This window comes from Arthrobacter sp. PTI12, from assembly GCF_056679915.1.
Genome location: NZ_CM155256.1, coordinates 452,373 through 508,053, shown reverse-complemented (window position 1 = coordinate 508,053; position 55,681 = coordinate 452,373). Strand labels below are relative to the sequence as shown.

The following is a 55,681-nucleotide window of genomic DNA, read 5'->3' as shown; positions in this document are numbered from 1 at the left end:
CGATGATGACAACGCGGCGCTCCTTCGGGAGCAGGGTTACCGCTCGGCGATGGACCGCGCCGGATTGACCGCCGGAGACCACCAGGTCATCGTCACGGGTTGGGACATCAACCAGGGATACCGGGCAGCGGAGTCGGTGCTGCAGGAACCAGACCGTCCCACCGCGATCCTGGCCGCCAATGACCGCGTTGCCACCGGCATCCTGCTCTACGCGGCAACAGCCGGGATTCAGGTGCCCCAGCAGTTGTCCGTGGTTGGTTACGACGATCAACAGAACGTCGCCGCGAACCTGGTGCCGGCGCTGACCACCGTCGCACTCCCCCACGCGGAGATCGGAGCCATCGCCGTCAAGCGGGTTCTCGACGAGCTCGAGGGCAGCGAGCGCCGCACCGAGCGGGTCCTGGTGCCGTGCCCCCTCATCACGAGGCAGTCCACAGCTCCGGCACCCTGATCACCTCCACGAAAGGGCATCGCTGCCATAGCGCCGGGGAGGGTAGGGGTATTCCACCTGACGGCCATCGACCACCAGAGGCGGCGGCACGAAGACGAGTTCGCCGTAGTCGCTCGTTGCCCGCCTCAACGGCACCTCCAGGTTCACCGGCCCTGCCTCCCCCGCTCGGGGCATCCGCAGCAGTTCCGCCGCCGTCTGCGCCAGGGAAAGGTGCGCGGAACCGCTCATTCCATAACTGCGCGCAGACACAAGCACGACGGCGGCAGCCGCCATTCCGAGGCCGGTCGCGTAGTCGAGCGCCTGGACCGGCAGCGCACCGGGTGTGAATTCCGGCCCTGAGCCCGTCCCATAGATGTGGGCTATGCCGGTTGCCGCCTGCACGATGCTGTCGAACCCACGGCGGCCGGCCCACGGTCCGCTATCACCCCAGGCGTCGAGGGAGACAACGGCCAGGCCGGGGTAGTCCGTGCGCAGAGAACCGACGTCCAGTCCGTGCCGGGCCAGCGCCCCGCCGCGGTAGGCGCTGAGCACCACGTCAGCCGCTGGAAGGAGATCCCGCAGGCGGGCGAGCGCCTCAGGATCCCGCAGATCGGCCACGGCACTCCGCTTCGCGAACCCGGTCTCCACGTGCTGGTGTTCCAACTCGGGTAGCGCCGGCGGGTCCACCCGCAGAACATCGGCACCCAGTGCGCCGAGGAGCCGGCTGGCAGAAGGACCGGCGATGACCCGCGTGAAATCAAGAACGCGCACACCTTCCAGCAACCCCTCGTCGCCCCCGAAGGTACGCGTCCCGCGCCGGAAAGTGCTCGTCGACAGCCGCACCCATGGCTCGTCAGCGACAGCCTGCCCGGCCGGCGTTGCTGCCCACGCCTCGGGTGTCCGGACCACCGCGGCCAGCCCACCCCGAGCAGTGACGGCCTCTTCGATGACAGCCGCCGGACGTTCCAGCAACGCATCGTTGACATCCTCGGCCGCGGACACACCGAGCGCTTCCAGCAGCGCCCGTCCGTGGTGCGGATAGTTCCCGTGAATGCGGACCCACCCGTCGGCGGCCTGGCGGAAACCCGATGAAGCCCCGAAAGCCTGGATCGGCGATCCGTCGATGCGAAGGTGGGCGAACGAATCGAACCACCCGGCAACCCCGGAGGACGTGAACGTGGCGGGGAGCCCAGGCGAGGCGGCAGCAAGAGCCGTGGCGACCGCCTGCACGGCCCCGAGCGCAAGTCCCTCAACGTCAAGGCGCCCTCCCCACCACCTTCGGGGTCCGGACCAGGACGCTCCCTCCGCGCCGTTCGGCATCAGCGAAGCAAAATAAAGCCACAGCTCGGGCACCGGATCAGCACTGGGCAACGGGTAATCCATGAGTGCATTATGGATGCCGCCGCCCGGTGACGGCTACGGCAAACCCAGTTCCCAGGCCTCCACGACGGCGCTTCCGGTAACGGTCAGCTCCCACTTTTCGTCCTGCACGGGATACGCCCGGAACGTCACCGCCGTGGAACCCTCCCGGTACACCTCGACGATCGACGCATCCAGCAGCACCCGCACACCACGCGCGGTTTCCACTGAATACAGCTCACGGGAACCCGACGGCGAGACAAGCGCCAGCGACACCCGCGCGTCGCCGCGCGGCGAAACCACCGCCTCGGCGACCGCGGGCAGTTCGGTGACAGCACCGGCAACACGTGCACTACGTCGGTAGCCCACCAGTTCCCGCGCGGGCTTCACTACCAGCTCACCATCGACTACGCCCAGCTCGCGAGGGAAAGTCAGCACCCCGGCCCACCCGGCTGCGTCTGCCTCCTCCTCGGCGCGTGATTCCCAGGACCAGCCCCACAACATCACCCGGTCTCCAACCGGCACCGCCTGGGGGGCGTAGTAATCGGGGCCGCCGTCGGTCGCCGCGCAGGTTTCGGGCTCGTAGACCGGGCGGCCGTCGCCGTCGTCGTGCATTGATCCAATCAGGTGAGCCACGCCGGAAAGGTGGTGTTCACCGTTCCGGCGCTTCCACAGGGAAACGATCAGAACCCACCGGCCGTCCACCTCGACCAGTTGGGGGCACTCCCAGATGTTCGCCTGCGCTGCGGCGGCAGCGGGGTGTTCAGTGGTCAACCAGATCCCGAGATACGTCCAGGCCGAGAGCTCTGTGGCGTCGTAGAGCAGCAGGGCGCCGCGACCGTCCTCCAGCCCCGCCCCCTGGATTGCGTAACGCGCGCCGTTCCACCTGAAGACAAAAGGATCCCGTACGTCGGTGATGGACTGGTCAGCCGGAATGCCTGCCGCCACCTCACCGTCCTGCTGCCAGGTCCGCAGGTCGGCGGATCCTCGTGCGAGAGTCACCTGCGCGTGGCCGCTGGCATCCTGCACGCCGCTGTAGACGGCGGTGGGGACGCCGTTTTCGTCGGCCATCACACCGGACCAGCAGCCCAGGGCATCGGGACCGCCGGGCTGGGGCCGCAGCGCAACCGGCTCCTCCTCCCACCGGAGCAGATCAGGAGAGCTGACGTGCCCCCAGGTGATGGCGGCATGGCGGGCCGAATCGGGGTTGTGCTGGAAGAAGACGTGCCAGCGGCCGTCGCGGTAACAGATCCCGTTTGGGTCGTTGAGCCAGCCCTGCTGGGGACGGGGGTGCAGGGTGGGGAAGGCGCGGTCGACGGCGACGGTCGGCGATGCGGAAGAATTCACGGTTTCCTTCGGTAGTGGGGTCGGTTGGTCGAAACTACTTGCTGGCGCCCGCGGTCAGGCCTTCACGGAGGGTCCGCTGGCCGAAGATGAAGACCACCAGGGCGGGGATCATCGACAGGATGACGCCGGCGAGGACCACGGAGATGCTTCCGGTACCGAGGTTGCCCTGCAGCGTAACCAAGCCCAGCGGGAGTGTGTAGTTCTCCTGCGAGATGGTGAGGATCAGTGGCCGGAAGAATTCGTTCCAGTGGAAGTTGAAGGCGAGGATGCCCACAATCGCCATGCCGGGGACCGCCAGCGGCGCATAGACCGAGCGGAACGTGCGCCAGGGGGAGGCGCCGTCGAGCGACGCCGCCTCCGCAAAGTCGTTCGGCAGGCCGAGGAAGTACTGGCGCATCAAAAACGTGCCGAACGCAGTAGGTATGGCGGGCAGGATCAGGGCAAGGAGCGTATCGGACAGGCCCATGCCGCGGATGAGCATGAAGACCGGGACGATCGTCACCTGCACCGGAACCATCATGGTGGCCAGCACCACCGAGAACAACGCGTTCTTGCCCTTGAAGCTCAACCGGGCGAAGGCGTAGCCGGCCAGCGCCGCCGTTGCCATCTGTCCCACGGCGATCAGGAGGGTCACCAGTGCGCTGTTGACCACCAGGAGCACCATGTTGACCTGCTGGAACACCTGGACGTAGGAGGAGAAGTCTGGGTTGAGCGGCAGGAACTGGGGCGGAAGGTTGAACGATTCCGACGGCGTACGAAGCGACGTCGACAGGGTCCACAGGACGGGACCGAGCGTCAGTGCCGCTGCCACCAGGAGGACCAGGATCCGCACGGCTGTGCCGGCGCGCGGCATGCGGGTCTTGCGGGTTGCGGTAAGGGTGCTCATTCTCGGGTTCCTCACTGGTAGAAGACGAATCGGCGGCTGAGCCGGAACTGAAGGGCGGTGATGGCCATGATGAGCATCATGAGCACCAGCCCGATCGCGGAGGCTCGCCCGAACTCGAGGCGTTGGAAGGCCGATTCGAAGATGACCATTACCGCCGTCCGGGTGCTGTCCCCGGGCCCGCCACGCGTCAGGACGTAGGGCTGGTCGAAGACCTGCAGGGCACTGATGATCGCCATGACGGAAGCCACCAGCACGGTGGGGCTCAACAGCGGCAGCGTGACATTGACGAACTGCCGCCAGCCGGTGGCACCGTCCAGCGCGGAGGCCTCAAGGAGTTCTTTCGGGATGGATGCCAGCCCACCGATGAAGAGCAGGAAGGAGAACCCGAAGTTCTGCCACACATACACCAGCACGACGACGGCGGCAGCCCCGCCTGATGTGGTCAGCCACGGCACCGCCGGGATGCCGATCAATGAGAGAAGCCAGTTCACGACGCCGAACTGCTCATTGAATAGGTATCCCATGAAGATCGAGACCGAGGCGGCCGAGAGGATCAGCGGGAAGAAGAAGGCCGAGCGGAAAAATACCCGCAGCCAGTTGGGCATCCGCCCTTGGATTGCTACGGCGAGCGCCATCGAGATCCCGAGCTGCAGGGTTACCGCCACCACCACGAAGACGATGGTGTTGAGGAACGAGACCCTGACGGTGGGATCGCTGACGATGTCCGCGAAGTTGCTGAACCCGACAAACTCCGGAGCGGAGATGATGTCCCAACGGAAGAAGGCCAGGAGGATCGACCCGAGGATGGGCACGATGGTGAAGATCGCCATACCGATCACCGTGGGCGCCAGAAAGAGCGGCGCGATGAGTCGCTCGGACAGGGAGCGCTGCCTCCGGGTGGTGGGGTGGGTGCGGGCGGAGGATGCCGCCGTCGTCGTTGGTGGGGTTTTGAGTGTTGGAGTGCTCATGGTGTGCTCCTGAGTGCCAGTTCGAGGTCACGCTGCAGGCTCCCCATGGCCGAGCGCACCTGGGCGGATGAGCCGCTGACGGCAACCGAGACGTTCTTCATGAGGGCGGTTTCCACGGCTGCCTGCTGTGGCGGGGCGGGGATGGGGCCAGAGGTCGGGAAGCGGTCGAGGGTGTCGTAGAAGACCTTCCAGTGCTCGGGTCCGGTGGCGGAGTAGAGCGACTGATTCACCATGGAGCGCCGGGTGGGCGTGGTGTTCGGGGTGGGGAACGCCAGCTCCATGGCCGGTTTGGATGCGCAGAACTTCACCCATTCCCAGGCGGCGTCCTTGTCCTTGGCAGTGCGCATGATGGCGTAGCCTGCAGCGCCGAACTGGTGGCGCTGGGTGCGCCAGCGTGGGAAGAACTGCACGTCGAAGTCGTCGGCGCCCATGCCTGCCTCGTGCAGTCCCTGCACCCAGTAGCCGCCGGCAGGAGTTGCGCCGATGCGGCTGCTTGCAAAAAGACCGACGAGGGCGTTGCCGCCGCCTCCCTCGGGCCTCACGCCAAGGCCTTCGGCTACGAGTTCGCGCAAATAGTCGAACGTTTCGACGACGCGCGGGTCCTCGGCATTAGGTGCTTCCCAGAGGTAGCCGCCGCTGCGCTGCGCCCGGGTCGGATCACTCGCGTAGAACCGGTCCCAGAACCAGTTCCCGCCGGCGGCCTTTTCCTCGGTGAGGAAACTCGTGTCATTGGCGTAGAGCCACGGGACCACGCCGCCAAACAGCCGGTTGGTCCAGTAGTACGGGGTGAAGTTGCCCTCGGTCGAAGACTTCATCGCACGCATGGTTGCTGTGAAGTCCTCGTGGGTCCAGTCATCCGCCGGCCGGTCAAGCCCTGCACGCTGAAGGGCGCTGGTATTCAGGTACATGTTGGCGGCGTTCCAGTCCAGCGGCAGCTGGTACAGGCTGCCGCGGTACATGAACGCCTCAATGAGGCTCGGGTGGACGTCCTGGAAGTACTCCTGGATCTCCGCGGCATCCCGCGTCACGTATGCATCCAACGGCTCAGCAAGCTTCTCAGCGAACAACTGGGCGCCCTCGGTGGCGACGTAAACGACGTCGGGTGGATCTCCGGCAGCGACCATAGTGAGGATCTTGGAGAAGAAGTCACGCCAGTCGGCTCCCTGAATCGCTTGAATGCGGACCGGGATATCCGGGTGGAGGCTGGTGAATTCATCGACCAGCGCCTGGCGTGCAGCTGCATCGGCGGCAGTACCGAGAATTGCCACATTGAGGGCGGTGCTGTTGCGGCCCGGGATATCGGCTCCTGTGAGCCGGGGCCAGGCACCGACTGTGGCTCCCACTGCGCCAATGCCGAGAGCACCAAGGAGGGTGCGGCGGGATAGATCCCCGGCTCTGGCGCGGAGTGGGTTGCCCTTATCGGGAAAGTGCGTAGACCTCATCGTCAATCCTTTCTAACACGTGTCAGGAATCATATGACGGTCATCTAACACGTGTCAAGGGTCACATCCCTGCATCGAATGGGCGCTGAGGACGGGTTGTGCAGAAGTGAAAGGTCGCCAGCGCCCACTCGATGTCATCCGGGAGCGAAGTGCGCACCCGGCGTACAAAATGTGTAGTCATTTCCGCTGACTGCATGGGGGTAGTGGCATGCTTGGTCCCATGGCTAATCGAGCAGGCACCGTTGCCCAATCCAGCGACCTTGTTGATGTAAGCGCACTTCTGGACGCGTACTTCGATTCCACCCCGGATCTCTCCGAACCCGCGCAGCGCGTTGCGTTCGGGACCTCCGGCCACCGCGGATCGTCGCTGAAGTCGTCCTTCAACGAAGGGCACATCGCCGCGATCACGCAGGCAATCGTCGAATACCGGGCCGGCCAGGGCATCACCGGACCGCTTTTCATGGGTAAGGACACGCACGCCCTCTCCGAGCCGGCGCAGAACACGGCGCTCGAGGTCCTCGCCGCCAACAATGTCGCCGTGCGGATCGACGCCCGTGGCGCCTACACCCCTACTCCGGCCCTCTCGCACGCCATTCTTGGCTACAACGGGTCGCGGACAGACCAATCGGACGGCATCGTGATCACGCCGTCGCACAATCCGCCGGCCGACGGCGGCTTCAAGTACAACCCGCCCCACGGCGGCCCTGCCGACTCGGACGCCACCAACTGGATTGCAGCCCGCGCCAACGAGTTGCTCGAGAACGGCCTCCGGGACGTAAAGCGGATCCCTACAGCGCAGGCGCAGCAGGCGGATTCCGTCAGCACCTATGATTTCCTGCAGCATTACGTCGAAGACCTTCCCAACGTGCTCAATCTCGAGGCGATCCGCAGCGCCGGCGTGCAGATCGGCGCTGATCCGATGGGCGGCGCGTCAGTGGATTACTGGGGAGCCATTGCCGAGCGGCACAACCTCGACCTGACGGTGGTGAACCCCTCCGTTGATCCGCAGTGGGCGTTCATGACCCTGGACTGGGACGAAAAAATCCGCATGGACTGCTCCTCCCCCTACGCCATGGCGTCCCTGATCAAGCGGGCCGGGGACTTTGATATTTCCACCGGAAACGACGCCGACGCCGACCGACACGGCATAGTCACCCCGGATTCCGGCCTGATGAATCCGAACCACTACCTCGCCGTCGCCATCGATTATCTGTACCGGAACCGTCCCCAGTGGCGCTCGGATGCGATGGTCGGCAAGACCCTCGTGTCGTCGTCGATCATTGACCGGGTGGCCGCGGACCTCGGCCGGGTCCTCGAAGAGGTTCCCGTCGGCTTCAAGTGGTTCGTGCCGGGCCTGCTCTCCGGTGAGGTGGCGTTCGGCGGAGAGGAATCTGCCGGGGCATCCTTCCTCCGCCACGACGGATCACCCTGGAGCACTGACAAGGACGGCATTCTCCTTGCACTGCTCGCCTCCGAAATCACCGCCGTCTCAGGACGCACGCCGTCGCAGCACTACGACGGTCTGACCCAACGGTTTGGGGCACCGGTGTACGCGCGGATCGATGCTGCTGCCACACGTGAGCAGAAGTCGGCACTGGGCAAGCTGTCCCCGTCTGACGTCACAGCCACCACGCTGGCGGGCGAAGACATCACTGCACGCCTCACCGAAGCGCCCGGCAACGGTGCACCGATCGGCGGCCTGAAGGTCACCACCGAGAACGCGTGGTTTGCGGCCCGCCCGTCCGGAACTGAGGACGTCTACAAAATCTACGCCGAGTCGTTCCTTGGTGAAGATCACCTGAGGCGCGTGCAGGAGGAAGCCAAGGCCCTGGTCGATGGCGTAATCGCCTAACCTCACGGGAGTCTGTGTCGCGTAAGATTTCCTCCAGATCCCCACCATCTCTGGAAGGCACACAGCCATGCGCAGACTCGGAATGAACTGGACGCTGCACGGCGACGGGCGGAACGTCCAGCCGGGTCGGTTCGTCGCCCCCGATGAGAGGCTGAGCTGGCCACGGACCGTCGGCATCGGTGCGCAGCACGTGGTTGCGATGTTCGGCGCCACCTTCCTGGTGCCGCTGCTGACCGGCTTCCCGCCGTCCACCACGCTGCTTTTCTCCGGTCTCGGCACACTGCTCTTCCTGGTCATCACTGCCGGACGCGTACCCAGCTACCTTGGCTCGAGCTTCGCTTTCATCGCGCCGATCGCAGCGGCGCAGAGCCAGCACGGCCCCGCCGGAGCACTGGGCGGCGTCGTTTTGGCTGGCGCCGTGCTGGCACTCATCGGGTTGGTGGTGCACTGGGCCGGCGCGCGGTGGATCCAGCTGCTGATGCCGCCGATAGTGACCGGTGCAATCGTTGCCCTGATCGGCCTGAACCTTGCGCCGACCGCCAAGGCGAGCTTTGAACAGGCGCCGCTCACCGCGCTGGTCACGGTAATTTCGATCCTCCTCGTGACGGTCCTTTTCAAGGGGATTCTCGGCCGGCTGTCCATCCTCATCGGCGTCCTCGTCGGCTACCTCGTGGCGGTACTGCGCGGAGAGGTGGACTTTGCCGCCATCAACGACGCTGCGTGGTTCGGCCTGCCGCCTTTCATGGCTCCCGAATTCCACCTTTCAGTCATCGGACTGTTTGTCCCGGTGGTCCTGGTCCTGGTGGCTGAGAACATCGGCCACGTGAAGTCCGTGGCCGCGATGACCGACCGCGACCTTGACCCCATCACGGGGCGTGCCCTCATGGCGGACGGGCTGGCCACCGTCCTGGCCGGTTCAGGTGGCGGCTCCGGCACCACGACGTACGCCGAGAACATCGGGGTTATGGCCGCCTCACGCGTGTACTCCACTGCCGCGTACTGGGTAGCCGGAGTCATCGCCGTGCTGCTGAGCCTCTTCCCCAAGTTCGGTGCGCTCATCGCAACGGTTCCGGCGGGAGTACTGGGAGGTGCCGGCGTCGTTCTCTATGGCATGATCGGCATCCTCGGCGTGCGGATCTGGGTGCAGAACCGGGTCGATTTTTCGAACCCGATCAACCTCTCGACGGCGGGCGTGGCGCTCGTAGTGGGCATCGCGGACTTCACGTGGACGATCGGCGACCTGACCTTCGCAGGCATTGCCCTGGGCACGGCGGCTACCCTCATCATCTTCCATGGCATGAGCGGGATTGCCCGTATCCGCGGGAGCGAGCACATTGCCGGGCCGGAGGAGCTTGAGGCGGAAGACCACGGCAGCCGCCCTTCCAAGCTGGGGTAGGCAGGCCCTCACGCCAAAGCGCGCGGACTGTCATGATGAGACCATGTTGCGTATTGGCTTGCTCGGTGGCATGAGCTGGGAAAGCACCGCCGAGTACTACCGCCTTATCAACGAAATGGTGCGGGACCGTCTGGGAGGCCTCCACTCAGCGGACTGCCTCCTCAGATCCGTCGACTTCGCACCCATCGAGGAGCTCCAGGTCAAGGGCCTATGGGAGGAAGCCGGCACAGCGCTGGCCGCTGCCGCCGTCGAGCTTGAACGAGGCGGAGCCGAGCTTCTCGTACTCTGCACCAACACCATGCACAAAGTGGCCCCTGCCATTGAGCGGGCCGTCAGCATCCCTTTCATCAACGTCATCGACGCGACTGCACGCGCGGTAACGGCAAGGGGCACGACGACGGTGGGCCTGCTGGGGACGGCCTTCACGATGGAGCAGGATTTTTATCGCGACGGGCTGGCCGCGCATGGCCTGGAAATGCTTACTCCCAACCCCGAAGACCGCGCGATTGTCCACCGGGTCATCTACGAGGAACTGTGCCTTGGGGTCATCTCGGTCGATTCCCGGAAGGAATACCAGCGCATCATCGCCGGGCTTGCGTCGCGCGGTGCGGAGGGAGTGATCCTCGGCTGCACCGAGATAGAGCTGCTGATTTCGCAGGATGATGCGGACATTGCCCTCTTCCCGACGACGTCGATACACGCGCAGGCGGCAGTGGACGCTGCCCTGGCCGGCTGAGGGTTCGCAGAGCCGGCGATCCCTTCATCTCGCGGATTCCAGGGCTGGTCCATGGCCGTACAATTCAGGGACTCGTACTTGAATCTTGGACAAAATGGGGGAACCGTGTTCACACCGGTTATCAGAAAGTGGTGCGCCCTTGGCGTCGCCATCGGCGCGCTGTCCGTCACAGCCTGCAGTCCATCTGCTGATGCCACGACCGGTCAGGTAGTCCGCGTTGTTGACGGCGACACAGTGATTGTGAAGATTGCCGACGTCGACACGAGAGTCCGCCTGCTCAACATCGATACGCCCGAAACCAGGCACCCCGACAAGGCGGTGGAATGCTTCGGTCCGGAGGCGACGGCCTTCCTTGCGGAGACGCTGCCCGCAGGCACTGAAGTGGGACTGGACTTCGACGTCGAACGTGTTGATCAGTACGGCAGGACCCTTGCCGCAGTATTCCTGGAGGACCGCACTCTGGTGAACGCCGAGATCGCACGCCAAGGCCTAGGTTCAGCGGTCATCTTCGAACCAAATGAAAAGTACTATGACGCCGTCAAAATCGCCCAGGAGGAAGCCCAGCAAGCGGAACTCGGGGTATTCAGCGTTGACGCCGCATGCACCCTTCCTGCAGAAGTCACTGCCGCTGTCGATTCGCTGGCCGCCGTTGTGAAGCAGCCCGTTGCCTCCACCTCCGGCGCGGCGGCAGCCGGTGCGGCCGCCGTGGCGGGTGCTCTGGCGACGGCCGAGGCACTCCATGCGGCGCTCGAAGCGGGCGAGGACTCCATCCGCTGGGCTGCCCTGGGAACCGCAGGCGCCGCCACGCTGAGTGCCGAGCTCATGACATCCATCGACTCGGGACGGGCAACGCTGGCCACGCTGGAGCAGGAAACCACCCGGCTCAAGGCGGCGGAAGACGAGGCAGCGAGACAGGCCGCTGAAGCGGTGAAGCGTGAAGCGGCGAAGCGTGAAGCGGAGCGGGTGGCAGCCGAAGCCGAAGCACGTCGCCTTGTTGCCGAAGAAGCAGCAGCAGCGGCCGCACAAGCTGAGACTGCGCGCCTGGCCGCCGAGGCAGCGGCTGCGGCTGAAGCTGAGAGGATCCGGAATCTTCCGGCTCCGTATGTACCTCCGGCTCCCGCGCCGTACGTCCCGCCGACACCGGCTCCCTACGTCCCGCCGGCACCGGCACCAGCGCCGCCGGCCGAGCAGAATCCGTATCCCGGCTACAACGGACCACGCTGCTACGCACCGGGAGGCAAGACCTGGAAACCGTGCCCGTAAGGCACGCCGAACCGGCGAGGATGACACAATAATCCGGTGAACTCCCCCACGCCCCACCCGGTCGAGCTGTGGAAAAGCGCTGCCTGGAAGTCCCAGGTGGAGTCCTGGGTGTCGCAGGTCCTCGCTACGTTCAACATTGAACAGACCGGCCCGGTGAGCGAGCCGAGGATCCGGTTCTGGTCAGTGCTGCTGACCATCCCCACGGACCACGGGAAGCTCTGGTTCAAGGAGAACAATCCCGGACAGTTCCAGGAGGCATCCATTGTGGCGGCTCTGGCGGAGATCGCCCCGGACCGCGTTGTCACTCCGCTGGCCATCGAGCCGACCAGGGGCTGGCTGATCTCCCCGGACCACGGAGCCACGCTCGCCACTCTCGCATCGACGGACTACGCGCTGTGGGCGCGCGTGGTCGCCGATTTCGCTGAGCTGCAGCAGCAGACGGCCCAGCACGGGCAACGGTTGACCGATGCGGGACTGGCTTCGCTGGATCCAGCAATCGCAGGCAACTTCGTCAGCAACCAGCTCCTCCTCCACGCAGGGCTGCCCGAGGAGCACCCGCTGCATTTGAACGCGGAGCAGGCGGACAGCATCTACGCCAGCGTTCCTGCGATCGAGAGCGCCGCGGCACAGCTGAACACCCTCGGCGTACCGCTGTCACTGGAGCACAACGACCTCCACCCGAACAACGCCTTCATCCCGGGCTCAAGCACGGATCCGCTACGGTTCTTCGACTTCGGCGACTCGTACTGGGCGCATCCGTTCAGCTCGCTCTACGTTCCCCTTGGCGTGATGAAGGAGAACTGGGAAACCGGGTACGACGACGCCCGCATTCGGCGCGTATTCAGCGCCTACCTTGAGCGGTGGACCAGCTACGCGCCGCTCCCTGAGCTGCGGAAGGCGCTGGAGCCCGCGCTGCAGCTGGGCCGGCTGAACAGGTATGCCTCCTGGCTGCGGCTGCTGATCCACGCCGACGATGAATCGATGCTCACCTACGGTCCGCACGCCCTGCAGTACCTGCGAACGATCACCGACCCGGTTCTTTAGAACCCTCAGGCGCCCTGCGCCGCGGCGATCACTTCGCCCATCATCCGGTTCAGGTCCTCGGCCTGCTCTCGGGACAAGCCGAGCTTTTCCATCATTGTGCCCGGCACGGACAGCGCCCGCTTGCGCAACGAACGCCCCTCGACGGTCAGCCCGACAGCGAGGGCGCGCTCATTGCCGACCACCCGTTCCCTCGTCACAAGTCCGTTGGCTTCCAGGCGCTTCAACATTGGTGAAAGCGTTGCCGGTTCCATGGCGAGCGCGTCGCTGATTTCACGGACGGTCCGCGGGCTGTGCTCCCACAGGGCGAGCATGACGAGGTACTGCGGATGGGTGAGGTTGAGCTCCTCCAGCACGGGCCGGTACGCACCGATGACGCTTCGTGAGGCAACCGACAGGGCGAAGCACAACTGCCGTTCAAGAAGCAGGTCGTTGTCCTGGGACGGTTCCCGCGAAGACAACCGCACCATCGAATCGGTCACTTGTCCCCATCCTCGCGCTTCACCAGGTACGTGGAGCCGTCAGCGTTCCGGACAACGTCCCACTGCTGCAACTCCTGTTGGCGTTGCTGGTGTGCTGCGCCGTCCGCGTACTTGACCGGGCCCTCCAGCCCACCCTGGTCAGCAGGCCCGAAGAACATTCTCAACTTGCCCGTAGCCTTCATGAACCGTTGCGACAACGGCTTCCTGTCCGCCATTCCTGAGCCTCTCTCGCCGTGGACAGCAACTGCCCACAAAGAAGCATAGCGAGCTAATTGTTAGTGCCCTAATTAACGCGCGGCCAGTGTCCCCGCCCGCGCATCACCGCGGCCAACATATCCGCACGGTCCGACACCAGGCCGCTGACCCCGAGGTCCAGCAAGGCCTCCATTTCCGGCCGCTCATTGATGGTCCACACGTGGACCGGTATCCCCGCAGCCGCACAGCGTCGAACAAAGCCGGCGGTGACCACCGGGATGCCGCGGTAGTGCCGGGGGACCTGCAGGCAATCGACCCGTGCCAGCCGCGCGGCCCGCCCGGCGAGTCCCAGCGGCGACACCACCTTGAGGAGTGCGTTTACTGCCATTCCTGCGGACGACGCCGTTGGCCGGCTCAGTCGGCGAAGAACCCTCAGACGACGCCGGTCGGAGAATGATGCGACCAGCACGCGGTCATGCGCGCCCGCCTGCTCGACCACATCCACAAATGGCTGCACCGAGGCGTCATCCTTGATGTCTACGTTCAGCCGCGCGTCCGGCCACCGCTCAAGCACCTCGGCCAGCGTGGGGATCGGTTCAACGCCGCGAACCCGCACGGAACTCAACTCCGCCAGGGAGTGATCCGCGAGGAGGCCCACACCGTCGGTCACACGCTCAAGGCGCTCATCGTGGAAAACCATGACGACGCCGTCGCTCGTGGTGCGCACGTCGATCTCCAGATAGCGGAAACCGAGCTCCAGAGCCGCCTCCATCGCGATCAGCGTGTTCTCAAGGCCCTCCGGCGAGAAGCCACGGTGGGAGAGCGCAAGTGGACCGTCGGAATCAAAGTACGGCTTGGCCACGGCGGCTCAGGCCGACTTCAGCGCGGCCAGCCGCTCCTCGAGGACCTGGGCCACGCCGTCGTCGTCGAAGGCTGGTGCGCGAAGATTCGCGGCAGAGAGCGCGTCGGGGTGACCGGAGGCCATGGCGTAACCGTGGCCGGCCCAGCCCAGCATCTGGATGTCGTTCGGCATATCACCGAAAGCGATGACATCCCCCTGATCGACGCCGAGCTGCGCCGCGTACCTGGCAAGCGTGACTGACTTGTTGATCCCAGGAACGCTCATCTCAAGAAGCGGGACGCTGGGCGCCGAGTGTGTGGTGGCGACAAGGTGTTCAACTGCCGGGCCCACGCCGTGCAGGAATTCGTCAGGCGTGATGTCCCGTTCCCGGGCGAGGAACTTGATGACACCCGAGCCGTCAAGTGACTCCCGAAGAGGCCGTGGCTCGGCGGCGCCGAGCAGCTCAACGGAGCCCGGATCCGCAAACCCCGGTTCGATGAGGAAACTGTCCACCGTTTCGGCAGCGAACCGCACCGCCGGGTAGAGCTTCCGGATGATGTCCTGGGCTTCGAAAATGCTCTCACCGTCAAGGAGGTGTGAATCGAGGACTTCCTCGCGTCCAAGATCATAGGTCAGCGCTCCATTGGAGCAGATGACGGTCCCCTTGAAACCAAGATCCCGCAGTGGCTGAAGCCAACGCGGCGGGCGCCCGGTCACGAAAACCACCTCGATGCCGGCATCCAGGCATGCTTCAAACGCGCGAACGGTCCGCTCCGAAATCCGGCCGTCGTGGCCGACGATCGTGCCGTCCATGTCGCTGGCAACCAAACGCATGCGCAAACTCCTAGCCTGGGTAAGTATCCAGCCTACCCAAGAAGCCAGCCTCACCGATGCGCGGTGAACCTAGGCGAGCGCGTTCTTCTCGCTCTTCGACAGCTCGGCCGTGACGCCACAGTAGGCGCAGGTCCGCAGGTACCGACGGCGGGTAGTGAAGAGCGGGATGAAGAACAGCGTGAACTTCGAAGCCCGTTCATCAACCCGCTGGGAAGCGTGCTGGCCGCAGTTGGGGCACACCGCCTGCCTGCGGAACAGTTCCTTCACGGCGGTCTTGAATCCAAACAGAATCAGCATGCCGGGCCTCCCTGTAAATCGTGTGCGAATCTACTGTTCGTAGGTGCCAACGATACGCGCGCGCCCAAGGGTGTGGGAGAAGAGATTGAAGCCGAGGTAGGCATTCGAGGCCTCTGCCGGGATGTCCAGCTGCTCCACATCCACCGCGTGCACCACCACGTGATAGTGGTGCACACCGTGTCCCGCCGGAGGTGCCGCCCCCACAAAACCAGGGAAGCCGCCGTCGTTCTTCAACTGCACGGCACCCTCAGGCAGGCCGGCGCCGTCTTCGGTACCGGCGCCGGCAGGCAGCGACGTGGTGCCCACAGGAATGTTGAACACGGCCCAGTGCCAGAATCCGCTGGCGGTGGGAGCGTCTGGATCATAAACCGTGACGGCGAAGCTTTGAGTTTCCTCAGGGAATCCGCTCCAGCTCAGCTGCGGTGACACATCATGCCCGCCTGCACCCATTCGACCCGACGCCTGCAGCGCATCGAGGGGCTGGTAGTCGGCGATATCACTGCTGGTCAGCTCGAACGATGGAACTTCTGGAAGGTCTGCGTAAGGATCGCGGGTCATGCGTACACTCCTTGTGCTCTAAGTTCAGCTCTGGTGGGCGGATTGGCGCCGGCACGTGACACGGTTACTGCCGCAGCGGCGGCGGCGAAGGCGAGGACGCCCTGCATCTGCTCAACGGACAGGGCGCGCAACTCATTCCGCCGCTGCCCGCCGTCCAGTTCCCGGTCCACCAGGGCGCTGAGCAACGCCGCCATGAAGGAGTCACCTGCGCCGACAGTGTCCACCACGGAAGTTGCCGGCGCCGGAACCTCACACTCCCCGCGGTCCACAACCGCCCACGGCCCCTTGGAACCACGCGTGACTACGACGACGGCGGGGCCCAGTTCCAGCCACCGGCGCGCCGATTCCCGGTGGTCCTGTTCCGGATACAACCACTCGAGATCCTCGTCCGACGCCTTGACCACGTCTGCGAGCGCGACAAACTTCTCAGCCTGCGCCCGCGCGTAGTCGGCGTCCGTGATGATGGTCGGCCGGCAGTTCGGGTCGTAACTGACGGTTGCGAGAGGCCGCGCATGCTGGATCGCTGCCAATACATCGTGCGCTCCGGGAGCCAGCATCGATGCGATGGAGCCGGTGTGGACCAGGGTGGTTCCGTTAAACAGGTCTTCCTGGGCGGCGAGGTCAGGTAATTCCCAGGAGAGGTTGAAGGTGTAGGTCGCTCCCCCTGCGGGATCGAGTCTCGCTGATGCCACGCTGGTCGGGTAGGAGTCCGCGGGCAGCGGCACAAGCACTGAATTGTCGGCAAGGTGCTGGTGGATGCGGCGGCCGAACTCGTCATCCCCGAATCGGCCCAAAAACTGCGCCGAATGCCCCAGGCGCGCCAGCCCCACAGCCACGTTGAGCGGGCTGCCACCAACGTGCGCACGCGGAGGTGCGGTGTCGCTGAGAACTTCGTCGATGAGGGCTTCGCCGATTACTGTGAGCACCGTCCCAACCTAGCATTTACGATGCAGCCGGTTGTCGGCGCGGACGCCTTCGAAAGCGACGGATGCTGTAGACAAGCAGCGTAAGCGCAATGATGGCGGAGAGCACGAGGCTCAGCCCGGCACCCCAGCCGCCGAAGAGCCACCAGTCATCGTTGAACGGCCACCATCCGGGAGCGGGAGGCTGGAGCATCCAAAGGATTCCCAGCGCCATGAAGCCGAAAGCGCTCACCGCACTGACCGCTATCCGCGGCCAGGTCTTCACACCGATCCGCGCGGCTTTGTAGGCCTGCTTCTTGATGGGGTGCAGCTTGCGCTCAGCCCACTCATACTGCTGGGACAGGACAGCAAGCCCGCCGACCAGCATCAGGAGACCCGGACCCGGCAACACCAACGCAGCTAATCCGAGCACCACCAGGGTCCAGCCGAGAATTTCCAGGCCGGTGCGGTGGGCAGCCCGGTGGAACCGGGATCGCGCGCTCATTGGTGCAGGATCCCACACTTCCCTGAATTCCCCATTAACGGTTCCCTACCGCAGCTATCCGAGACGCTCAACGGCTGCGATCACCTGCAGCCAGGCGTCCGTGCCGGGGGTGATCATCGCGAAGTGGTCTCCGGGAATCTGCACCAGTTCAGCCGTCCCACCTGCGGCCAGAGCCGCAGCGACATACGACTCCGACTGGGTGAGCGGGACGGTTGTGTCATTCTCCCCGTGGAGGGCCAGCACCGGCACCGAAAGCGGAATCGCCGTCATGGGATCAGCGAGGCGGTACTTCTTCCCGTCGCGTTCACCCAGGAAGTCCTGCACAGCTCCGTTGCCCAGCCGCTCCTCGTGGGCACGCTGCAGGTTCAGCACACCGGACTGACTCACGACGCCGGTGATCGGCACCGCTGGCGCCCCGCCTCCCGGCGCATCCTCCGGCAGCAAGAACCGCCCGGCTGCCCACACCGCAAGGTGACCGCCCGCGGAGTGACCGAGCGCCGTCGTCGTGCTGGTGTCCAGGCTGTGCTCTTGCGCCGCGGAGGCGATCAGGTCGATTCCCGCAGCGACGTCCTCGAAGGTCTGCGGCCAGCCGCCGCCGTTGCCGACGCGCCGGTACTCGAGGTTCCAGCATGCATAACCGCGTGAGGCGAGGTCCTCGGCGAGCGGTACCCCAAGCTCGAGGGTGTACCGGCTGCGCCAGAATCCACCGTGAATAATGACGACGACACCGGGCCTCGGTTGTCCCTGCGGGAGGTAAAGCTCGGCGAACTGCTGCGCATCGTTGCCATAGGTGTAGCGCTGGGGTGCCATGGCTTCCTTGCTCGTTGTCCTGTCCGCAGGTTCCGCGGAGGGCTTCGGTTTGCAGCCGGCGAGTGCTGCCGCGCCCAGCGCAGCAGCAGCTGCAGCCCCACTGAGGACTGCGCGTCGTGGGAGGCCGGTCACTTTCACCAGCGTAGCCGCTGTCAGTGCAGGGTGTTTAGATGGGTTGGTGAGTGCATGGGATGAGTTGGATGAGAGGCTGCGGCCGGCCGTCGAGGAAAGTGTCCGCGAGTATGAGCGCGTCCGGCCGGCGCTTGAGGCTGTCACAGCCGATTCTCGCGAGAGGATCGAGAACATTTTCGTCGGCACGGAACTCCGGCCGCTCTTCGTCACGGCACGTACCAAAACCATCGAGTCCTTCCGGGACAAGGCCTCAAGGATGCTCGCTGACAGTGATGGACCGCCCAGCCTGGTCTTCCCCGACCCGCTGCGGAACCTGACGGACCTCGTGGGCGTCCGCGTCATCACCACGCTTCCCCATGAGGTTGATACCGCAGCCAACCTGATCAAGCGCCAGCGCAACGAGTTTGACTGCCGTGGTGACCGCGAAAAGGACATTGGTTCCATTGAATCCGGCACTTACGGCTATTCCAGCCGGCACCTGATCCTGCGGACCATCCAGAACGACGCCGTCCGCGCCTACCAGCAGCTGCTCGGTTCCGATTCAGGCAGCTATCTGTTCGAGACCCAGATCCGCACCGTTCTGGCGCACGCCTGGTCGGAGATCGAGCATGACATCCGGTTCAAATCCTTCAATCCGAAGGCGTGGAGCCCCTACTTCGACCGGCAGTTCACCGCCACGGCAGCCATGCTTGAGAGCGTCGAATCAACGTTTGCGGACCTGCATTCGCGTTACCAGAAGGTCACCGGTTTCTGGGAGCCCGAGGGTGAGGGCGGTGTCGAACTCACACCGGACCGCATCCGCGAGGTGTGGCAGACCCTGCTGCCGCACGTGGACCGCAAGTCTGATGATGACTGGCGCTGGGCGGCCGAGCTGCTGGCCGCCCACGGGCTGACCACGACGACGGCCCTCGCCTCCCTGCTGCAGGCGGACACCATCACGTCGGTTCGGCGGGCGCTCGATCACCGCTATTCGCCGGGTCCCGACCGCCTGCTCGACGACGTTCTGCTCTGGAACTACGGCGAGCGGCATATCGAGCTGACGGCGGATCCCTCGTCCGAGACCGGGGCATCCCGCCGCGACAGCCTCGTCCGGCGGTTCCGCCAGATCCGCACGTTCCGCTCGCGCTCCTAACGCCGGCTCAGCGGGAGCTGACTTTTCCGAACAGTCCCGCGACGGGTGCCAGCACAATGGGCCGCGCTGCAATCCAGGCGCCGATGACCAGCAGCAGCGACACTAAGAAAATCCAGAAGCCGGCCCAGTTCACCGCATCCTGACCGCCATACATGTGGTTGAGGTTGCGCAGTGCGCCGGTCGCGAATACGAGCGCCACGTGGCCGATGATGAAGACCACGAAGTAGAGCATCACCGGGAAGTGGACGGCACGTGCCCACTCCAACGGGTAGGCCCTGTTCAGCGCTTTGGCATCCTTGGGCCAGATTCCCGACATGCGTGCCCCGCTGATGGCTGCCAACGGTGCGGCGATGAAAATGGTGACGAAGTACGCGAGCATCTGAAGGCTGTTGTAGTTCACCCAGCCGTTCTCCGTGGGCCAGTCCAGCGAAACGTACTGGATGAAAGCCGACAGTGCGTTCGGGAAGACCTCCCAGGTGGTGGGCACCAGCCGCGCCCAGTGGCCGGTGACAAAAAGCAGCACCACAAAGACCACACCATTCAGGAGCCACAGGATATCGAGCGCCTGATGGAACCACAGGTTGATGCTGATCTTTCCGTCGCCGCCCTTCGACCATCTCGGCGTCCAATACCCCGGCGGCCGCGTCTGACTGCGGACCTGCAGGCCGGAGCGGATGATGAGGACGATCAGGAAGAAGTTGAAGAAGTGCTGCCACTGCACCCACGCGGGGAAGCCCTGCTCGGTGCCGGCAGGCAGGGGCGTCTCACCCGGGTACGCCTGCAGGAAGTCCTGCATGAAGCCGAGCGTGACAAGCCAGCGCGTGAAGAACACGGCGGCCAGCGCGACCACCAGGAGTCCCAGCGCGCCGAGAAGCAGCTTGGTTGTGCGGCTGCGTGGCTTCCTGGCTTTCGCCTCCTCGGCGGGCCCCGGTTCCATTGCTGCCCGCGCTGGAGCCTCGGTCTCCTGCTGAGCTGGAGCCTCCTCCGGTGCGGAAACTTCCGCATGCTTGCGGGGAGCTTCGCTGCTGGCTGGTTGGCTCGCTGCGACGACTGGGTTCTCCGCGGCGACCGGGCTCTCCGGGGCGGCATCCGACGCAACGACGACGGCGGTCTCTGGCGGCCAGGCTTCGCCACCCGTCACGCGGGGCAGTCCCCGACGCAGCAGGCGCGTGTTCCCGGCCGCTACCGGCGCCGCTGGGGCAGGACCTGCCGCGTTTGCGGGGGCAGGATCGGAAACTGCGGCTTGCGATAGCGGCTGGTCGGTGGGGGCCGCCGTTGTGGGCTTTGCTGCCTCTTCTACGGGCTTCCCTACCGAGGCGGGGGCGGATAGGGCCTCTTCCGTGTTGGGGGCTCCAGAAACGGATTGAGTTGCTGCCGGTGTGTCACCGGCCGGCGGCCATGGCTCTCCCCCAACAACCCGGGGAAGCCCCCGCCGGATCCCGCGGGCAGCGGGCTGCGCCGCTGGTTCCGCCTGTGCCGCTGGTTCCGCCTGCACTGCTGGTTCCGCCTGCACTGCTGGAGCGGCCACCTCGGCAGGAGGGGTCGCGGTCGCTTCAACCGGCGAGACCGTCGTCGTTGCGTCAGCAGCGGTGCCGATGGCGGTCGGGACGGCAGCGTCAGACGGCTCCGCAGGAGTGTCCGGGGCGCCGACGTCGTGCAGGTCAGCGGGCGCGGCGCCCGCCGGCGGCCACGCTTCCCCACCGCTCTGTCGCGGCAGTCCCCGCCGCATCGTGCGACTGTACGTCGCCATGCCCTACTCCTTCCGCGCCGAAAGCGACGCGATCAGCTGCGGCACCACGTCGAAGAGGTCACCGACGACGCCGAAATCGGCGATCTCGAAGATCGGCGCGTCAGGGTCCTTGTTGATCGCGACAATCGTCTTGGCGGTCTGCATGCCTGCCCGGTGCTGGATGGCACCCGAGACGCCCAACGCCACATACAGCTGAGGCGAGACGGAGATTCCGGTCTGGCCAACCTGGTAGCTGTTTGGAACCCACCCGGCGTCCACCGCCGCACGCGATGCGCCGACAGCAGCGCCGAGCACGTCCGCCAACTGGTCAACGAGGGCAAACTGCTCCTGCGAGGTCAGGCCACGGCCGCCCGCTACAACCTTGGCGGCGCCACGCAGCTCGGGGCGGGTCGAAACCACCGCCTGCTCCTCGAACGACTCGATGGACGCTGCGGGAGCGCCGGAGGGTGGAACGTCGAGCGGTGCAACTTCTGGGCTGGCGGCCTCAGCGCGGACATCGATTGATCCCTCGCGCACGGTGATCACCGGCGCACCGAAGGTGGGTGCGCAGTCCACGTTGTAGGCACCGCCGTAGACGGAGTGGTGGGCGACGATCCCCTCATCATCGCGCGAAACTCCCACGGCATCGATGGCAAGCGCAGAGCGCGTTCTGGCCGCAAACCGTCCGGCCACATCCCGGCCGCTGACGGAGTTGGAGATCAGCACGGCGTCCGGCCGCACCAGGTCCGCAGCGGCGGCAAGTGCATCGACGGCTGGAACAGCCAACAGTGAATCCGCCCCCTCTGGTTCAGCAGTCAGCACATGCTTTGCTCCGAGGGAGGCCGCGTCCTGGGTCGCGTTGGCCGCTGCACCAGGCGCGCGTACCAACAGCGCGACCGGCGTACCCACCAGGGAGGCCGCGCCGAGCAGTCCGGCTGCGCTCTTGGCCAGCCCTCCCGAAGGCGTGGTTTCGACAAGGACGAGGATGGAGTCTTCCGGGAATGTGGTCATGGTCATTCCTTAGGCCAGTCGGTTCTGAATCAGGAACTCCGCAAGCTTCTCGCCGGCGTCGCCCTCGTCCACGATCTTTGTTCCGGCCGAACGCGCGGGCCGCTCTGATACGGCAAGCATGATGGACCGGGGAGTCTCCAGCCCTTCCGGGTCAATCTCCAGATCGGCGGCCGTCAGGGTCTCAACGGGCTTCTTCTTGGCCGCCATGATGCCCTTGAAGTTGGGGAACCGGCCCGCAGGGAAACGTTCGGTGATGGAGATGACCGCGGGCAGCGGGGCTGCGACCGTCATGACCCCGCCGTCGGTTTCCCGTGTTCCGCTCACCCGATCGCCGGAGATGTCAACGGTGGTGAGGGCGCTTGCGTACGGCACTCCGAGCAATTCGGCGATCATGGCGGGGAGCACCCCGCCGTAACCGTCGGTGGAGAGGTTTCCGGCAATGACGAGATCGAAACCGGTACGGCGGATTGCAGCCGCCAGCACATCAGCTGTGAGCCCGAGATCCGCGCCGGCAAGACTCTCATCCGCGATGTGGACAAGCTTGCCCGCACCCATGGCGAGAGCCTTGCGGAGCGTTGCCGTCGCTGTTTCAGGGGCCATGGAGACAACGGTGATCTCGGCATCCTCCAATGAAGCCGCCTGCGTCAGCGCCAGCTCAAGGGCACGCTCGCCGATCTCATCGAGCACAGCCTCGCTCGCGCCCCGCTCCGCAAGTCCCGTCTCGAGATTGAGCTTGCGTTCGCCGTAGGTGTCCGGCACCTCTTTCATCAGAACGATGATCCTCATTGACCCTCCTATGGTTCTGACGATTTCCCCACAGCACCTGAACCAACTCAGTGAAGGAGCGTTAACCGAAAACCGTCTGCACCGAGAATACCGCGAGAAACCCTAGGGATGAATGTCGGATGATCCGGCGGCCGGCGCCTTGGTGCCGTTGCTGCCCCAGTTGCGGAGCATCTCGACGGCGTCAAGTCCCGTGGTGTCCTTCAACAGCTGGAAAGTCTGCTGCAGGCCGCCGCTGACGTTCTTGCTGAGCTGGCTCGCACCGTCGGTGGAGATCACTGTCATGTTGTCGATCGATGACATGGGCGCAGCAATCTCGCGTGCCACGAGCGGCAGCATCTCCATGACCTTGTTCAGGACAGCAGCTTCGTTGAACTGCTCGTAGGCGCGGGCCTGAGCCTCGATACCCTGCGCTTCTGCAATGCCCTTCTGACGGACGACGTCCGCTTCCGCCTCGCCGCGGACCTTGATGATCTCTGCCTCCGCCGAACCGTTGGCACGGGTGACTGCGGCCGCAGCGTTACCCCGCGCCGTATTTGCGGCGGCCTCTGCCTCCGCGGCAACCCTGTCGCCCTCGGCCGTCAGCCGGCGCTTGGACAGCAGGACTTCCGCCTCGACCTGGTCGGCCTCCGACTGGCGCTTGCGCTGCTCGAGTTTGGCGGCCGCTTCCTGCTCCACGCGGTACTTGTCTGCGTCCGCAGGCTTGCGGATCTCGATATCCAGCTCGCGTTCGCGCAGCTCTGCCTGGCGGGAGGTCACCTGCTGCTCCTTGAGCAGGATCGCCTCCTTCTGCTCTGCTGCGGCAAGGGGGCCGGCGGCATCTGCCTGCGCCTGGCGCGCGTCCGCAACTTCCTTGAGCTCCGCACGCCGGATGGCGAGGCGCTGCTCGGCGAGCGCAACCTGTTCGTCGGCAACAGCTTTGGCCTGCGCGGCTTCCTGAGCCGCATTGGCTTCGGCGATCTTCGCGAGCTTCTCCGCGAGAGCGGCCTCAGGGCGGCCCAGGTTCCGCAGGTAGTCGGAGCTGTCTGCCACGGACTGGATCTGGAAGGTGTCGATCACCAGGCCCTGGTTGTGCATGGAGTGCTCGGCTTCTTCCTTGACGCTCTTTGCGAAGGAAGCCCTGTCCTTGATGATGGAGTCGACGCTCAACGTGCCGACGATCGAACGCAGCGAACCGGAGAGGGTCTCCTGCGTGTAGTGGTCAATCTGGTCCTGCTGGTTCAGGAAGCGCTGGGCTGCGCGACGTACGGCTTCTTCATCCCCACCGACCTTGATCTGTGCCACGCCGGTCAGATGCAGGGCGATGCCGTTCTTCGAAATGCCCTCGATCTGCAGGGTGACCTGGCGCGACGCCAGCGAAATCGAGAAAGCCCGCTGGCTGAACGGGTTGATGAAGGTCCGGCCGAACACCACCCGCTGACTTTCCTGGCTGCCCTTGCCGGTGATGATGAGCGCTTCCGCCGGGCTTGCGATTCGCAAAGCCATCCGAGCGATAACCGCGGCGATCAACGCCAGAACAAGTACGACGCCGGCAATCACCCCGAGCGTGATCAACAGACCAATATCCACGACTTCCCCCATATATAAGACGTATCCGAACGCGCGATGTGAGCACGCCACATCGGACGCTACACCAAAGAACCGCCCCTGCCATCAGCAATTCGGATTATCCACAGCACAAAGTGCTACGCGTCGTCGTCGTCGTTTCTGGAAGTAGAGGCCGGTTCACGGAAGGGAACCGTGGACGGGACAGTCGCGGCGCCGCGTACGGGACCCGATGTCCGCTGACGAAGCGGGTCGCGGCGCAGGTCCACGTAGAGCGAGACGCAGAGCCCGATGATGATGAGAACGAAGGGCGTTGCCGCGAGAATAGTGAACGTTTGCAGGGCCTGAAGGCCGCCGACGAACAGCAGCACCGCGGCCACCGCACCGGTGAGCACCGCCCACAGGATGACCAGCGGCTTCCACGGCTCGGCTCGCCCGTAGCTGGAGAGGGTTCCGAGAACCAGCGCACCGGCGTCGGCTCCGCTGATGAAGAAGACCGCCGTGAGCACCATGACAACCAGCGCAGCTCCGATGAAGAACGGATACTCCTGCAGTGCGGTGAAGAAGCCTGCCGCCTCGTTTCCGCTGCCCGCGATGTCCACTCCGCCGAGCTGCAGGTTCAGGCCGGCGCCACCGAAGACAGAGAACCACACCACACTGACGGCGGTGGGAACGAGCAGGACGCCAAGGACAAACTCGCGCACTGTCCGCCCGCGGGAGATTTTCGCGATGAAGGTGCCCACGAAAGGGGTCCAGGAGATCCACCAGGCCCAGTAGAAGATGGTCCAGCTGGAGAGCCATTCAGTGCCGCCGAAGACCGCCGAATGGAAGCTCATCGGCACGAGATTTGAAAGATAGGCCCCGATGGATGCCGGTATCAGGTCAAGGATGAAGACGGTCGGGCCCACCACAAAGACAAAGAGCAGAAGCACTGCGGCGAGCACCATGTTGGTGTTGCTCAGCCACTTGATTCCTTTGGAGATACCGCTGGCAGCGGAGATGACGACGCAGACCGTGAGGACGCAGATGATCAGGATCGGGAGGCTCGCCCCGGGGTCATCAGAGAACTCTCCCGTGGTCAAAAGGGAAAGACCGGCAGCGATCTGCAGGGCTCCGAGGCCGAGGGAGGTCGCTGAACCGAACTTGGTGCAGATGATCGCGAGGATGTCGATGGGCTTGCCCCAGCCCTTCTTCTCGATGCGCTCCTTGCCGAAGATCGACTGAAACGGGGAACTCATGAGGTTGCCGCGGCCCATGCGGTACGTGGAGTACGCCAGCGCCAGTCCCACGACGGAATAGATCGCCCAGGGATGGAGGCCCCAGTGGAAGAACGTGTAGGCCATGGCCTGGTTGGCGGCCTCCGGCGTTCCCGCTGCCGCGTCCACGAAGGGCGGCGGAGAAGCGAGGTGGGTCACCGGTTCATAGACCCCGAAGAACATGAGCCCGATTCCCATGCCGGCACTGAACATCATTGCCACCCAGGAGATGGTCGAGTACTCCGTCCCCTCGCCTTCCTGGGACAACGGAATGCTTCCGTACTTTCCGAAGGCCAGAACAAGGGAAAACACAACAAACCCGGTGGCGCCGAGGATGAACAACCAGCCGAAGTTTCCGGTGATCCAGCCCAGCGCGGCGCCGGTGGAGTCGCTGACCGCCGTGGTGAACAGGACGCCCAGCACGCAGACCACCACGATGATGCTGAAGGAGATCGCGAAGACGGTCTTGTCAACGGTGGCCCAGCCTCTGGCCGGGGCGGCGCTGTTGGTCCCGCCGATTCTTTCCTCCAGGGAATCCTCGGACGAATCCGTAGCCATGCGATCTCCTCAGTCGTGGAATGCAGAAACCGACGCTAAGTATACTTACCGAATGGTTGAGGAAGCGAAGAATTATCCCACGGACGGTCACTTCTACACGGGCGAGGGAGACACCGGTTTCACGGACTTCGGCGGGCACGGCAACTGCTCCAAGAATGACAGCCGCGTTGTTGCCCACGCGGAGTGTGATGAGGCAAATGCAGCGGTGAGCGTGGCGATTGCCGCCGGGGGTCTCCCTACGGACGTTTCCGCCACCCTGGTGAGTGTGCAGAACGACCTCTTCGACGTGGCCACTGACCTCGCGGCTCCCCTGAACGCCGGGAAGCAGCCTCAGGCCCGCATGGTTCCTGGCCATGTTGAACGGCTGGAGCGCGCCATTGACCACTTCGCCGAGGAGGCCGGTGACCTCAGCGGCATGGTTCTTCCGGGCGGAACGCTGTCCGGGGCGCTGCTGTACCAGGCGCGTGGCATTGTCCGCCGTGCGGAGCGGGCCGTCTGGGCCGCCGTCGAGGAATATCCCGGTGTGGTGAATCCGGTCAACGGCCGGTATCTCAACCGGCTGTCCGCGTTGCTTTTTGTGCTGGCGCGGAACGCCAACCTGGAGCACGGCGACATCACCTGGGTTCCTGAGGCGTCGGTGCGTGTGCCGGCAGAGGAAGAGGCACCCGCAGCCGAGTAAGTCCGGCGCCGCTCGTGCGCCGCTGATCTCCCGTGCGCCGCGTCTTACGTGGCGTCGTCGGGTGAAGCCTCCTCCAGCATCCAGCCGGTCACCGCATCAATGTCCTTGCCGAAATCACGCGTGTACTGCCAGGCCCGCTGCCGCTCGTCCTGCAGGTGCTGCCGCAGCCCCGCCTGCGTGGAGCGAAGCGACGGCACCCGGTCGATCACGTCCATCGCAAGCTGGTACCGGTCAATCTGGTTCAGCATCGCCATGTCGAAGGGCGTGGTGGTGGTCCCCTCCTCCTTGTAACCGCGCACATGGATGTTGTCGTGATTGGTGCGCCGATACGTGAGCCGGTGGATCAGCCACGGGTAGCCGTGGTAGGCGAAGATGACGGGACGGTCCAGCGTGAAGAGAGTGTCGAAATCCCGAGCGGGTAACCCATGTGGATGCCCGGACTCGTCCTGAAGGCGCATCAGGTCCACCACGTTCACCACCCGCACTTTCAGTGCCGGCAGCGCGTCCTTCAGCAGCCGTGCGGCCGCCACCACCTCTACCGTCGGCACATCTCCTGCACACCCCAGTACGACGTCGGGATCCTCCCCGCCGCGCGGATCCTCGCTTCCGGCGAAGTCCCAGACCCCGATACCCCGCTCGACGTGCAGGCGCGCCTCCTCCGGGCCAAGCCAGGTCATGGTGGGCTGCTTGCCCGTAACGATCACGTTTACCCTGTCCCGCGTCTGGAGGCAGTGCTCGGTGACGGCCAGCATGGTGTTGGCGTCCGGCGGAAGGTAGACACGGATGACGTCCGCTTTCTTGTTGACCACATGATCAATGAACCCGGGATCCTGGTGCGAGAACCCGTTGTGGTCCTGCTGCCAGACGTGGCTGGACAACATGTAGTTCAGCGACGCGATCGGCTGCCGCCACGGCAGGTCCTGATGCACCTTCAACCATTTTGCATGCTGGTTGAACATCGAGTCGACAATGTGCACAAACGCTTCGTAGCAGTTGAACACCCCGTGCCGCCCGGTCAGGAGGTAGCCCTCGAGCCAGCCCTGGCACAGGTGCTCGCTGAGGACCTCAAGAACGCGGCCGGACCGCGCCAGGTGCTCGTCGACGTCGTCAATCCGTTGCTGCCATGCCTTGTCGGTGACCTCGTAGACGTCCTGCAGACGGTTCGAGGCCGTTTCATCCGGCCCGAAAAGCCGGAAGTTTTCGGGATTCAACTGGATGATGTCCCGCAGATAGCCGCCGGCGGTGAGCATGGGGCTCACCTTTTCCAGGCCCGGTTTATCGACGACGACGGCGTGGTCCCCGTAGGCAGGCAGCTTGAGGTCCTGCAGTAGCCTGCCGCCGTTGGCGTACGGCGTGGCGCTCATGCGCAGGTCCCCCGGAGGTGCCTGAGCGGCTACCTCATTCCTCAGCGTCCCGTCCTCCGCGAAAAGCTCCTCGGGGCGGTAGGAGCGCATCCATTCCTCGAGCTGGTGAAGGTGCGCGTCGTCGTCGTGAACTCCTGACAACGGAACTTGATGCGCCCGCCAGGTGCCCTCGACCTGCTTGCCGTCCACAGTGGCCGGTCCTGTCCAGCCCTTCGGCGAGCGCAGCACAATCATGGGCCACGGCGCGTAGTCTGCTCCGGCGCGCGGCTCCTGACGTGCCGAAGCCTGCACTTCCCTGATCCCCGCCAGGCAGGTATCGAGCGCCGCGGCAAAATCCTGGTGCGCCTGCTCGGTCGCGTGGGGATCGGTAACGGTGACGAAGTGCGGCTTGTAGCCATAGCCGCGCATCAACTGCTCCAGCTGGGCCTCCGGCATCCGGGACAACACCGTCGGGTTCGCGATCTTGTAGCCGTTCAGGTGCAGGATCGGCAGCACCGCGCCGTCGTGCTTCGCGTCAAGGAAACTGTTTGAGTGCCAGCTGGCCGCCAACGGTCCGGTCTCTGCCTCGCCGTCGCCAATGACGCAGGCGGCAATCAGGTCCGGGTTGTCGAAGACCGCGCCGTAAGCGTGCGCCAGCGAATAACCCAATTCGCCGCCCTCATTGATGGATCCCGGCGTTTCGGGAGCGGCGTGGGATGGGATGCCGCCGGGATAGCTGAACTGTTTGAAGAGCTCCTTCAGGCCCGCCTCATCCCGGCCGACGTGGCTGTAGGTTTCCGTGTAGGTACCCTCGAGCCAGGCGTTGGCAACGTTCGCAGGGCCGCCGTGCCCCGGCCCGGTGATGAAGAGCATCTCCTGCCCGTGGTCGCTGATCACGCGGTTCAGGTGCGCGTAGATGAAGTTGAGGCCGGGCGTGGTTCCCCAATGGCCAAGCAGGCGCTCCTTCACGTCCTCACGGCGCAGCGGCCGGCGCAGGAGCGGGTTGTCCCGCAGGTAGATCTGACCGACGGACAGGTAATTGGCGGCCCGCCACCAGGCGTCCAGCTCATCAATCTGCATTGTTCCTCCTTGATTCAGCGAATCAGATTTCGACGACGACGTCGGACGGCTTTTTGTCCGGCCGCCACCCCCGCCAGACCGGATGGCGCAGCTTGCCGGTGGACGTGCGTTCACTGAACTGCACCTCTCCGACCAGTGCCGGCCGGACCCAGCGTGCGTCTGATGCGTCAGGGGCCGGAACGTCATCGAGCGGTGCAGTCTTGCGTCCCATTTTCTTGAGCCGCGACCCGATCTCCGCCAGCTCACGTTCGGTCAGGCCCGAACCCACCCGGCCGATGTACTTCAGGTCAACGCCGTCGGGAATCGCCACGAGCAGTGAACCGACCTTGTGGGCGCGGCTGCCCTTGCCCGGCCGCCAACCGACCACAACCACTTCCTGGGTCAACGAGTGCTTGATTTTCACCCACGATTCCGAGCGCCGGCCGGGCGCATAGGTGCTGTTGACCCGTTTCGCCATGATCCCTTCGAGGCCAAGCTGCTTGCTCGCGTCGATCGCCTCATCGAGAGTCGCGTCGAGGGCGGGCGGCACCTGGATGTGACCGTCGCCCGGCGCGTCCACCGCCTGCTCAAGTACTTCCCGGCGCTGGGTGTAGCCGAGGTCCAGCAGCGAGTTGCCGTCGAGATGCAGCAGGTCAAACAGCAGGAAATGAACAGGCGTCCGCCTCCGCGCCGCATCGATGTCGGACTTCTTGGTCAGGTTCATGCGCCCCTGCAGCAAGCCGAAGTCCGGGCGGCCGGCTTTGTTGATGGCGACAATCTCACCGTCGAGCACCGCTTGCTCCGCGTTGACGTAGCTTTCGAGATCGGCCAGTTCCGGGTACGCCTTGGTCAGGTCGTTGCCGTTGCGGCTCAGCAGGCGGGTTCCCTCCGGCGTCACCGTAGCGACAGCGCGGATACCGTCCCACTTCATCTCGAATGCCCAGTCCTCCTCGGAGCGCAGCAGTCCTGGCGAACCACTGGTGGCGAGCATTGGTTTGAGCGTGGGCAACTCCTCGGTGGGCCGGACCGTAAAGGCGGGAGGCGATGGCTGCCCGGGCTGCTCCTTCATCAGATGGATGAGCCAGTTCTTCTCGGCTGAGTCAGTCGAGCCGCCCGTGTGAATGAGTGCGAACCGCCGGACCGCATTGCCGCCCTTGGCCAGTCCGCCGTCCTCCCGGCCCTGCAGCGTGCAGATGACCTCTTTGCCGGGCCGCCACTTCTCAGCCTCGTACGTGCCCGAATCCCAGATATAGACCTCACCGGCCCCGTACTCGCCCTTGGGGATAGTGCCCTCGAAGGAGCCGTAATCCAGCGGATGGTCTTCGGTCTGGACGGCGAGGTGATTCTCGCCCGTGGACGTCGGCGGTCCCTTCGGAATCGCCCAGGAAACCAGGACGCCGTCGCGTTCCAGCCGGAAATCGTAGTGCAGCCGCCGCGCGTGATGTTCCTGGATCACAAAACTGTTGCCGCCCGGCTCCCCTACCGCATCCGGGACGGGTTCCGGTGTCTTCGAAGCGTCCCGCATCGAACGGTACGTGTGCAGCCGGTCCGGGCCGCCGTCGTCGTTGTGCTGGAGGTTTGAGGACATGGGCTCCAAGCCGGCCTGCCCGCGATCCATGTCCGCGAGCAGATCGCCGTGCTCACGAATGCGCTCGATCACCTGCTCGAAGTCGAGGTGCGCCAGGTCCGGATCGTCGAGTTCCTCCCAGGTGCGCGGCGCGGCGACCATGGGGTGGGCCTTCCCGCGGAGCGAGTACGGCGTGATGGTGGTCTTGTTGCGGTTGTTCTGGCTCCAGTCCAGGAGCACCTTCCCGCCGCGCAGCGACTTCTTCATATCGCTGACCACCAGATCCGGGTGGTCAGCCTCGAGGATACGAGCCAGTTCCTTCGCGACCGCGGAGACCTGGTCCGAGGTCTGTTCCCGATTCAGCGCCGCATACAGGTGGATTCCCTTCGAGCCGCTGGTCACCGGACGCGGATCGAGGCCCATGTCGTTCAGGATCTCCCGGGCGAGCCGCGCCACCTCGGCGCATTCGGGAAGGGAAGCACCCGGCCCCGGATCCAGGTCCAGAACCATCCGGTCCGGGTTGTTCACTTCACCCTCAGGCCCGAACTGCCACTGCGGAACGTGGATCTCAAGGGCGGAGATCTGTCCCAGCCAAGTCAGGGTGGCAAGGTTGTTGAGCATCGGATAGACGTTGGTGTGGTCGCTGTGCTCGATCCCGTGGCGCTCAATCCACGACGGCGCCGACTTGTCGAGGTTCTTCTGGAAGAAGACCTCGCCCGGCTTCTCCTCGGTACCGACGCCGTTGACCCACCGTTTGCGGGTGACGGGACGATTGCGGGCATGCGGTATGAGGCAGTCGGCGACGGCCGCGTAATAAGCCAGCACGTCCGCCTTCGTGGTTCCGGTTTCCGGATACATCACGCGGTCCAGGCTGGTGAGTTTCAGGCGGCGCCCATCGACGGTAACCGTCTGCTGCGCGCTGCCTGGAGCCATTTGCCCAGTCTTGTAGGGAAGCGCCGATTACGCCAGTGGCTCAGCCGCCCAGCTGGTCCTCATACCGCGCCACGTACTGATCCCACAGCGCCGGGTCCTGACCCAGGGAGCGTTCATTCAGGTAGTCGTCCAGGCCCATGAGCGTCAGGTGCCAACCGGCAGCCGAGCGGGCGATGTCCTGACCCTCTGCGAGGGTGTTGGTGAGCGTGAGGAGGCTGCCGCCGTCGTCGTCGTCCTCAATTTCCCAGCGAAGAACTTCCTCGTCCCAGGTGTAGGCGAGCAACCGCGGCTTTTCAGCCTCCAGGACTGTGCCCTCCATCGGCCTCTGGCCGGGGAACGTGAAGGTGACCACCGCACCGGGACGCGGCAGGACATCCAGCTGGCAGGGGAACCAGTACTTGAGCTTCTCAGGATCTACCAAATGCTTCCACAACACCCGGGCCGGCGCGTTGAAGCGCATCTCGAACCACAGGGCAGGTTCTCCATCGGCGAGCGTTTTGGTAACCATCGGTTCGGAGTTCACCTAAGCAATCGTAGACCGGCACGGGCAACACTGGTTCACTAGGAACATGAGAGCCATCTGGAAGGGTGCAGTAGCGTTTGGGCTGGTCAACGTGCCGGTCAAGGTTTACAGCGCCACCGAGGACCACGACATCAGCCTTCACCAGGTTCATGACAAGGACGGCGGCCGCATTCGTTACCAGCGGCGCTGTGAAATCTGCGGCGAGATCGTCGAGTACAAAAACATTGACAAGGCGTACGACGACGGCGAGCGCACCGTTGTGCTCACGAGCGAAGACCTCGCCTCGCTCCCGGTGGAAAAGAGCCGCGAGATCGAGGTGGTCGAGTTTGTTCCCAGCGACCAGATCGATCCGATCATGCTCGACCGCGCCTATTACCTGGAGCCGGATTCAAAGTCCACAAAGGCGTATGTGCTGCTCCGGCGCACGCTGGAGGAAACGGACCGGACGGCGATCGTACAATTCTCGCTGCGGCAGAAGTCGCGGCTGGCGGCACTGCGGGTGCGCGGGGACGTCCTGATGATCCAAACGCTCCTGTGGCAGGACGAGGTGCGTGAGGCTACGTTCCCCTCGCTCGATGAGAAGGTGCGCATTTCGGCCAAGGAGAAGGAGATGTCAGCGGCCCTTGTCGAGTCTTTCTCCTCGGATTTTGATCCCGAGAACTTCAAGGACGACTACCAGGAGCAGCTGCGCACACTCATCGAGGCGAAACTCGAGAAGGGCGAGGCCCTCGATACAGATGAGACCTTCGGGGAAACCGGAGAAGAAGAGGGAGGAAACGTCCTCGACCTCATGGAAGCGCTCCGTCGGAGTGTGGAAAAGAATCGTGAGAAGAAGGGCTCCGCGGGGGCCAAGAAACCCGCAAAGTCGGCATCGAAGAAAGGCGCGTAATGGGATTCATCAGGAATGACTTCGGACAGCAGACAATAGCCAAGCGGCCCAATGCACCCATTGTGGGATGGGCGCTGCTGGGCGTCGCATCGATGATGGCGCTCGACGAGAAGAACCGGGAGGCGCTGGCGGATGCGAGCAAGGCATGCCTGATGGTGTGGGCAGCGCTGGAGTTGGCGGAGGGTGACAGCGGCTTCCGCCGGACCATGGGCACGCTGACCCTGGGCTGGCTGGCCCGCCGCAACTGAGCAATGAGTTAACAGGACACGCCCCTTATGAGCACTCTTTCAGGGCGTGTCCTGCCAGCTCAACTCGTCTTTTCCCGTTCGCGCTCCACGAGTTTGCGGTCCCGGACCAGGCGGAGGGCGGTAACCAGCAGGATTCCGCCGATGACGTTGAACACAACGGTGTAGCCGAACCAGCCCAGCCAGTCCAGGTAGCTGATGTCGGCGCCCGCGAGGATCGCGCCGAAGATGAGCAGCGAATCCAGGATGGAGTGGAATAACTGCAGGCCGGAGAGCACAAACCCGCCAACGACGGCGGCCATCAGCTTTCCGCTCATCTCCTCCGTGCCGTGCTGCATGCGCGTCATCAGCGTGATTGTGCTTCCGCCGAGCAACGCAAGGCAGATGGATTCCCAGCTGAACCCGGCGTCGACGTAGTGCTCGGCGGACGTGGTGACCGTCCCGGCCCACTGCGGGAAGGCGTTCATGGCAATCAGCATGAAGATCCAGCCGCCTGCAAGGTTCGCCACCAGGGTGCCGCCCCAGAGCCGGCCGAGCTGCGCAAGGCTCGCCTGCTTGGCGGTCACCGCTGCGATGGGAACCAGGAATCCCTCAGTGAAGAGTTCGCTCTTGGCCAGCAGTAGCGCAATGAGTCCCGCGCTGAAGGCCAATCCCGCGAGCAGGTGGTTGTCGGTTTCATGAAGCACCGCCAGATAGGCGATCACGCCGATCCCTATTTCGAAGCCTCCGAAGAGCCCGGTGATGAGTACGTCGGGGAAGGTGCGGTTCAGGCGCTGTGCGCCTTCATCCACTGTGCGGTCGAACGATTCCTCGATCTCTTCCTCGACCGGGCCCGCATTGTCGCCGAGTTCCCGCCGTCGGGCTTCGTCATCGTTCTTGTGATCGTTCTTGTGATCGTTCAAGCGACTCGCCTATTCCGTTGTAGTACCCGTCAATGCGCAGGACACACCCCTTTTGGGGCCCCTTTCGGGGTGTGTCCTGCCAACTCGATGCTAGGGAGCTGGGTAGGGAGATGCCTTGAGGGACTTCGCCAGGTGGACAGCGTTCACGGACATGGAGGAAATTGTGGAAGCAACCGGATCAGGTACCTGGTCCAGGTCCTTGAAGTCCACGGTCTGCATTGCTTCCCCGACCCAGTAGACACCGCCCTGCGCCGCGACGGTGAAGCCGATGTCGTTCAGGCCCTGGTGCATCTCGGCAGTGACATGGTGGGCGCCGTCCTCGTTTCCCACCACCGCGGTCAGAGCGACCTTGTTGTACATGATGGGCCGGCCGTCATCATCAGTCGAGGAGAGATCGGCGTCCAGCCGTTCGAACACCCGCTGTCCCAGGCTGCTCATGTGCCCTACCCAGATAGGTGCGCACAGGAGGAAGATGTCCGCATCGAGGATCTGCTGGCGGAGCTGCGGCCATTCATCCCCGTTTCCCATGTCGATCTGCACGCCTGGAGCAACGTTGTGGTCAACTACCCGGGCCGACGACGTCGTTACCCCCTGCTCCTTGAGCTTGCCAAGGATGTGGTCGGCCATCACATCGGTGCTCGAGGCATCGGGCGAAGGGGTGAGAGTACAGATCAGTGCAAATGCTTTGAGGTCGTCCATGAAGATTCCTTTCGTTGAGTTGGCAGGACACGCCCCTTATCAACGGGGTATCGGGGCGTGTCCTGCCAAATCGATGTGCTTACTGGCGGTAGCCCTCTACCTGGTCGATCGGCCGGGCCTCCGCTTCCTGCGGGCTTTCCCCTGCGTCTTCCTTCGCCCGCCGCTGACGGAGCAGGTCCCAGCACTGGTCGAGCTGTTCCTCGACCCGCCGCAGGCTGCTGCGTCGATCTTCGCCAGGAGCATCGTCACCCGAGGGTGAACCCCGCAGCTCGTGTTCCTTGTCGACCAGCGCCTGGATCCGCGCCAGAATGTCCTCATCGTCCATTGCCAAACTCCTTCGCTGACATCGAGAAGTGGAATAGCCTCAAATAGTCAGGCTACTTAGTGTCCGCCCGAATATCTACCGCACCCCCGCGTTTGCATCATCCGTCTGCCAATGACCTAAACTGTCTGGGAACTACTTGCCTGTGTAGCTCAGTCTGGTAGAGCATCCGCTTCACACGCGGAAGGCCCGGGGATCGAGGCCCCGCGCAGGCACCGTTCATAGCCCGTCCCGCAGCATGCGGGGCGGGCTTTTTTGTGTTCCGAATAGTTCGTTCAGAGCGAACATAAACCGTTAGCACTCTCCTCCTGCGAGTGCTAATCTACTTGCAGGTTGAGCGAACCAGACTCAACCCGAAGAAAGACTACTGACTCACAGGGAGTGAACCATCATGGCAATGAAATTCGACCCATTCCGTGAACTGGACCGCGTGGCCGGCGCACTTCTGGATCCCCGCCAGGGTCTGCGGCTGATGCCGATGGATCTGTACCGCGAGGGTGACCACTACATCCTGAGCGCTGACCTCCCGGGCATTGATCCGGGATCTGTTGACATTGACGTCGACGGCCAGCTGTTGACCATCCGCGCCGAGCGCACCCTGCGCAACGCAGAGGGAGTCAAGTGGCTGACCCGCGAGCGTGAAAGCGGATCCTTCCTTCGGCAACTGAACCTCGGGCAGGGTATTGACATTGATGCCATCTCGGCACGCTATGAAAACGGCGTGCTCAGCGTGACCATCCCGGTCAGCGAGCGCGCAAGGCCCCGCAAGATCGAGGTCGTTTCCGGCGAAGACGCCCAGCCGGTGCAGACGGACAGGGCTGTGGAAGCCTAAATCGTCAGCGGAGCTACGCACAGCACAAACAGAACGACGACGGCAGGTTGCGGCCCGCCGTCGTCGTTCTGTTTGTTTGTAGTTGGTTGGAGCCGGGACTACCGGTCCCGGACAGTGCGGTGCTTGTCCCGAAGAGCGAGCGCCAGCGCAATCATGCCGACGGCAAGGCCCAGATGGAGGATGTTGTCCGCCGCGTCCAGCGGAACGAAGTTCGCTGCCGAATCATGCGGGATGATGAGCCCGTAGATGAAGAGCACCGCGTAGATAACGCCGCCCCACAGCAGGAAGTTGTAAGCGCCGGTTGCAGTCTTTGCCATCGCGACGCCCGCGACGCCGAACAGCAGGTGAACAATGTTGTGCAGGATCGAAACCTGGAACAGGCCGAGGAGTTGCGCCTCGGACTCGGGGCCGGCGAACTGCAGCGTGTCGTAATTGCTGGTGATACCGGGAATGAATCCCAGCACGCCGACCAGGAGGAAGACCACTCCTACCGCGAGTGCGGCCTTCTGAATGTTTGTCCGGGTGCCTACACCCGACCCTGAATGTGTTGATGCCATTGCACTATCCCCTCTAAGGTGGCCGGACTGGCGGACACCGGCACGTGATCTTGCGAGCTATGGACAGTATGTCCCGCCATTTGTACTGCCAGCGTGCCACAGGCAGAACAGAATAGAAAGCTTGCTTAGCTATCTTTTCGATAAACGTTCGCCCATTTGGGCGATTACCCAGTTTTCATTCACCAAACATTCAGGAACGGCCCTTAGTGTGGCGTCAGTCACACTCTCAGGAAGGCCTTTCCCCAATGACCTCGCAACATTCCTCGCTTGCCGACTTCTCGACGCTCAGGCGCGGCCAGCAGATAACCCTTCGGCACTCCTCGGGAGACCAGTTCTCCGGCGTACTCGAAGATCACGCCGATGACTCCTCGGTTGTCTGGGTCCGGTCCGACGACGGCGCGGTCCGTCGGCTGTTCCACCGGGAGGACGGCTACAGCATCGGCATCTGATCCGTCCACCGCCTAAGCGCGCTTCTTCGAGAACAACTGCCGGATCCCGCTCGCGTCGAGGGAAACCTGACGGTACTCATCCATCAGTACGCCCAGCACATTCTGCGCATACTCACTGTTGGTTGAGGCGACCGCATCCCTGGCGTACACCACCCGCAGGTTGTTCGCGTAGGCATCCGCACCGGTCTGGGCCACGCAATTGTGCGTTGAAACCCCTGCGAGGACCACCGTGTCTACCTCCAGAATGCGCAGGCGCTGCAGCAGGTCGGTCCCGAAGAAAGCGCTGTCGCGCGTCTTCACCAACTCAGGAAGACCCTCGACATCGAGGTCATCAACGAATTCGGCCTGCTCAGTGCCGCTGAAAAGGAAACCCTGATCATCATCGAGCATGCTCAGTGTCCACGTTGATTTGTCCCGCTGGTGCTCTGTGCGGATGAGATAGACGGCAATGCCGGCCTCGCGCGCATCCGCGATAGCTGAGTTGCAGGCCGCAACCAGGAAGTCCTGCTGATTGCCGAGAGATTCGTCTTCAAAAAATGCCTTCTGCATATCAATGATGAGCAGTGCAGCCGTCATGTTCTTCCTCCCTGCGAAGGTTCCTTGCAACTCTTTGACAGCATACTTAGGAATCCTCCTTGAGGGGCAGGCCGGCGAGGGCTAGCGTTGACGCCACGGAGGTGATTACGGTGCGGACGCATCTGCCGGGCGTAACGGTGCTGCTCGCCGTCGTCGTTCTTCCGGGTTGCAGTGCGCAGACGGCCGCCGCGCCAACGCCGCCCTACTTCCAGCCGCTGCCCGTGAGCGTGGAACCGGGCGACGTGTTCCCGCTGCAGACTGCCTACAGCGGATGGTGGGACACAACGGCGCTCTCCCCCGGAACACCGGGGCTTCCCCTACTGGTTGGCCTGGTGCGTGCTGACACAGGAAAATTCCTCGCCGGGTACGACCGCTCAGCCGGGCGCCAGATCCCAGGTTCAGACCGGGATCCGGACGCAGGATGGCCCGCCGGCACGGTTCTCGCGGTCGACCTGTCGACCGGCGCGGTGTGGGACTGGTTCATTGTGAACGACGACGGCCTTCCCGCCGTCGGCTTCCAGGACCGGATCTCCGCCGAACAGGGCTTCCCGCCGATCAGCGGCAGCCTCACTCCCGGAACCTTCCACACTTTCCTGCGCGACGACGAAACCGGTGAGGTGATCTACCTCGGCACGGCGCCGGAAGGTCCGTCAGACAACATCGGAATTGAACTGGACTGGTAATCAACCGCACTACAGAAGGAGAACTGGCCGTGAAGTCCCTTTGGCTTGAATCATCACCGCGCATTCCCGTTGACACCTTTCAGGCGGACGGCCAGTACGATTCCGTGGTGGTCGGCGCCGGTATCACCGGTCTGACCACTGCCACGTTGCTCGCGCGATCCGGTCAGCGGGTAGCGGTCCTGGAGGCGCGAACGGTTGGTGCAGTGACTACCGGGAACAGCACGGCCAAAGTCTCACTGCTGCAGGGCACGCAGTTGTCCTCGGTCATCAAACACCACGGAGCGGCTCTGGCCCGTCACTATGTCACCGCAAACCGCGAGGGCCAAAGCTGGCTGCTCCGGTTCTGCGATGAAAACAACGTCAGCTATGACGTCCGGGACGCCTTCAATTACGCCATCACGGACGAGGGCGCCCGCCTCCTGGGCGAGGAACGGGACGCATGCGCCACTTCCGGACTCAGTGCCGTCCTTGAAGACTCCTCGGAGCTCCCGTTCCCGGTGACCCGTACGCTGCGCGTGGCTGGTCAGGCACAGGTACATCCACTGGAGGTCCTTGCCGCACTCGCAGCAGACCTGCGCAAGCACTCCGGCGAGCTCATCGAGGGCGTTCGGGTCACCGGCGTGAAGGCCGGCAGCACCAAGGGCGAGCGGAGCACCATCCAGACCTCGCTGGGCGAGATTTCGGCGGCCAGCGTCATCATCGCCACCGGAACGCCGATCCTGGACCGTGGCGGGCATTTCTCCGTCCTGCAGCCACACCGTTCCTATGCCGTTGCTTTTACCGTGCAGGACGAGATTCCGCAGGGCATGTACCTGTCAGTTGACTCTCCCTCGCGTACGTTGCGCACTGCCATGGTCGAGGGACGCCCGTACCTCATCGTGGGCGGCAACGGACATACCGTTGGGCGCGAGGCGCATACGCAGTCACTCGTCGACGACATCATTCGCTGGACCCAGGAGCACTTTCCCACCGCGCAGGCAGCGTTCAGCTGGTCGGCGCAGGACTACCAGCCGGCGTCATCGGTTCCCTATGTCGGGAAGATGCCCGTCGGCGGCCAATCCATCTACGCGGCAACCGGCTTCAACAAGTGGGGTTTCACCAACGGCGTGGCTGCAGGGCTGGCCCTGTCAGCGGAAATCCTCGGCGGGCAGATGCCGTGGGCGAAGGAGCTGTATAAGACCCGGGTCGGCAAACAGGACGCGCTCAGCACCGCAAAGACCAACGCCGGCGTCGGGGTCGAAATGGTCACCGGCTGGCTGGGCGGGCTGGCGCGGACCTCCCACGCCCGGCCTGCCGAGGGCCAGGGCGTGATTGTGCGGGAAGGTGCCCGGCCGGTGGGTGTCTGCCAAATCGCCGGTGTGACGCACCGGGTATCAGCTGTCTGCCCCCACCTCGGCGGGGTATTGAGCTGGAATGACGCCGAGCAATCCTGGGATTGCCCGCTCCACGGATCCCGCTTCACCCATGACGGCGTACGCCTCGAAGGCCCGGCCACACGCGACTTGCAGGCGCCGTAGGGCCGGTTCACGAGTTGTTCAACGTGGGGACACCCAGTATTCACCTGTATCGTGGGCGTGTGATTTTTCGTCGCGTGCTGACCATCGCCCTGAGCTGCGCTGCCGGCCTTACTGTTGCATCCTGCGGTTCGGACTACCCACTGGGGCCGGAGCAGGAAGCTGCCGCGCAGAACGCCACCTCGACCCTGAGCGGGACCATCACTGGCGCGGGATCATCGGCGCAGGGACCGGCCATGAATGCCTGGCAGGCGGAGTTCGCAACCATGCATCCGGACGTTCGCGTGCAGTATTCGCCGGACGGGTCCGGGGCAGGGCGCGGTGCACTTTTGGCCGGAGCCGTGGATTTCGCGGGATCCGATGCCTACCTCAGCGAAGAAGAACTCGAGGAGTCCCGTGAAGTGTGCGGACCCGAGGGCGCTTTCAACATCCCGGCCTATGTGGCGCCGATCAGTATCGCCTTCAACCTGCCCGGGATCGAAGAGCTGAACCTCGACGCCGCGACTATTGCCCGCATCTTCCGCGGAGAAATCACGCGCTGGAATGACCCAGCAATTGCTAGCCAGAACGAGGGCGTTGATCTTCCCGACACCCGCATCACTCCGGTCAGCCGCTCCGATGACTCGGGCACAACGGAAAACTTCACTGATTATCTGCATGCTGTAGTGCCGGAGATCTGGACCAACGAGGCGGACGGCACCTTCCCGGCAGGGCTGGCGGGAGAGAACGCCAAGGGCAATGCCGGCGTCGTCAGCACCGTTGCCGCCACCGAAGGCGCGGTCACCTATGCGGATGATTCCGCCGTCGGACCGCCGCTGGGCCGGGCAAAGCTTCTCGTGGGTGACGAGTATGTCGCTGTCAGTTCAGAAGCCGCGGCTGCCGCCGTCGACGAGGCTGAGCCGGTGGAGGGCCGAGCCGAATTCGACATCGCCCTCAACCTGGACCGAAAAACCACAGCCCCCGGCGCATACCCGCTGGTGCTGGTTTCCTACCACATCTTCTGCTCCACCTACGAGGACGAACAGACCGCAAACCTGGTCAAGACCTTCGGTACCTTCGTTGTCAGCGAAGAGGGTCAGCAGGCCGCTGCGGTTGCCGCCGGCAGCGCACCGATTTCCGAGAACCTGTCGGAACGCGCGACCGAGGCAATCAACACGATCAGCGTCGAAGAGTGAGGCATTCATCCCTTTAACCAAAGGAAGGGCTCTCCCGAGAGAGGGCCCTTCGTTTGGTTGACGTCCTAAGCCGGGTTGGCGGCTCGAGGCCCGCCCGATTCCGGGTCATCCAGTGATGGATCGGCAAGGCCTGCCCCGCCCGCCAAAGGATCAACGGTCCGGCCGACCGTGGCAGAGCCGGAACCGGGAGCGTCCACGTCACCGCGCCAGGCACCGGTTTCGTTCCCCGTGTTCTCGATGAACTCCTTGAAGCGTGCGAGGTCCGACTTCACCTGCCGGTCATCGGCGCCGACAGCTGCGCCGACCTTCTCGGTGAAACTGTCCGGATCCCAATCCAGCTGAACAGTGACACGCGTGGTGGAGTCGCTCAGCCGGTGGAAGGTTACGACGCCGGCATGGGACTTTCCGTCGGTACTCTTCCACGCGATCCGCTCGTCGGGATGCTGCTCGGTGATCTCGGTGTCGAACTCGCGCTCAACTCCGCCGATCTTGGTTACCCAGTGGTTGTGTGTTTCGGAGATCTGCGTGATCGATTCGACTCCCCCCATGAACTCGGGGAAGGTTTCGAACTGCGTCCACTGGTTGTAGGCGGTGGACACCGGCACTGAAACGTCTATGAATTCCTGAACTGTTGCCATTGTCTGTTCCTCCTCGTTTGCTGGAACTTCGCGCAGAACATCACGGATAACTGACCGCTTGTTCGCCACGCTAACCCACGATTCTTGCCGGATCAACAGAATGGTAAGTTTACTTAGAGTTTTCCCAGCAACTGGATTCGATCGAAAGCGCCGGTCTAGGCTGGGGCTGATGCTGGCGGCGAACAGCGGCCGGATTTCCGTCACGAGTGGAGGAACTTATGAAGGCGTCAAAAACACTGACCGACAACATGCAGGCTGTCCTGGTTGATCTGGTGGAGCTGCACCTGCAGGGCAAGCAGGCCCACTGGAACGTCGTCGGCAAGAACTTCCGCGACATGCACCTTCAACTGGATGAAATCATCGAGGACGCCCGCCTTTTCGCGGACCAGATGGCTGAGCGGATGCGCGCCCTGCACGCTGTTCCGGACGGACGCAGCGCCGTCGTCGCCAAAGGAACCTCACTGAATGAGTTCCCGTCCGGTCTGGTGGATACCAAGGACACCGTTTCCATGGTGGTAGCCATGCTTGAGGCGGCCGTCGGCCGGATGCGGGACGTCCATGACCAGGTGGATGAGGAAGATCCCACCACCGCAGACATCCTGCACGGCTTCATCGAGAAATTGGAGCAGTACGCCTGGATGGTCAATGCGGAGAACATGACACCCACGGCCAACGTGGTGAAGCCAGCCCGAAAGTAAGGCACGCACAGACACAGAGGGTGGCAGTCGCGAGAGACTGCCACCCTCTTCGTGTTGTCAGCGGTACTCCGAACCGCCCTTGGCTACGCCGGGCAGAAACTCCTCCGGTAGCTCCGCAACAGGCACAATGACCATGTCCTGTACTTTCCAGTCCATTTCCACGCACGCGTCCCGGGCCTTCTCGATTCTTCGCAGCGTTGCCCTCGGCCACGTCCGCGGCACTACGAACGATTCGATGTGGAACACGTGCCCCTCATCACGCACCCTCGATCTGGCTTCCCGGACCCAACCCAGGCTGCGGAGATAGGAGTCGATGCGCTCACCGACGGGATCGGGCTCGGAATCATCGTAGGTCCGGGCCCGTGTGTCGGTCAGGCCGCCGACGGCTCCGCGAAGGTTCTTGATCCCGTCGCGCAGGATGCTTGTGGAAATGAGGAGCGCTGCCACCGAGTCCGCCCACCACAGGCCCACGCCGATACCCAGAACACCTACCGCTGCCGAGAGCGCCGTCATCCAGTCAGCCTTGTTCATGTCCGCGTCGGCGTAGAGCACTTTGTCGTGAAGCGTCCTCGCGAGCTTCATCTTGACGATTCCGAGGACTACGGGAGGCCCAGCGGTGAGCAGCATCGCGAGTACCATCAGCCAGCCCAACCAGAAGGTGCTTCCCAAGAGCGTGATTCCACCGATCGTAGGGTGCTCGGCAGTGAACAGACCTATGCCGGAATCGACAATGAGATACGCACCCATCACCACCAGCGCTACAGCGGCCACGAGGTGCGCTACACCGACGGCGCGGTGATAGCCGTACGGATGGGACTCGGAGGGACGACGACGGATCACCCGGGTTGCGATGAGAAACGAGATCGGCGGAAGGAAGGACAGCAGGTCTTCGATCCACGCGGCCTTCATGGCCTGCGAATTTCCCAGGACCAGATACACCAGGAACGTAGAGACGACCAGGAATCCGATGGTGATCCATTCCCATTTGACTGCCTTGCGCAGGGCACGCTGCTGTTCCTCGGGCAGTTCCGTATGGCCGAAGCGCGCTGTGTTTTTTTCGCCGGTCGTGCTCACAATTCCACCTCCTGCGCCTGCAGGAATTGGTCAAGCTCCAGCAGGAAGGCATTCTCCCCCAGGGGAACCAGCATGATGTGCTTGATTGTCTTGCCGCGTTCATCGGCTGTCTCGGTGTAGGGCCGGGTAATGCCGGCCTCCTTGACCCACGGGGTATCCGCGCCGAATCCGCCGATGGCCATATCAAGTTCTCCGTGGAACAGGTCGCCGGCCAGCTCGTGTTCTGCGCCTGGGACCCACACGATCGCGGCGTCAAGTGTGTCCGCGAACTCCTCGACCAATTCCGGCTCGATGCCCTGCGGGTCCCCGGTAGGCGGCAGTTGAACCCACTGCGCGTTTTCGCTCACACCAACCCGGAGAATGCCTCCAGATACCTTTTCCAAAGTTCCTTCCGGATCCTGTGGAATGGTGATGCCGCACGAAGTCAGTCCGAGGAGGAGCACCAGTCCGGGGATCACCGCACCAATCTTCAGCATGCTTAGCAACATACCCCCTTCCTGCCGTTTCTGCAGGTCAGGGCACGATTGTCAGCGTCCGGGGAAGCTGGGGTGCTCCTTGGCGAGGAACGCGCGGGTTCCCTCCGCCTTGTCTTCCGTTGCGAAGGCGGTCCGGAAGGACTCCGCCTCGATGGCAAGCCCTTCATCGGTGGGCAAGCCCAAAGTCGCGATGAGAGTCCGCTTGACGAGCGCGACGGCGGCGGGAGACTGACGTGCCACCAGCGCCAGAGTGCTGTGCGCACCGTCAAGCAGGTCATCGACGGTATCGAAAAGCGCTGTGACGAGACCCGCCCGCTGGGCTTCCCCGGCATCCAGGCGGCGTCCAGTGAAGAGGAGCTCGCGCGCCAGGCCCGGCCCGACGTACTGCGGCAGCCGCACGGATCCCCCGAACCCCGGAACGAGGCCCAGGCTGACTTCCGGCTGCCCGAAGGACGCGGTCGACGCCGCATAGATGACGTCGCAGGCCATCGCCAGTTCGCAGCCGCCACCAAGGGCGAAACCGTTGACGGCAGCGATGACCGGGACCGGCAGCTGCTCGATCGCGAGCGTGACCTGGTGCATGCGGGAGCTGTAGGCGTGGGCGTCGTCCGGTGACATCGCGGTCATTTCGCGGATATCCGCACCGGCAACAAACGCCTTCCCCGCGCCGGTGATGATGACGCCGCGAACCGGCCACGCGCCGTCGTCGTTTGTCAGGACGTCAGACACCGCGTCGAGGCAGTGTTCAAGATCCTCGATCACTCTGGAGGACAGGGCGTTGAGGGCGTCCGGCCGGTTGACCGTGATGGTCAGGACGGTGTCGCGGATGTCTGTCAGGAGTGTGGCGTACGCGGGAAACTGCATGATCCCAAGCGTAGCGACCGAAAGTCATCAGAATGTCGGAGCGGGATGACACCTTTGCATCAGGCACATCGAAGGAGCGCACATGACCGACCTCATCTTTCACCCCCACTGCTCGTCGCTGGAGTTCTCAAACCTGTGGCGTGATGACGTCCTTGACCGCGAGCGCATTGAAGCGCAGGTGGCGCGGGAGGGCGTCCTGGTGCGCTTCAGCCAGGCTCACGGTGAATTGTCCTGCGCCTACACAGTGGGCCTCACTGAGCGCGGGCTCCCGGAACTCATTCTGTACGGCCAAAGTCCCGGTCACGTGCGTCATGCCTGGTCGTTGCTTGAACCTGCCCTGCATCTACTCACCCAGCCAGGAGCAAAAGTTTTCCACGGCCAGTTCGATGGACAGGCCGTCGAGGTGCGCGGGGCGTCGCTGAAAAGGCTGCGGGATGCGTTCCAGCTGTACGGACAGGAGGGATTCAGTGCGCTGCAGGTCTACTGGACGGTGGGTTCGGACAACCATCTGCCGCAGCAATGGGAGATCCGGTTCCTCGCGGCGCAGCCTTTCCTTGCCGGGGGATCACTCGGTGACCTGCTTGGCGGGAAGGGCAGTGCCTAGTCAGGGAAGCAGCTCCGGCGGCACCAGGAGCAGCAAGCCCACGCCGGTGCCGTTGAACACAACATGGGTCACTATGGCAGCACCCAGCCGTCCGGTGATCACGGTCAGCACCCCGCACATCAAGCCCACCGTGAACGTACTGAGCAGCAGATAGACGGAAGACCGGAGGTCCGGAACGGCACCGGTATGCAACAGACCGAAAGCAAGGGAACTCACCAGAAGGGCAATAACGGTAGAGGTCATCAGGGACCGCCGCTGCACGGCGGGCGTTACGGAATCGCGGGGGTTGCCAGTGCGCCGAAGCCACAGTGCATTCTGGATCCCGCGCAACACCAGGCCGCGATTGAACAGCTCCTCCAAGAAGGGCGCAATCAGCACACCGCCGAGGACGCCGTTGATGAGCAGCCATACTGTATCGCCCGTGAGAAACAGTTCGGCATTGCCCTGGATCACTTCGCCGTCCTGCAGCGGCCAGAGCAGGGTGAGAATCGCCAGGAGCACGGCCAGGACAATGCGTGCCGCAATCCCCACACCAAGTCCCACGGCGAGGTCGATCCAACGGAACCTGAGACCGAAATCGCGGGCAAGGGAACGGAATCCATGGCGCCGCGAGGCGTAGAAGGTCACTGAGAACATCGCGGTCCAGGTCAGCAGCAGGGATGCAAGGACCAGCGGCGGGCCGAAGGAAAGCACCTCCACCAGCGCAAGGGTTCCCAGCAGCGGCAGCAGTACTACAAGCACCAGCCCTGCCAGTGCCAGTCCGGCGCCCCACTTCGGCGCGAGGAGTCCTTCGGGAGTCAGCTGTGTTGGATTGGCCAGGCGAAGCGTTGTTCGCTGCCCTGCGGGCGGAAGAAAAGATCGGGCCATGAAAGCACCTTATCCGGCTATGCCGGGAAGAAACCGGGTCCGGGCAGTTGACGGGTGAGGGTGAGGAGCTCTTTAGTGAAGGGACATCGGAATCAGGGAGTGCGGATGAGCGAGTTCGGATTGCCGGCGGGGTTCGTATTCGGGACCTCAACTGCGGCAGCGCAAATTGAGGGTGCGGTCAATGAAGGCGGGCGCGGACCGAGTATCTGGGACGAATACGCCAGCCAGCACAGCAACATCCTCGATGCCTCAAGCCCTGCCATCGCGTGCGACCACTACAACCGGTATGAAGAAGACTTCGACCTCCTTGAGCAGTTGGGCGGCAAGGCGTACCGGATGTCCATCGCCTGGCCCCGCATTCAGCCCACAGGCCGTGGACCCGCCAATCCGGAAGGGATCGCTTTCTACCATCGGCTGCTCGACTCCCTGCTCGAGCGCGGAATAGAACCGTGGGTGACGCTGTATCACTGGGATCTTCCACTGGCGCTTCAGGACGCCGGCGGCTGGCAGAACCGGGACACAATCGATGCTTTCGCCGATTACACGCGGCTTCTCCGCGACGAGTTCGGGAGCAAGGTTGCCGCCTGGATGACGGTCAATGAACCGGTGGTGCATACCGGCGTCGGGCATGCGATCGGACGGGCGGCGCCAGGGCTCATGCTGCTGGGCAGCGCATTCTCCGTTGCACATCACCTGCTGCTTGCGCATGGGCACGCCGTCCGGGTGTTGCGCGAGACACTGGACACACCCATCGGCGTCGTCAATAACCACTCTCCCGTGGAGCCGGCAAGTGATTCGGAGAAGGAGCGCAACCTCGCGCTTCTCTACGATCACTACCACAACGGCCAGTTCGCGGCGCCGTTGCTGACCGGTGAGTACCCGGCTGATCTTGCGGAGATCGAAGGCATGTCCTTTGAGGTCATCCAGGACGGGGACATGGACATCATTTCCACTCCGCTGGATTTCTACGGAATCAACTATTACTTCCCGACGAAGGTCGGCGCCGCTCCGCCGCTGTTTCCGGTTCCGTTCATGCCGCGTGATTATTCGGACGTTCCGAAAACCGACTTCGACTGGCCGGTCATCCCCAGCGGGTTGACCACCATCCTCAAACAGCTCAAGGAGCAGTACCCCAACATTCCGCCGATCTACATCACCGAGAACGGTTGCGCCTACGACGACGGCCCCGGCGGAGACGTGGAAGACACCCGCCGGATCGAGTTCCTGGAGAAACACCTGGCAGCGATCGGTGATGCAATTGCTGACGGCGTCGACGTGCGCGGCTACTTCCACTGGACCCTTGTGGACAACTGGGAGTGGCAGGAGGGCTACACCAAGAAGTTCGGCCTGATCCGCATGGAACCGGCCACACTCGACCGCGTCCCGCGGGCTTCCTTCCACCGGTACGCAGAAATTATCGCTCAGCACAGGAACGCCACGATGAACTCTGAAACTGCTACGGCGCCGCTGGCCGCCGAAGCATCCTGAAATTCACTTAACGACGGCGGCCGCGCCCGCGAGGGTTCGGCGCACCTTTGGCGGTCGGTTTGTTCCTGGTCCTGCCGGGCGCAGACCTGCCCTTCGCGGGCTTTGCTGCCTTTTTAGGCTCGCTACGGGTTTCCTTTTGCTTGGGTACTTCCTTCTGGGCCGACGGCTGCCGTGAACTGCGCGCCGTCCTTCCCCGAACAATCCCGATGAATTCCTCGATGTCATCCGTGGTGTTCTCGGCAATCCATGCAACGGCAATTCTGGTGGAAGGTGCGTCCGGTACAACCCGAACCTCGACATCACGCCGGTTGTAATGCCTCGCAACGGACATGGGCAGCACAACGACACCGGCTCCCGACGCCGCGATTTCGATGGCCATCCGCGCTCCACCGCATTCCTGCACGTCGAGGACATTCTCGTTGCCCAGTTCTGAGAGTGGGACCTCATCAAGCAGGGAGAGCTCGTTATCCTTCGAGACCACCACAACGGCGAGTTCCTCGTAAAGCGGGATGACGCTGAGCGCGTCCCTGTCCACGGGCAGGCGGACGAACGCAAGGTCCACTGAGCCGGCCCGGAGCGCCGAAGCCAGCGCGCCGTCGTCGTACTCTGTTGCTTCGATCGGAAGCTCAGGGTTTCGCTCCCGCCAGCGTCCCACCCACTTTCCGGGCGTTACCCCGGGAACAAAGCCGACCTGCAGCGTGGAAGATTGGGGCTCGGGCACGTCTTCACAGTAACCCAGTCGCGGTTACGCTGAGAGGATGACCCCAGCGAAGTCCCCGCAGACCATGAAACCGGCTACCGCCGCGAAGAAACTTGGCATCTACCTGCCCGCAACACCACAAGAGTTCCAGGACAACGACATCTCCCGTGGAGACTTCAACCAGCTCCAGGAGAATCCACCCGAGTGGCTTGCCGAGCTTCGCCGCACCGGTCCCCATCCGCGTCCCGTAGTGGCGCACAAGCTGGGTGTCTCGATCAGCGGCCTCTCCCGCGGCGGAATCACAGACCCACTGACGACTGCGGAAATCACCGCGCTGCTCCAGTCACCGCCTGAGTGGCTGGTGGCGGAGCGCTCAACCATGGCTCGGGTACGTGCGGAAGAGAAGCGGGCCAAGGAAGCGCGGCGCGCAAAGGACTAGCTCCTACGCCGGGTTCAGCGGTTCAATCAGCAGCGGGCTGTCCTCCCGAACCGGCGCCACCTCGTGGAATTGCAGTTGTTCGGCAACGGGAGTGGCTGCTGCAACCGCTTCATCAGCAAGTTCCTGCGTCCCCTTTGTGGTGGGATCCAGCCACTCGTTCCAGAATTCGCGGGGGAGCGTCACCGGTGTGCGGTCGTGGATTTCAGCCACCGGCCCCACTGCTTGACGGGTCAGGATGGTGGAGGAGAGTACCCAGCGGTTGGGGTGGTCATCCGGTAACTCCCTGTTGCGCCACCAGGCGTACAGTCCTGCGAACACCACCGGTTCTCCCGGCAGGTGGATGTAGAACGGAATCTTTGTTTTTCCCTCGGTTCGCCATTCGTAGTAGCCGCTGGCAGGAATGAGGGCGCGGCGGCTCTCGAGGGACGGCTTGAAGGTGGGCTTGCTGCCCACCGTTTCCGACCGGGCGTTGAAGGTGGGCGCCTTGGTTTTCAGTTCTTTTGAGAACGACGGCGTCAACCACCACCGCGCGGCCTCCATGCGTCGGGTGACCTGCTCGTCTTTGAGTGATTCCAGGACTACCCGAACGGGATCGGTAGGGCTGATGTTCCACGACGGTTCGGGAAGATCATCGCCCACCGTGTCAACGTCGAAAAGGTCCACCAGATCCTTGTTCGAGCCTGCCACTACAAAGCGTCCGCACATGGAGACAGGGTACTGGAGTACTGGGTGACCATGAAGTCCTCCACAGCCTGGAAAGCCAATTGACTTAATCGAACACGCGTTCGAACATTAAGTGTGAGTTCACCAGCAGCAGCCATAGTTCAGGCCGTACCTCCGGGTCAGTTCCCCGGCGGTACCCGCCGGGCGCTGTCTGCCGTGGATCAGGCTGCTGACAAAGCCCGGCTCAAGGCGGAGCTCCAGTCCAAAATCAACGGCATGCAGAACAGCAGGCCCTCTTCCCGGCGGCTGCCCACCGTGCCGGTGTTGGCTGGAATTCTTCCGGGGGGCGGGCTCCAGGCGGGTGCGGCGTATTCGGTGACCAACTCCACCACCCTGGCTATGGCTTTGCTGGCAGGCCCGTCAGGCGCCGGAGCCTGGTGCAGCGTCATCGGCATGCCCACTTTCAGTGTGGAAGCCGCTGCCGGCTTCGGCATAGCGCTGGACAAACTGGTTCTGGTGCCCCACCCCGGGGATCAGTGGCTCACGGTGACTGCAGCAATGGTGGATGTGGTGTCAATTGTTCTGACCTGCGCTCCACAGCACGTCGCTCCATCGGATGCCTCCCGTCTGATGGCACGCCTACGCCAGCGCGGTGCTGCACTGGTGACCATGGGGTCCTGGCCGCACAGCGAGGCAACGCTCAGCGTAACCGGGAGCAACTGGCAGGGCCTGGGTTCAGGAACCGGGCATCTTCGAAGCCGCAGGATGCGGATCACAGCGCACGCTTCCACCGGCCGTTCACGCACCGCAGACCTATGGCTGCCGGATCTTCACCATGGGCCGTGGTCCACATCCATGTCTCCATCTGCGCCCGCTGCACATTCGGAGTCCGGGCAGCAGGAATTTTTCTCCAGACCGGCCCGCGCATCATGAAATCTTCCCGTTCCAGCCAGGCCGCGCCGGCATCCCCCACCACTACCCGCACCATGGCTCTCTGGTGTCCGGACTGGCCCATCACTGCAGCACTCAGGGAATACCTCCTGCCGGCAGAACACCCCGTGGCATTGATCGGGAAGGGCGAGGTTTTCGCCTGCTCCCCCTCCGCCCGGGAACAAGGAGTCAAACGCGGCCTTCGCCTCCGGGAAGCCCAGGCCCGGTGCACCACCCTTACTGTTCTTCCCTATGAACCGGCACTGGACGCGAGAAACTTCGAACCAGTTATAACCGCTATGGAAAAGATCATGCCCGGGGTGCAGCTTGTTCGCCCAGGATTATGTGTCCTTCACGCCAAAGGTCCTGCCAGGTATTACGGCAGTGAAGAACGCGCGGCGGCTGTCCTGCTCAAAACCCTCGCCGCCATCGGGCTCACGGCCACCCGGGTAGGAGTAGCAGACAGCCCCTTTGCCGCTGAGCATGCTGCCCGTGCAACGGAATTCCTGGAGGATCCGGGGGCCGATCCCGTATGGATCCTTCCGCCCGGAGAATCAGCCTCATTCCTTGGCAGCTTCCCCCTGGAAGTTCTGGAGGAACCAGCACTCGCGGTGGTGCTGCGCCGGCTTGGAATCCGCACGCTTGGAGATTTCGCCGCCCTTGCCCGTGCTGACGTCCGCAACCGGTTCGGCGTGGAAGGTGCACTGGCCCATCTCAAGGCAAGCGGATATGACCACCACAGCGTAGTGGTCAGGAAACCGCCGGCGGAACTCGACGCCGTCGTGCACTGTGAACCGCCGTTGGCACGCATTGATGAGCTGACGTTCACCCTGCGCCTGTCCGCGGAGGAATTCGTGGGCCGGCTGCGTGAAGCAGGGCTGGTGTGCACGGTTCTGGTGGTACGGCTGCAGTCGGAATCCGGTGAGGAATCGGTTCGGCTCTGGCGGCACCCCCGCTGGTTCGACGCGGATGACGTGCTGGACCGCGTCCGCTGGCAACTGCAGGGCAGCGGAAACGTTGAGCATGGGTTGAGCTCCGGAATCAGCAAGGTCCAGCTTCAGCCGGAGACGGTGGAGGATCTCAGCGACCACGCGGACGGGCTGTGGGGAACGGGCCCGGATGAAAATATTCACCACGGTCTTGCCCGGGTGCAAAGCATGCTGGGACATGGTGCGGTACTGACGGCCATGGTGGCCGGTGGAAGAATGCTCACCGACCGGCGGGTGTTCATTCCCTGGGGAGATCCGCCGTCGGAAGCTGCTGCCAAAAGCCGGGATCTTCCGTGGCCCGGCCAGCTCCCCGGCCCAGTTCCAGCCACCGTCTTCGACGAGCCCCGTCCGGTCCAGGTGCTGGACGGCGCAGGAAGCACCGTAGACGTTGATCGGCGCGGACTGCTCACAGCCGTTCCTGCCGTGCTTGTCGCGGCGCCTCCGCGGCAAACCGCCATTTCCTCGTGGGCGGGGCCGTGGCCCATTGTCGAGCGCTGGTGGGATTCGAATGGGCGCACCCTCAACCGGTTCCAGGTGGTGGATGAATCAGGAACGGCCTGGCTGCTGCTGCTTGTTGATCACCGCTGGTGGGCGGAGGCCAGCTATGACTAGGCCTTCCGTATGCCACCGTGCTGGCACAAACAGAGAGTCCTGACATGGGCTTCAATAATCCCCCGATTTCCTGGTCGGAGTTTGAACGGACCCTCTCCGATCGTCGCCGCCCCGGTTCCCCGCCCCTGGGTGCTGACGGCGGAGACAGTCCCGCCTGGTCCCTGAAACGGCATCCGTACTCCCCGCCGGAAGAACCGGTGACCATGCCTGACGGTCCGGTGGTGCCCTACGCGGAACTTCACGTGCATTCGAATTTCAGCTTCCTTGATGGTGCTGCCAGTCCCGAACAGCTTGTCGAGGAAGCCCACCGGCTCAGTCTCCACGGGCTGGCGCTGACCGATCATGATGGGCTCTACGGTGTTGTCCACCTGGCTGAAGCGGCAGAGAAACACCCCGGGCTCTCCACCATCTACGGCACTGAGCTATCCCTGGAACTGAGCAAACCCCAAAACGGTGAACCAGACCCGGAGGGCCGGCATTTGCTCGTCCTCGCCCGCGGCGCAGAGGGCTATCATCAGCTGGCCGCGGCAATCACGGAAGCTCAGCTGAAACCGGAAGCAGAGAAAGGCAAGCCCCGGTACAACCTTGCCGAGCTCGCCGCCAGGGCAGGCAACAACTGGATGATACTGACCGGGTGCCGCAAAGGAGCCGTCCGCCATGCGCTCCGCAACGGCAGCCTTCAGGACGCGGAAGAGGAAACCCGGCGTTTGATAGACCTTTTTGGTACGGGCAACGTCGCCGTCGAACTCTACGACCACGGCAACCCGCTGGACAGTGCGCACAATGATGCCCTGTGGGACATCGCCACGCGGCTGAAGCTGCCCGTCGTTGCCACCAACAATGTGCACTATGCCGTCCCTGAGCAACACAGACTGGCAACCGCGGTGGCCGCCGTCCGCGCACGCAGGTCACTGGATGACATGGATGGGTGGCTACCGGCGTCGGGGTCTGCGCATCTGCGCAGCGGCGCGGAAATGGCAGCCCGTTTTGCCGCCTATCCAGGGGCCGTGGAACGGACAGTGGAACTGGCGGATGATCTGGCATTCCGGCTCAGCAGCGTCAAGCCCGGCCTGCCCAAACTCAACCTGCCGGAGGGCCACACACAGATGAGCTGGCTGAGGAAGCTGGTCTGGGAAGGCGCAGCCAAGTTCTACGCCGGCAGGGATGATGTCCGTGAGCGCATTGAAAAAGAACTGCGTGTGATCGAGGAGAAAGACTTCCCGGGCTATTTTCTGATCGTCCATGATTTGGTCCACTTTGCGCGCACCCGGGGCATCCTCTGCCAGGGCCGCGGATCAGCAGCGAATTCCGCTATCTGCTACCTGTTGGAAATCACCGCCGTCGATTCCATCCTGTATGACCTCCCCTTTGAACGATTCCTCTCCAGCCTGCGGGACGAGGAGCCTGATATTGACGTCGATTTCGATTCCGACCGTCGCGAAGAGGTCATTCAGTACGTGTACAACAAGTACGGCCGGTTCAATGCCGCCCAGGTTGCCAACGTCATCACCTACAGGCCCAAGTTCGCGGTCCGCGACATGGCCAAGGCGCTGGGGCACAGCCCCGGGCAGCAGGATGCCTGGTCAAAACAGGTGGAGCGCTGGGGTGCACTGGTTTCCAGTGATGATCACGACATCCCCGAGCCGGTGGTGGAACTGGCACAGGGAGTGCTGAAGTTTCCGCGCCATCTGGGAATCCACTCGGGCGGAATGGTGCTCACCGACCGCCCAATCGGGGAAGTGTGCCCGATCGAGCACGGGCGCATGGACGGGCGCACCGTCCTGCAGTGGGACAAGGATGACTGCGCCTGGATGGGCCTGGTCAAGTTCGACCTGCTGGGCCTCGGCATCATGGCGGCCATGCAGTACAACTTCGACCTCGTCAAAAAGCACTTCGGTGAGGAATGGACGCTGCACACCATGCCCCGGGAAGAGCAGGGAGTCTACGATCAACTGTGCTTCGCTGATTCCATTGGAGTGTTCCAGGTGGAAAGCCGCGCGCAAATGGGAATGTTGCCGCGCCTGCAGCCCCGCCGGTTCTATGACCTGGTTATCGAGGTTGCGCTGGTGCGTCCCGGCCCCATTCAGGGCGGAGCGGTGCACCCGTACATCAAGCGGAAACTGGGCGAGGAGGAAGAAAGCTACCTGCATCCCAAGCTGATACCGGTGCTCAAGCGCACGCTCGGAGTACCGCTCTTCCAGGAGCAGCTCATGCAGATGGCCATGGTAGTGGGCAACTGTTCAGGCGCCGACGCCGATCAGCTGCGCCGCGCTATGGGGTCCAAACGCGGCCTTGAGCGGATCGACACCCTCAAGGAGAAGCTGTACGCGGGCATGAAGTCCAATGGAATTGTCGGGGAAACCGCAGACTCCGTCTACCGGAAAATCCAGGCGTTCGCCAATTTCGGCTTTGCTGAAAGCCACTCCATCAGCTTTGCCCTGCTGGTCTACGCCAGTGCCTGGCTCCGGCTCCACTATCCGGGGGCCTTCCTGGCCTCGCTCCTGCGCGCACAGCCCATGGGCTTCTACTCACCCCAGACCCTGGTGGCAGATGCCCGGCGGCACGGCGTCACGGTCCTGCGCCCGGACATCCTGCTGTCCGGGATTCATGCAGATCTGGAGGTGGACGGCTCCGCGGGAACAGGTTCCACAGGTTCTGATAACTGCCTGGCGTTCCACCAGCCCCCAGTGGGGAAATTCGACCGCACCATTCCCTTTGACTCAACGGTTCACCGCCGCGACGGCAACCATGCGGTCAGGTTAGGGCTGGACAGCGTGCAGTCGATCGGCAAGAAACTGGCACAGGCCATCGTCGAGGAACGCGAGGCAAACGGCCCCTTTGAAACCATGGGTGACCTGGCGCGCCGGACCGAACTGAACTCACAGCAGCTCGAAGCGCTGGCAGCTGCCGGGGCATTTGACTCAATGGGACTCACCCAGCGGGAAGCGCTCTGGCATGCCGGTCCCGCCTCCACGGAACGCGAGGGCCAAATCAAGGGAACCACTGTGTACATCCAGCCGCCCCTGTTTCCGGACCTTACCGACGTCGACCGCATGGCAGCAGACCTGTGGTCCACTGGAATCACCACAGATGACCATCCGGTGCGCCACGCCCGGCCAACATTACGACGCCGAGGCGCACTGACCGCCGCGGACCTCCTTTCCGCCGAGGCTGGTCGGCGCGTTGAAGTCGGTGGAGTGGTTACCCACCGGCAACGCCCTGCCACGGCTAGCGGCATCACCTTCATGAACCTTGAGGACGAGACAGGGCTGGTTAATGTCATCTGCTCAGTCGGTGTCTGGCAGCGGTATCGGCGGATAGCGCGGGAGGCCAGTAGCGTCCTGGTGCGTGGAGTGTTGGAGCGGTCCAACGAGGGGGTGGTGAACCTGGTGGCAGACAAGT

55 protein-coding genes, 1 tRNA gene and 1 pseudogene (2 of these 57 only partly in view) are annotated in these 55,681 nt (G+C 63.8%); 23 read left to right on the top strand and 34 right to left on the bottom strand.

Going from position 1 to position 55,681, the window contains the following annotated elements; genetic code table 11:
- A protein-coding gene (locus tag AC1MBU_RS02505) for a LacI family DNA-binding transcriptional regulator (RefSeq protein WP_277359541.1) crosses the window boundary here: on the top strand, positions 1-451 show its final stretch. Its footprint begins 569 nt before the window's first position; 451 of the gene's 1,020 nt are visible here — the last part of the coding sequence; the start codon falls outside the window, past its left edge; the stop codon is at positions 449-451.
- Here the strand turns inward: AC1MBU_RS02505 and AC1MBU_RS02500 are convergent, their stop codons facing one another.
- The 5 genes from AC1MBU_RS02500 to AC1MBU_RS02480 are packed head-to-tail and all read right to left on the bottom strand — an operon-like array spanning position 452 to position 6,432.
- The gene (locus AC1MBU_RS02500) at positions 452-1,813 is read right to left on the bottom strand and encodes a CoA transferase (RefSeq protein WP_277359540.1); all 1,362 of its coding nucleotides are present in this window, start codon (positions 1,811-1,813) and stop codon (positions 452-454) included. It lies immediately after the preceding gene.
- A 33-nt stretch (positions 1,814-1,846) separates the two neighbouring features.
- Entirely contained in the window at positions 1,847-3,136 is a 1,290-nt protein-coding gene (locus AC1MBU_RS02495; RefSeq protein ID WP_277359539.1) for a glycoside hydrolase family 32 protein, read from the bottom strand.
- A 34-nt stretch (positions 3,137-3,170) separates the two neighbouring features.
- Entirely contained in the window at positions 3,171-4,022 is an 852-nt protein-coding gene (locus tag AC1MBU_RS02490) for a carbohydrate ABC transporter permease (RefSeq protein WP_277359538.1), read from the bottom strand.
- A gap of 11 nt (positions 4,023-4,033) precedes the next feature.
- Positions 4,034-4,990: a carbohydrate ABC transporter permease gene (locus tag AC1MBU_RS02485; RefSeq protein ID WP_479788356.1), complete on the bottom strand. Its 957-nt coding sequence runs from the start codon at positions 4,988-4,990 to the stop codon at positions 4,034-4,036.
- Positions 4,987-6,432 carry an extracellular solute-binding protein gene (locus AC1MBU_RS02480; RefSeq protein WP_277359536.1) on the bottom strand — a complete coding sequence of 482 codons (1,446 nt, stop codon included), beginning with the start codon at positions 6,430-6,432 and terminating at the stop codon, positions 4,987-4,989. The genes AC1MBU_RS02485 and AC1MBU_RS02480 overlap by 4 nt, the downstream gene beginning before the upstream one ends.
- A gap of 220 nt (positions 6,433-6,652) precedes the next feature.
- Here AC1MBU_RS02480 and pgm point away from each other — a divergent pair, with 220 nt between their 5' ends.
- From pgm to AC1MBU_RS02455, 5 genes are all read left to right on the top strand, one after another.
- Entirely contained in the window at positions 6,653-8,284 is a 1,632-nt protein-coding gene (pgm, locus tag AC1MBU_RS02475; protein ID WP_479788353.1) for a phosphoglucomutase (alpha-D-glucose-1,6-bisphosphate-dependent), read from the top strand.
- Between the two features lie 67 nt (positions 8,285-8,351).
- The gene (locus AC1MBU_RS02470; protein WP_479788351.1) at positions 8,352-9,680 is read left to right on the top strand and encodes a uracil-xanthine permease family protein; all 1,329 of its coding nucleotides are present in this window, start codon (positions 8,352-8,354) and stop codon (positions 9,678-9,680) included.
- Positions 9,681-9,723: 43 nt separating this feature from the next.
- Positions 9,724-10,416 carry an aspartate/glutamate racemase family protein gene (locus AC1MBU_RS02465; RefSeq protein WP_479788349.1) on the top strand — a complete coding sequence of 231 codons (693 nt, stop codon included), beginning with the start codon at positions 9,724-9,726 and terminating at the stop codon, positions 10,414-10,416.
- 105 nt (positions 10,417-10,521) lie between these two features.
- Entirely contained in the window at positions 10,522-11,679 is a 1,158-nt protein-coding gene (locus tag AC1MBU_RS02460) for a thermonuclease family protein (RefSeq protein WP_479788347.1), read from the top strand.
- Between the two features lie 36 nt (positions 11,680-11,715).
- Complete coding sequence (locus AC1MBU_RS02455) at positions 11,716-12,723, top strand: phosphotransferase (RefSeq protein ID WP_479788345.1); 1,008 nt, start codon at positions 11,716-11,718, stop codon at positions 12,721-12,723.
- 5 nt (positions 12,724-12,728) lie between these two features.
- Here AC1MBU_RS02455 and AC1MBU_RS02450 read toward each other — a convergent pair whose 3' ends face one another.
- The 9 genes from AC1MBU_RS02450 to AC1MBU_RS02410 all read right to left on the bottom strand — a co-directional run bounded on the left by AC1MBU_RS02450 (position 12,729) and on the right by AC1MBU_RS02410 (position 18,144).
- Positions 12,729-13,190: a MarR family winged helix-turn-helix transcriptional regulator gene (locus tag AC1MBU_RS02450; protein WP_277359725.1), complete on the bottom strand. Its 462-nt coding sequence runs from the start codon at positions 13,188-13,190 to the stop codon at positions 12,729-12,731.
- A gap of 8 nt (positions 13,191-13,198) precedes the next feature.
- On the bottom strand, positions 13,199-13,417 hold the full coding sequence (locus tag AC1MBU_RS02445; protein ID WP_277359721.1) for a hypothetical protein: 219 nt from the start codon (positions 13,415-13,417) through the stop codon (positions 13,199-13,201).
- 68 nt (positions 13,418-13,485) lie between these two features.
- A complete protein-coding gene (locus AC1MBU_RS02440) occupies positions 13,486-14,259 on the bottom strand; it encodes a glycerophosphodiester phosphodiesterase family protein (protein WP_277359720.1) in 774 nt (257 codons plus the stop codon).
- 6 nt (positions 14,260-14,265) lie between these two features.
- On the bottom strand, positions 14,266-15,072 hold the full coding sequence (locus AC1MBU_RS02435; RefSeq protein WP_277359719.1) for an HAD family hydrolase: 807 nt from the start codon (positions 15,070-15,072) through the stop codon (positions 14,266-14,268).
- A gap of 69 nt (positions 15,073-15,141) precedes the next feature.
- Positions 15,142-15,369, bottom strand: coding sequence for a zinc-ribbon domain-containing protein (locus AC1MBU_RS02430; protein WP_277359718.1), 228 nt, complete (start codon positions 15,367-15,369; stop codon positions 15,142-15,144).
- Between the two features lie 30 nt (positions 15,370-15,399).
- Positions 15,400-15,927: a YbhB/YbcL family Raf kinase inhibitor-like protein gene (locus AC1MBU_RS02425; protein WP_277359717.1), complete on the bottom strand. Its 528-nt coding sequence runs from the start codon at positions 15,925-15,927 to the stop codon at positions 15,400-15,402.
- Complete coding sequence (locus tag AC1MBU_RS02420) at positions 15,924-16,853, bottom strand: carbohydrate kinase family protein (protein ID WP_277359716.1); 930 nt, start codon at positions 16,851-16,853, stop codon at positions 15,924-15,926. Before AC1MBU_RS02420 ends, AC1MBU_RS02425 begins: the two co-directional genes overlap by 4 nt.
- A 16-nt stretch (positions 16,854-16,869) precedes the next feature.
- A complete protein-coding gene (locus AC1MBU_RS02415; RefSeq protein WP_056545709.1) occupies positions 16,870-17,334 on the bottom strand; it encodes a PGPGW domain-containing protein in 465 nt (154 codons plus the stop codon).
- A gap of 54 nt (positions 17,335-17,388) precedes the next feature.
- Complete coding sequence (locus AC1MBU_RS02410; protein WP_277359724.1) at positions 17,389-18,144, bottom strand: alpha/beta hydrolase family protein; 756 nt, start codon at positions 18,142-18,144, stop codon at positions 17,389-17,391.
- A gap of 175 nt (positions 18,145-18,319) precedes the next feature.
- Here AC1MBU_RS02410 and AC1MBU_RS02405 point away from each other — a divergent pair, with 175 nt between their 5' ends.
- Complete coding sequence (locus AC1MBU_RS02405) at positions 18,320-19,408, top strand: GTP pyrophosphokinase (protein WP_277359715.1); 1,089 nt, start codon at positions 18,320-18,322, stop codon at positions 19,406-19,408.
- A 7-nt stretch (positions 19,409-19,415) separates the two neighbouring features.
- On the opposite strand, the gene AC1MBU_RS02400 is transcribed toward AC1MBU_RS02405, so the two are convergent.
- The 5 genes from AC1MBU_RS02400 to AC1MBU_RS02380 all read right to left on the bottom strand — a co-directional run bounded on the left by AC1MBU_RS02400 (position 19,416) and on the right by AC1MBU_RS02380 (position 26,290).
- Positions 19,416-21,158, bottom strand: coding sequence for a cytochrome b/b6 domain-containing protein (locus AC1MBU_RS02400; protein WP_479788337.1), 1,743 nt, complete (start codon positions 21,156-21,158; stop codon positions 19,416-19,418).
- Between the two features lie 3 nt (positions 21,159-21,161).
- The gene (locus tag AC1MBU_RS02395; RefSeq protein ID WP_479788334.1) at positions 21,162-22,148 is read right to left on the bottom strand and encodes an electron transfer flavoprotein subunit alpha/FixB family protein; all 987 of its coding nucleotides are present in this window, start codon (positions 22,146-22,148) and stop codon (positions 21,162-21,164) included.
- Positions 22,149-22,157: 9 nt separating this feature from the next.
- Positions 22,158-22,934, bottom strand: coding sequence for an electron transfer flavoprotein subunit beta/FixA family protein (locus tag AC1MBU_RS02390; RefSeq protein WP_479788332.1), 777 nt, complete (start codon positions 22,932-22,934; stop codon positions 22,158-22,160).
- A 102-nt stretch (positions 22,935-23,036) separates the two neighbouring features.
- Entirely contained in the window at positions 23,037-24,500 is a 1,464-nt protein-coding gene (locus tag AC1MBU_RS02385; protein WP_056546691.1) for a flotillin family protein, read from the bottom strand.
- A 116-nt stretch (positions 24,501-24,616) separates the two neighbouring features.
- Complete coding sequence (locus tag AC1MBU_RS02380; protein ID WP_479788329.1) at positions 24,617-26,290, bottom strand: BCCT family transporter; 1,674 nt, start codon at positions 26,288-26,290, stop codon at positions 24,617-24,619.
- Positions 26,291-26,342: 52 nt separating this feature from the next.
- Between AC1MBU_RS02380 and AC1MBU_RS02375 the strand changes: the two genes are divergently transcribed.
- Positions 26,343-26,969: a cob(I)yrinic acid a,c-diamide adenosyltransferase gene (locus AC1MBU_RS02375; RefSeq protein ID WP_277358109.1), complete on the top strand. Its 627-nt coding sequence runs from the start codon at positions 26,343-26,345 to the stop codon at positions 26,967-26,969.
- A gap of 44 nt (positions 26,970-27,013) precedes the next feature.
- On the opposite strand, the gene AC1MBU_RS02370 is transcribed toward AC1MBU_RS02375, so the two are convergent.
- The 3 genes from AC1MBU_RS02370 to AC1MBU_RS02360 are packed head-to-tail and all read right to left on the bottom strand — an operon-like array spanning position 27,014 to position 32,394.
- Complete coding sequence (locus AC1MBU_RS02370) at positions 27,014-29,392, bottom strand: phosphoketolase family protein (protein ID WP_479788327.1); 2,379 nt, start codon at positions 29,390-29,392, stop codon at positions 27,014-27,016.
- Between the two features lie 22 nt (positions 29,393-29,414).
- Positions 29,415-31,871, bottom strand: coding sequence for an ATP-dependent DNA ligase (locus AC1MBU_RS02365; protein ID WP_479788325.1), 2,457 nt, complete (start codon positions 31,869-31,871; stop codon positions 29,415-29,417).
- Between the two features lie 40 nt (positions 31,872-31,911).
- Positions 31,912-32,394 (bottom strand): SRPBCC domain-containing protein, encoded by a 483-nt coding sequence (locus tag AC1MBU_RS02360; protein WP_056545693.1) that lies wholly within the window; start codon positions 32,392-32,394, stop codon positions 31,912-31,914.
- Between the two features lie 46 nt (positions 32,395-32,440).
- Here AC1MBU_RS02360 and ku point away from each other — a divergent pair, with 46 nt between their 5' ends.
- Together ku and AC1MBU_RS02350 are read left to right on the top strand one after the other, a co-directional pair.
- Positions 32,441-33,283 carry a non-homologous end joining protein Ku gene (ku, locus tag AC1MBU_RS02355; RefSeq protein ID WP_277358107.1) on the top strand — a complete coding sequence of 281 codons (843 nt, stop codon included), beginning with the start codon at positions 32,441-32,443 and terminating at the stop codon, positions 33,281-33,283.
- Positions 33,283-33,531, top strand: coding sequence for a hypothetical protein (locus AC1MBU_RS02350; RefSeq protein ID WP_056545690.1), 249 nt, complete (start codon positions 33,283-33,285; stop codon positions 33,529-33,531). Before ku ends, AC1MBU_RS02350 begins: the two co-directional genes overlap by 1 nt.
- 59 nt (positions 33,532-33,590) lie before the next feature.
- Here AC1MBU_RS02350 and AC1MBU_RS02345 read toward each other — a convergent pair whose 3' ends face one another.
- The 3 genes from AC1MBU_RS02345 to AC1MBU_RS02335 form a co-directional block, all read right to left on the bottom strand.
- Complete coding sequence (locus AC1MBU_RS02345; protein ID WP_277358106.1) at positions 33,591-34,430, bottom strand: formate/nitrite transporter family protein; 840 nt, start codon at positions 34,428-34,430, stop codon at positions 33,591-33,593.
- 90 nt (positions 34,431-34,520) lie between these two features.
- Positions 34,521-35,129, bottom strand: a complete 609-nt coding sequence (locus AC1MBU_RS02340) for a flavodoxin family protein (protein ID WP_277358105.1) — start codon at positions 35,127-35,129, stop codon at positions 34,521-34,523.
- Positions 35,130-35,208: 79 nt separating this feature from the next.
- A complete protein-coding gene (locus AC1MBU_RS02335) occupies positions 35,209-35,454 on the bottom strand; it encodes a DUF2630 family protein (RefSeq protein ID WP_277358104.1) in 246 nt (81 codons plus the stop codon).
- A gap of 138 nt (positions 35,455-35,592) precedes the next feature.
- On the opposite strand from AC1MBU_RS02335, the gene AC1MBU_RS02330 reads away from it, so the two are divergent.
- Positions 35,593-35,666 (top strand) — tRNA-Val (locus AC1MBU_RS02330).
- A 176-nt stretch (positions 35,667-35,842) separates the two neighbouring features.
- The gene (locus AC1MBU_RS02325) at positions 35,843-36,283 is read left to right on the top strand and encodes an Hsp20/alpha crystallin family protein (RefSeq protein ID WP_277358103.1); all 441 of its coding nucleotides are present in this window, start codon (positions 35,843-35,845) and stop codon (positions 36,281-36,283) included.
- A gap of 98 nt (positions 36,284-36,381) precedes the next feature.
- Here AC1MBU_RS02325 and AC1MBU_RS02320 read toward each other — a convergent pair whose 3' ends face one another.
- Positions 36,382-36,840: a DUF4383 domain-containing protein gene (locus AC1MBU_RS02320; protein WP_277358102.1), complete on the bottom strand. Its 459-nt coding sequence runs from the start codon at positions 36,838-36,840 to the stop codon at positions 36,382-36,384.
- A 245-nt stretch (positions 36,841-37,085) separates the two neighbouring features.
- Here AC1MBU_RS02320 and AC1MBU_RS02315 point away from each other — a divergent pair, with 245 nt between their 5' ends.
- Entirely contained in the window at positions 37,086-37,289 is a 204-nt protein-coding gene (locus AC1MBU_RS02315; RefSeq protein ID WP_479788320.1) for a hypothetical protein, read from the top strand.
- Positions 37,290-37,301: 12 nt separating this feature from the next.
- On the opposite strand, the gene AC1MBU_RS02310 is transcribed toward AC1MBU_RS02315, so the two are convergent.
- A complete protein-coding gene (locus tag AC1MBU_RS02310) occupies positions 37,302-37,865 on the bottom strand; it encodes a cysteine hydrolase family protein (protein WP_277358100.1) in 564 nt (187 codons plus the stop codon).
- Positions 37,866-37,975: 110 nt separating this feature from the next.
- Here AC1MBU_RS02310 and AC1MBU_RS02305 point away from each other — a divergent pair, with 110 nt between their 5' ends.
- Genes AC1MBU_RS02305 through pstS form a run of 3 tightly spaced genes read left to right on the top strand, consistent with a single transcriptional unit; the run spans position 37,976 to position 41,237 of the window.
- The gene (locus tag AC1MBU_RS02305) at positions 37,976-38,548 is read left to right on the top strand and encodes a hypothetical protein (RefSeq protein WP_056545668.1); all 573 of its coding nucleotides are present in this window, start codon (positions 37,976-37,978) and stop codon (positions 38,546-38,548) included.
- 29 nt (positions 38,549-38,577) lie between these two features.
- Complete coding sequence (locus AC1MBU_RS02300) at positions 38,578-40,065, top strand: FAD-dependent oxidoreductase (RefSeq protein ID WP_479788317.1); 1,488 nt, start codon at positions 38,578-38,580, stop codon at positions 40,063-40,065.
- Positions 40,066-40,124: 59 nt separating this feature from the next.
- Entirely contained in the window at positions 40,125-41,237 is a 1,113-nt protein-coding gene (gene pstS, locus AC1MBU_RS02295) for a phosphate ABC transporter substrate-binding protein PstS (protein WP_404800711.1), read from the top strand.
- A gap of 188 nt (positions 41,238-41,425) precedes the next feature.
- Here the strand turns inward: pstS and AC1MBU_RS02290 are convergent.
- Positions 41,426-41,875: pseudogene (locus AC1MBU_RS02290) on the bottom strand (SRPBCC family protein); the annotation flags it as partial.
- Between the two features lie 218 nt (positions 41,876-42,093).
- Between AC1MBU_RS02290 and AC1MBU_RS02285 the strand changes: the two are divergent.
- The gene (locus tag AC1MBU_RS02285; protein ID WP_479788316.1) at positions 42,094-42,573 is read left to right on the top strand and encodes a Dps family protein; all 480 of its coding nucleotides are present in this window, start codon (positions 42,094-42,096) and stop codon (positions 42,571-42,573) included.
- Between the two features lie 57 nt (positions 42,574-42,630).
- Here AC1MBU_RS02285 and AC1MBU_RS02280 read toward each other — a convergent pair whose 3' ends face one another.
- The 3 genes from AC1MBU_RS02280 to AC1MBU_RS02270 are packed head-to-tail and all read right to left on the bottom strand — an operon-like array spanning position 42,631 to position 44,987.
- A complete protein-coding gene (locus AC1MBU_RS02280; protein WP_346027797.1) occupies positions 42,631-43,647 on the bottom strand; it encodes a cation diffusion facilitator family transporter in 1,017 nt (338 codons plus the stop codon).
- Positions 43,644-44,123 (bottom strand): transporter substrate-binding domain-containing protein, encoded by a 480-nt coding sequence (locus AC1MBU_RS02275; RefSeq protein WP_277358095.1) that lies wholly within the window; start codon positions 44,121-44,123, stop codon positions 43,644-43,646. The genes AC1MBU_RS02280 and AC1MBU_RS02275 overlap by 4 nt, the downstream gene beginning before the upstream one ends.
- A 51-nt stretch (positions 44,124-44,174) precedes the next feature.
- Positions 44,175-44,987, bottom strand: coding sequence for an enoyl-CoA hydratase/isomerase family protein (locus AC1MBU_RS02270; protein ID WP_056545659.1), 813 nt, complete (start codon positions 44,985-44,987; stop codon positions 44,175-44,177).
- Between the two features lie 82 nt (positions 44,988-45,069).
- On the opposite strand from AC1MBU_RS02270, the gene AC1MBU_RS02265 reads away from it, so the two are divergent.
- Positions 45,070-45,591: a DUF4262 domain-containing protein gene (locus tag AC1MBU_RS02265; RefSeq protein ID WP_277358094.1), complete on the top strand. Its 522-nt coding sequence runs from the start codon at positions 45,070-45,072 to the stop codon at positions 45,589-45,591.
- Here AC1MBU_RS02265 and AC1MBU_RS02260 read toward each other — a convergent pair whose 3' ends face one another.
- Positions 45,592-46,458, bottom strand: coding sequence for a CPBP family intramembrane glutamic endopeptidase (locus tag AC1MBU_RS02260; RefSeq protein WP_346027795.1), 867 nt, complete (start codon positions 46,456-46,458; stop codon positions 45,592-45,594). It lies immediately after the preceding gene.
- A gap of 105 nt (positions 46,459-46,563) precedes the next feature.
- Here AC1MBU_RS02260 and AC1MBU_RS02255 point away from each other — a divergent pair, with 105 nt between their 5' ends.
- The gene (locus AC1MBU_RS02255; protein WP_277358092.1) at positions 46,564-47,946 is read left to right on the top strand and encodes a GH1 family beta-glucosidase; all 1,383 of its coding nucleotides are present in this window, start codon (positions 46,564-46,566) and stop codon (positions 47,944-47,946) included.
- 7 nt (positions 47,947-47,953) lie between these two features.
- Here the strand turns inward: AC1MBU_RS02255 and AC1MBU_RS02250 are convergent, their stop codons facing one another.
- Positions 47,954-48,667 carry a LysR family transcriptional regulator substrate-binding protein gene (locus tag AC1MBU_RS02250; protein WP_479788315.1) on the bottom strand — a complete coding sequence of 238 codons (714 nt, stop codon included), beginning with the start codon at positions 48,665-48,667 and terminating at the stop codon, positions 47,954-47,956.
- 37 nt (positions 48,668-48,704) lie between these two features.
- On the opposite strand from AC1MBU_RS02250, the gene AC1MBU_RS02245 reads away from it, so the two are divergent.
- Positions 48,705-49,085, top strand: a complete 381-nt coding sequence (locus AC1MBU_RS02245) for a DUF5997 family protein (protein WP_277358090.1) — start codon at positions 48,705-48,707, stop codon at positions 49,083-49,085.
- A gap of 3 nt (positions 49,086-49,088) precedes the next feature.
- Here the strand turns inward: AC1MBU_RS02245 and AC1MBU_RS02240 are convergent, their stop codons facing one another.
- The gene (locus AC1MBU_RS02240) at positions 49,089-49,790 is read right to left on the bottom strand and encodes an SOS response-associated peptidase (RefSeq protein ID WP_277358089.1); all 702 of its coding nucleotides are present in this window, start codon (positions 49,788-49,790) and stop codon (positions 49,089-49,091) included.
- A gap of 93 nt (positions 49,791-49,883) precedes the next feature.
- Between AC1MBU_RS02240 and AC1MBU_RS02235 the strand changes: the two genes are divergently transcribed.
- The 3 genes in view from AC1MBU_RS02235 to AC1MBU_RS02225 are tightly spaced (at most 44 nt apart) and all read left to right on the top strand, a layout consistent with a single transcriptional unit that may run on beyond the window.
- The gene (locus tag AC1MBU_RS02235) at positions 49,884-50,681 is read left to right on the top strand and encodes a hypothetical protein (RefSeq protein ID WP_479788314.1); all 798 of its coding nucleotides are present in this window, start codon (positions 49,884-49,886) and stop codon (positions 50,679-50,681) included.
- Positions 50,678-52,279, top strand: coding sequence for a DNA polymerase Y family protein (locus tag AC1MBU_RS02230; RefSeq protein WP_277358087.1), 1,602 nt, complete (start codon positions 50,678-50,680; stop codon positions 52,277-52,279). Before AC1MBU_RS02235 ends, AC1MBU_RS02230 begins: the two co-directional genes overlap by 4 nt.
- A 44-nt stretch (positions 52,280-52,323) precedes the next feature.
- Positions 52,324-55,681, top strand: partial view of an error-prone DNA polymerase gene (locus AC1MBU_RS02225; RefSeq protein WP_479788313.1) — the 5' portion only. 50 nt of this gene lie beyond the right edge of the window; 3,358 of the gene's 3,408 nt are visible here — the first part of the coding sequence; it begins with the start codon at positions 52,324-52,326; its stop codon lies off the right edge, out of view.

What these genes read in the sequence shown, in the direction of transcription:
- AC1MBU_RS02425 (WP_277359717.1), bottom strand. Translation starts at nt 15,927, where the DNA reads ATGACCCGCGATCCTTACGCAGACCTTCCAGAAGTTCCATCGTTCGAG.
- AC1MBU_RS02400 (WP_479788337.1), bottom strand. Translation starts at nt 21,158, where the DNA reads ATGGCGACGTACAGTCGCACGATGCGGCGGGGACTGCCGCGACAGAGC.
- AC1MBU_RS02410 (WP_277359724.1), bottom strand. Translation starts at nt 18,144, where the DNA reads ATGGCACCCCAGCGCTACACCTATGGCAACGATGCGCAGCAGTTCGCC.
- AC1MBU_RS02435 (WP_277359719.1), bottom strand. Translation starts at nt 15,072, where the DNA reads ATGCGTTTGGTTGCCAGCGACATGGACGGCACGATCGTCGGCCACGAC.
- AC1MBU_RS02285 (WP_479788316.1), top strand. Translation starts at nt 42,094, where the DNA reads ATGAAGGCGTCAAAAACACTGACCGACAACATGCAGGCTGTCCTGGTT.
- AC1MBU_RS02380 (WP_479788329.1), bottom strand. Translation starts at nt 26,290, where the DNA reads ATGGCTACGGATTCGTCCGAGGATTCCCTGGAGGAAAGAATCGGCGGG.
- AC1MBU_RS02370 (WP_479788327.1), bottom strand. Translation starts at nt 29,392, where the DNA reads ATGCAGATTGATGAGCTGGACGCCTGGTGGCGGGCCGCCAATTACCTG.
- AC1MBU_RS02240 (WP_277358089.1), bottom strand. Translation starts at nt 49,790, where the DNA reads ATGTGCGGACGCTTTGTAGTGGCAGGCTCGAACAAGGATCTGGTGGAC.
- pgm (WP_479788353.1), top strand. Translation starts at nt 6,653, where the DNA reads ATGGCTAATCGAGCAGGCACCGTTGCCCAATCCAGCGACCTTGTTGAT.
- AC1MBU_RS02375 (WP_277358109.1), top strand. Translation starts at nt 26,343, where the DNA reads ATGGTTGAGGAAGCGAAGAATTATCCCACGGACGGTCACTTCTACACG.
- AC1MBU_RS02390 (WP_479788332.1), bottom strand. Translation starts at nt 22,934, where the DNA reads ATGAGGATCATCGTTCTGATGAAAGAGGTGCCGGACACCTACGGCGAA.
- AC1MBU_RS02450 (WP_277359725.1), bottom strand. Translation starts at nt 13,190, where the DNA reads ATGGTGCGGTTGTCTTCGCGGGAACCGTCCCAGGACAACGACCTGCTT.
- AC1MBU_RS02465 (WP_479788349.1), top strand. Translation starts at nt 9,724, where the DNA reads ATGTTGCGTATTGGCTTGCTCGGTGGCATGAGCTGGGAAAGCACCGCC.
- AC1MBU_RS02315 (WP_479788320.1), top strand. Translation starts at nt 37,086, where the DNA reads ATGACCTCGCAACATTCCTCGCTTGCCGACTTCTCGACGCTCAGGCGC.
- AC1MBU_RS02265 (WP_277358094.1), top strand. Translation starts at nt 45,070, where the DNA reads ATGACCGACCTCATCTTTCACCCCCACTGCTCGTCGCTGGAGTTCTCA.
- AC1MBU_RS02340 (WP_277358105.1), bottom strand. Translation starts at nt 35,129, where the DNA reads ATGGACGACCTCAAAGCATTTGCACTGATCTGTACTCTCACCCCTTCG.
- AC1MBU_RS02260 (WP_346027795.1), bottom strand. Translation starts at nt 46,458, where the DNA reads ATGGCCCGATCTTTTCTTCCGCCCGCAGGGCAGCGAACAACGCTTCGC.
- AC1MBU_RS02270 (WP_056545659.1), bottom strand. Translation starts at nt 44,987, where the DNA reads ATGCAGTTTCCCGCGTACGCCACACTCCTGACAGACATCCGCGACACC.
- ku (WP_277358107.1), top strand. Translation starts at nt 32,441, where the DNA reads ATGAGAGCCATCTGGAAGGGTGCAGTAGCGTTTGGGCTGGTCAACGTG.
- AC1MBU_RS02445 (WP_277359721.1), bottom strand. Translation starts at nt 13,417, where the DNA reads ATGGCGGACAGGAAGCCGTTGTCGCAACGGTTCATGAAGGCTACGGGC.
- AC1MBU_RS02245 (WP_277358090.1), top strand. Translation starts at nt 48,705, where the DNA reads ATGACCCCAGCGAAGTCCCCGCAGACCATGAAACCGGCTACCGCCGCG.
- AC1MBU_RS02255 (WP_277358092.1), top strand. Translation starts at nt 46,564, where the DNA reads ATGAGCGAGTTCGGATTGCCGGCGGGGTTCGTATTCGGGACCTCAACT.
- AC1MBU_RS02415 (WP_056545709.1), bottom strand. Translation starts at nt 17,334, where the DNA reads ATGAGCGCGCGATCCCGGTTCCACCGGGCTGCCCACCGCACCGGCCTG.
- AC1MBU_RS02310 (WP_277358100.1), bottom strand. Translation starts at nt 37,865, where the DNA reads ATGACGGCTGCACTGCTCATCATTGATATGCAGAAGGCATTTTTTGAA.
- AC1MBU_RS02490 (WP_277359538.1), bottom strand. Translation starts at nt 4,022, where the DNA reads ATGAGCACCCTTACCGCAACCCGCAAGACCCGCATGCCGCGCGCCGGC.
- AC1MBU_RS02335 (WP_277358104.1), bottom strand. Translation starts at nt 35,454, where the DNA reads ATGGACGATGAGGACATTCTGGCGCGGATCCAGGCGCTGGTCGACAAG.
- AC1MBU_RS02350 (WP_056545690.1), top strand. Translation starts at nt 33,283, where the DNA reads ATGGGATTCATCAGGAATGACTTCGGACAGCAGACAATAGCCAAGCGG.
- AC1MBU_RS02365 (WP_479788325.1), bottom strand. Translation starts at nt 31,871, where the DNA reads ATGGCTCCAGGCAGCGCGCAGCAGACGGTTACCGTCGATGGGCGCCGC.
- AC1MBU_RS02320 (WP_277358102.1), bottom strand. Translation starts at nt 36,840, where the DNA reads ATGGCATCAACACATTCAGGGTCGGGTGTAGGCACCCGGACAAACATT.
- AC1MBU_RS02485 (WP_479788356.1), bottom strand. Translation starts at nt 4,990, where the DNA reads ATGAGCACTCCAACACTCAAAACCCCACCAACGACGACGGCGGCATCC.
- AC1MBU_RS02275 (WP_277358095.1), bottom strand. Translation starts at nt 44,123, where the DNA reads ATGCTGAAGATTGGTGCGGTGATCCCCGGACTGGTGCTCCTCCTCGGA.
- AC1MBU_RS02430 (WP_277359718.1), bottom strand. Translation starts at nt 15,369, where the DNA reads ATGCTGATTCTGTTTGGATTCAAGACCGCCGTGAAGGAACTGTTCCGC.
- AC1MBU_RS02230 (WP_277358087.1), top strand. Translation starts at nt 50,678, where the DNA reads ATGAAATCTTCCCGTTCCAGCCAGGCCGCGCCGGCATCCCCCACCACT.
- AC1MBU_RS02480 (WP_277359536.1), bottom strand. Translation starts at nt 6,432, where the DNA reads ATGAGGTCTACGCACTTTCCCGATAAGGGCAACCCACTCCGCGCCAGA.
- AC1MBU_RS02395 (WP_479788334.1), bottom strand. Translation starts at nt 22,148, where the DNA reads ATGACCACATTCCCGGAAGACTCCATCCTCGTCCTTGTCGAAACCACG.
- AC1MBU_RS02500 (WP_277359540.1), bottom strand. Translation starts at nt 1,813, where the DNA reads ATGGATTACCCGTTGCCCAGTGCTGATCCGGTGCCCGAGCTGTGGCTT.
- AC1MBU_RS02325 (WP_277358103.1), top strand. Translation starts at nt 35,843, where the DNA reads ATGGCAATGAAATTCGACCCATTCCGTGAACTGGACCGCGTGGCCGGC.
- AC1MBU_RS02470 (WP_479788351.1), top strand. Translation starts at nt 8,352, where the DNA reads ATGCGCAGACTCGGAATGAACTGGACGCTGCACGGCGACGGGCGGAAC.